57 protein-coding genes and 5 pseudogenes (1 of these 62 only partly in view) are annotated in these 56,751 nt (G+C 66.8%); 38 read left to right on the forward strand and 24 right to left on the reverse strand.

The window, feature by feature from the left end; translation table 11 throughout:
- The first annotated feature begins 704 nt into the window (after positions 1-704).
- Positions 705-1,850 carry a sigma-70 family RNA polymerase sigma factor gene (locus ACFFNX_RS02365; RefSeq protein WP_378194293.1) on the forward strand — a complete coding sequence of 382 codons (1,146 nt, stop codon included), beginning with the start codon at positions 705-707 and terminating at the stop codon, positions 1,848-1,850.
- Between the two features lie 226 nt (positions 1,851-2,076).
- On the opposite strand, the pseudogene ACFFNX_RS02370 reads toward ACFFNX_RS02365, so the two are convergent.
- The 3 genes and pseudogenes from ACFFNX_RS02370 to ACFFNX_RS02380 form a co-directional block, all read right to left on the reverse strand.
- Positions 2,077-2,946: pseudogene (locus tag ACFFNX_RS02370) on the reverse strand (RNA polymerase subunit sigma-70); the annotation flags it as partial.
- An 88-nt stretch (positions 2,947-3,034) separates the two neighbouring features.
- Positions 3,035-3,631, reverse strand: coding sequence for a dihydrofolate reductase family protein (locus tag ACFFNX_RS02375; protein ID WP_378194296.1), 597 nt, complete (start codon positions 3,629-3,631; stop codon positions 3,035-3,037).
- Positions 3,632-3,739: 108 nt separating this feature from the next.
- Complete coding sequence (locus ACFFNX_RS02380) at positions 3,740-4,384, reverse strand: NmrA family NAD(P)-binding protein (RefSeq protein WP_378194298.1); 645 nt, start codon at positions 4,382-4,384, stop codon at positions 3,740-3,742.
- A gap of 102 nt (positions 4,385-4,486) precedes the next feature.
- On the opposite strand from ACFFNX_RS02380, the gene ACFFNX_RS02385 reads away from it, so the two are divergent.
- Both ACFFNX_RS02385 and ACFFNX_RS52485 read left to right on the forward strand, forming a co-directional pair.
- A complete protein-coding gene (locus tag ACFFNX_RS02385; protein ID WP_378194301.1) occupies positions 4,487-5,128 on the forward strand; it encodes a winged helix-turn-helix transcriptional regulator in 642 nt (213 codons plus the stop codon).
- Between the two features lie 191 nt (positions 5,129-5,319).
- Positions 5,320-5,481: pseudogene (locus tag ACFFNX_RS52485) on the forward strand (DUF72 domain-containing protein); the annotation flags it as partial.
- A gap of 369 nt (positions 5,482-5,850) precedes the next feature.
- Here the strand turns inward: ACFFNX_RS52485 and ACFFNX_RS02390 are convergent.
- The 3 genes from ACFFNX_RS02390 to ACFFNX_RS02400 all read right to left on the reverse strand — a co-directional run bounded on the left by ACFFNX_RS02390 (position 5,851) and on the right by ACFFNX_RS02400 (position 8,159).
- Entirely contained in the window at positions 5,851-6,261 is a 411-nt protein-coding gene (locus ACFFNX_RS02390) for a GNAT family N-acetyltransferase (RefSeq protein WP_378194304.1), read from the reverse strand.
- A 203-nt stretch (positions 6,262-6,464) separates the two neighbouring features.
- Complete coding sequence (locus ACFFNX_RS02395; RefSeq protein ID WP_378194307.1) at positions 6,465-7,649, reverse strand: FxsB family cyclophane-forming radical SAM/SPASM peptide maturase; 1,185 nt, start codon at positions 7,647-7,649, stop codon at positions 6,465-6,467.
- Between the two features lie 225 nt (positions 7,650-7,874).
- On the reverse strand, positions 7,875-8,159 hold the full coding sequence (locus ACFFNX_RS02400; protein WP_378194310.1) for a hypothetical protein: 285 nt from the start codon (positions 8,157-8,159) through the stop codon (positions 7,875-7,877).
- 548 nt (positions 8,160-8,707) lie between these two features.
- On the opposite strand from ACFFNX_RS02400, the gene ACFFNX_RS02405 reads away from it, so the two are divergent.
- From ACFFNX_RS02405 to ACFFNX_RS02425, 5 genes are all read left to right on the forward strand, one after another.
- Positions 8,708-8,914 carry a hypothetical protein gene (locus ACFFNX_RS02405; RefSeq protein WP_378194313.1) on the forward strand — a complete coding sequence of 69 codons (207 nt, stop codon included), beginning with the start codon at positions 8,708-8,710 and terminating at the stop codon, positions 8,912-8,914.
- Between the two features lie 212 nt (positions 8,915-9,126).
- On the forward strand, positions 9,127-9,342 hold the full coding sequence (locus ACFFNX_RS02410) for a hypothetical protein (RefSeq protein ID WP_378194316.1): 216 nt from the start codon (positions 9,127-9,129) through the stop codon (positions 9,340-9,342).
- Between the two features lie 782 nt (positions 9,343-10,124).
- Positions 10,125-11,984, forward strand: coding sequence for a helix-turn-helix domain-containing protein (locus ACFFNX_RS02415; RefSeq protein WP_378194319.1), 1,860 nt, complete (start codon positions 10,125-10,127; stop codon positions 11,982-11,984).
- A gap of 312 nt (positions 11,985-12,296) precedes the next feature.
- Positions 12,297-13,028, forward strand: coding sequence for a Tn3 family transposase (locus tag ACFFNX_RS02420; RefSeq protein ID WP_378194459.1), 732 nt, complete (start codon positions 12,297-12,299; stop codon positions 13,026-13,028).
- 154 nt (positions 13,029-13,182) lie between these two features.
- A complete protein-coding gene (locus tag ACFFNX_RS02425; protein WP_378194322.1) occupies positions 13,183-14,205 on the forward strand; it encodes a hypothetical protein in 1,023 nt (340 codons plus the stop codon).
- A 78-nt stretch (positions 14,206-14,283) separates the two neighbouring features.
- On the opposite strand, the gene ACFFNX_RS52490 is transcribed toward ACFFNX_RS02425, so the two are convergent.
- From ACFFNX_RS52490 to ACFFNX_RS02440, 3 genes are all read right to left on the reverse strand, one after another.
- Positions 14,284-14,634, reverse strand: a complete 351-nt coding sequence (locus tag ACFFNX_RS52490) for a hypothetical protein (RefSeq protein ID WP_512699843.1) — start codon at positions 14,632-14,634, stop codon at positions 14,284-14,286.
- A gap of 397 nt (positions 14,635-15,031) precedes the next feature.
- The gene (locus ACFFNX_RS02435; RefSeq protein ID WP_378194328.1) at positions 15,032-15,916 is read right to left on the reverse strand and encodes an alpha/beta fold hydrolase; all 885 of its coding nucleotides are present in this window, start codon (positions 15,914-15,916) and stop codon (positions 15,032-15,034) included.
- A gap of 17 nt (positions 15,917-15,933) precedes the next feature.
- Positions 15,934-16,884 (reverse strand): SDR family oxidoreductase, encoded by a 951-nt coding sequence (locus ACFFNX_RS02440; protein WP_378194331.1) that lies wholly within the window; start codon positions 16,882-16,884, stop codon positions 15,934-15,936.
- 63 nt (positions 16,885-16,947) lie between these two features.
- On the opposite strand from ACFFNX_RS02440, the gene ACFFNX_RS02445 reads away from it, so the two are divergent.
- Positions 16,948-17,619, forward strand: coding sequence for a winged helix-turn-helix transcriptional regulator (locus tag ACFFNX_RS02445; RefSeq protein ID WP_378194334.1), 672 nt, complete (start codon positions 16,948-16,950; stop codon positions 17,617-17,619).
- 378 nt (positions 17,620-17,997) lie between these two features.
- Positions 17,998-18,120, forward strand: coding sequence for a hypothetical protein (locus ACFFNX_RS02450; RefSeq protein ID WP_378194337.1), 123 nt, complete (start codon positions 17,998-18,000; stop codon positions 18,118-18,120).
- Positions 18,121-18,134: 14 nt separating this feature from the next.
- On the opposite strand, the gene ACFFNX_RS02455 is transcribed toward ACFFNX_RS02450, so the two are convergent.
- From ACFFNX_RS02455 to ACFFNX_RS02465, 3 genes are all read right to left on the reverse strand, one after another.
- Positions 18,135-19,397, reverse strand: coding sequence for a chloride channel protein (locus tag ACFFNX_RS02455; protein ID WP_378194340.1), 1,263 nt, complete (start codon positions 19,395-19,397; stop codon positions 18,135-18,137).
- 487 nt (positions 19,398-19,884) lie between these two features.
- On the reverse strand, positions 19,885-20,262 hold the full coding sequence (locus ACFFNX_RS02460; protein WP_378194343.1) for a YciI family protein: 378 nt from the start codon (positions 20,260-20,262) through the stop codon (positions 19,885-19,887).
- A gap of 98 nt (positions 20,263-20,360) precedes the next feature.
- Positions 20,361-21,002: a winged helix-turn-helix transcriptional regulator gene (locus ACFFNX_RS02465; protein ID WP_378194346.1), complete on the reverse strand. Its 642-nt coding sequence runs from the start codon at positions 21,000-21,002 to the stop codon at positions 20,361-20,363.
- On the opposite strand from ACFFNX_RS02465, the gene ACFFNX_RS02470 reads away from it, so the two are divergent.
- Positions 21,001-21,513 carry an NAD(P)H-binding protein gene (locus ACFFNX_RS02470; RefSeq protein WP_378194462.1) on the forward strand — a complete coding sequence of 171 codons (513 nt, stop codon included), beginning with the start codon at positions 21,001-21,003 and terminating at the stop codon, positions 21,511-21,513. The two genes, ACFFNX_RS02465 and ACFFNX_RS02470, sit on opposite strands and share 2 nt — an antisense overlap.
- Positions 21,514-21,805: 292 nt before the next feature.
- Here the strand turns inward: ACFFNX_RS02470 and ACFFNX_RS02475 are convergent, their stop codons facing one another.
- From ACFFNX_RS02475 to ACFFNX_RS02495, 5 genes and pseudogenes are all read right to left on the reverse strand, one after another.
- Positions 21,806-22,543 carry a hemerythrin domain-containing protein gene (locus ACFFNX_RS02475; RefSeq protein WP_378194465.1) on the reverse strand — a complete coding sequence of 246 codons (738 nt, stop codon included), beginning with the start codon at positions 22,541-22,543 and terminating at the stop codon, positions 21,806-21,808.
- An 81-nt stretch (positions 22,544-22,624) separates the two neighbouring features.
- Positions 22,625-22,939, reverse strand: coding sequence for a hypothetical protein (locus ACFFNX_RS02480; RefSeq protein WP_378194349.1), 315 nt, complete (start codon positions 22,937-22,939; stop codon positions 22,625-22,627).
- Positions 22,870-24,074 (reverse strand): annotated as a pseudogene (locus ACFFNX_RS02485) (MFS transporter). Before ACFFNX_RS02485 ends, ACFFNX_RS02480 begins: the two are co-directional and overlap by 70 nt.
- The gene (locus ACFFNX_RS02490; RefSeq protein ID WP_378194480.1) at positions 24,071-24,289 is read right to left on the reverse strand and encodes a hypothetical protein; all 219 of its coding nucleotides are present in this window, start codon (positions 24,287-24,289) and stop codon (positions 24,071-24,073) included. The pseudogene ACFFNX_RS02485 and the gene ACFFNX_RS02490 overlap by 4 nt, the downstream one beginning before the upstream one ends.
- The gene (locus ACFFNX_RS02495) at positions 24,286-24,774 is read right to left on the reverse strand and encodes a cupin domain-containing protein (protein WP_378194352.1); all 489 of its coding nucleotides are present in this window, start codon (positions 24,772-24,774) and stop codon (positions 24,286-24,288) included. Before ACFFNX_RS02495 ends, ACFFNX_RS02490 begins: the two co-directional genes overlap by 4 nt.
- Positions 24,775-24,863: 89 nt before the next feature.
- Here ACFFNX_RS02495 and ACFFNX_RS02500 point away from each other — a divergent pair, with 89 nt between their 5' ends.
- The 5 genes from ACFFNX_RS02500 (at position 24,864) to ACFFNX_RS02520 (ending at position 30,361) form a co-directional block, all read left to right on the forward strand.
- Complete coding sequence (locus ACFFNX_RS02500; protein ID WP_378194354.1) at positions 24,864-25,367, forward strand: MarR family winged helix-turn-helix transcriptional regulator; 504 nt, start codon at positions 24,864-24,866, stop codon at positions 25,365-25,367.
- A gap of 453 nt (positions 25,368-25,820) precedes the next feature.
- Positions 25,821-26,261: a hypothetical protein gene (locus ACFFNX_RS02505; protein ID WP_378194357.1), complete on the forward strand. Its 441-nt coding sequence runs from the start codon at positions 25,821-25,823 to the stop codon at positions 26,259-26,261.
- 330 nt (positions 26,262-26,591) lie between these two features.
- Positions 26,592-27,029 (forward strand): hypothetical protein, encoded by a 438-nt coding sequence (locus ACFFNX_RS02510; protein ID WP_378194360.1) that lies wholly within the window; start codon positions 26,592-26,594, stop codon positions 27,027-27,029.
- Positions 27,030-27,248: 219 nt separating this feature from the next.
- Entirely contained in the window at positions 27,249-27,329 is an 81-nt protein-coding gene (locus tag ACFFNX_RS02515; protein ID WP_378194468.1) for a hypothetical protein, read from the forward strand.
- A gap of 806 nt (positions 27,330-28,135) precedes the next feature.
- A complete protein-coding gene (locus tag ACFFNX_RS02520; protein WP_378194363.1) occupies positions 28,136-30,361 on the forward strand; it encodes an ATP-binding protein in 2,226 nt (741 codons plus the stop codon).
- A gap of 1,039 nt (positions 30,362-31,400) precedes the next feature.
- Here the strand turns inward: ACFFNX_RS02520 and ACFFNX_RS02525 are convergent.
- Positions 31,401-31,841 carry a DUF5999 family protein gene (locus ACFFNX_RS02525; RefSeq protein WP_378194366.1) on the reverse strand — a complete coding sequence of 147 codons (441 nt, stop codon included), beginning with the start codon at positions 31,839-31,841 and terminating at the stop codon, positions 31,401-31,403.
- A 1,072-nt stretch (positions 31,842-32,913) separates the two neighbouring features.
- Here ACFFNX_RS02525 and ACFFNX_RS02530 point away from each other — a divergent pair.
- The 3 genes from ACFFNX_RS02530 to ACFFNX_RS02540 are packed head-to-tail and all read left to right on the forward strand — an operon-like array spanning position 32,914 to position 33,756.
- A complete protein-coding gene (locus tag ACFFNX_RS02530; protein WP_378194369.1) occupies positions 32,914-33,096 on the forward strand; it encodes a hypothetical protein in 183 nt (60 codons plus the stop codon).
- A 32-nt stretch (positions 33,097-33,128) separates the two neighbouring features.
- The gene (locus tag ACFFNX_RS02535; protein WP_378194372.1) at positions 33,129-33,470 is read left to right on the forward strand and encodes a DUF6192 family protein; all 342 of its coding nucleotides are present in this window, start codon (positions 33,129-33,131) and stop codon (positions 33,468-33,470) included.
- Positions 33,373-33,756 (forward strand): DUF6192 family protein, encoded by a 384-nt coding sequence (locus ACFFNX_RS02540; RefSeq protein WP_378194471.1) that lies wholly within the window; start codon positions 33,373-33,375, stop codon positions 33,754-33,756. Before ACFFNX_RS02535 ends, ACFFNX_RS02540 begins: the two co-directional genes overlap by 98 nt.
- A 412-nt stretch (positions 33,757-34,168) precedes the next feature.
- Here ACFFNX_RS02540 and ACFFNX_RS02545 read toward each other — a convergent pair whose 3' ends face one another.
- Together ACFFNX_RS02545 and ACFFNX_RS02550 are read right to left on the reverse strand one after the other, a co-directional pair.
- The gene (locus ACFFNX_RS02545) at positions 34,169-35,617 is read right to left on the reverse strand and encodes a DHA2 family efflux MFS transporter permease subunit (RefSeq protein WP_378194375.1); all 1,449 of its coding nucleotides are present in this window, start codon (positions 35,615-35,617) and stop codon (positions 34,169-34,171) included.
- On the reverse strand, positions 35,614-36,516 hold the full coding sequence (locus ACFFNX_RS02550) for an SDR family oxidoreductase (RefSeq protein WP_378194474.1): 903 nt from the start codon (positions 36,514-36,516) through the stop codon (positions 35,614-35,616). Before ACFFNX_RS02550 ends, ACFFNX_RS02545 begins: the two co-directional genes overlap by 4 nt.
- A gap of 82 nt (positions 36,517-36,598) precedes the next feature.
- Here ACFFNX_RS02550 and ACFFNX_RS02555 point away from each other — a divergent pair, with 82 nt between their 5' ends.
- Positions 36,599-36,970, forward strand: a complete 372-nt coding sequence (locus ACFFNX_RS02555; protein ID WP_378194378.1) for an FAD-binding oxidoreductase — start codon at positions 36,599-36,601, stop codon at positions 36,968-36,970.
- Positions 36,971-37,248: 278 nt separating this feature from the next.
- Here ACFFNX_RS02555 and ACFFNX_RS02560 read toward each other — a convergent pair.
- Positions 37,249-38,474, reverse strand: a pseudogene (locus ACFFNX_RS02560) (IS110 family RNA-guided transposase).
- A gap of 413 nt (positions 38,475-38,887) precedes the next feature.
- Here ACFFNX_RS02560 and ACFFNX_RS02565 point away from each other — a divergent pair.
- Positions 38,888-39,130 carry a hypothetical protein gene (locus ACFFNX_RS02565; RefSeq protein WP_378194381.1) on the forward strand — a complete coding sequence of 81 codons (243 nt, stop codon included), beginning with the start codon at positions 38,888-38,890 and terminating at the stop codon, positions 39,128-39,130.
- A gap of 916 nt (positions 39,131-40,046) precedes the next feature.
- Positions 40,047-40,295, forward strand: coding sequence for a glycosyltransferase family 2 protein (locus tag ACFFNX_RS02570; RefSeq protein ID WP_378194384.1), 249 nt, complete (start codon positions 40,047-40,049; stop codon positions 40,293-40,295).
- A 38-nt stretch (positions 40,296-40,333) separates the two neighbouring features.
- Here the strand turns inward: ACFFNX_RS02570 and ACFFNX_RS02575 are convergent, their stop codons facing one another.
- Positions 40,334-40,627, reverse strand: a complete 294-nt coding sequence (locus tag ACFFNX_RS02575; RefSeq protein WP_378194386.1) for a hypothetical protein — start codon at positions 40,625-40,627, stop codon at positions 40,334-40,336.
- Between the two features lie 159 nt (positions 40,628-40,786).
- Positions 40,787-41,116, reverse strand: a complete 330-nt coding sequence (locus ACFFNX_RS02580; protein WP_378194389.1) for a plasmid stabilization protein — start codon at positions 41,114-41,116, stop codon at positions 40,787-40,789.
- Positions 41,117-41,344: 228 nt separating this feature from the next.
- Between ACFFNX_RS02580 and ACFFNX_RS02585 the strand changes: the two genes are divergently transcribed.
- From ACFFNX_RS02585 to ACFFNX_RS02610, 6 genes are all read left to right on the forward strand, one after another.
- A complete protein-coding gene (locus tag ACFFNX_RS02585; protein WP_378194392.1) occupies positions 41,345-42,526 on the forward strand; it encodes a zinc-dependent alcohol dehydrogenase in 1,182 nt (393 codons plus the stop codon).
- A 51-nt stretch (positions 42,527-42,577) separates the two neighbouring features.
- Positions 42,578-43,426 (forward strand): SDR family oxidoreductase, encoded by an 849-nt coding sequence (locus tag ACFFNX_RS02590; protein WP_378194395.1) that lies wholly within the window; start codon positions 42,578-42,580, stop codon positions 43,424-43,426.
- Between the two features lie 145 nt (positions 43,427-43,571).
- Positions 43,572-43,976, forward strand: coding sequence for a hypothetical protein (locus tag ACFFNX_RS02595; RefSeq protein WP_378194398.1), 405 nt, complete (start codon positions 43,572-43,574; stop codon positions 43,974-43,976).
- A gap of 88 nt (positions 43,977-44,064) precedes the next feature.
- Complete coding sequence (locus ACFFNX_RS02600; protein WP_378194401.1) at positions 44,065-44,739, forward strand: DUF6766 family protein; 675 nt, start codon at positions 44,065-44,067, stop codon at positions 44,737-44,739.
- A gap of 380 nt (positions 44,740-45,119) precedes the next feature.
- Positions 45,120-45,509 (forward strand): VOC family protein, encoded by a 390-nt coding sequence (locus ACFFNX_RS02605; RefSeq protein WP_378194404.1) that lies wholly within the window; start codon positions 45,120-45,122, stop codon positions 45,507-45,509.
- Positions 45,510-46,193: 684 nt separating this feature from the next.
- Positions 46,194-47,672 carry an aminotransferase class I/II-fold pyridoxal phosphate-dependent enzyme gene (locus ACFFNX_RS02610; protein WP_378194407.1) on the forward strand — a complete coding sequence of 493 codons (1,479 nt, stop codon included), beginning with the start codon at positions 46,194-46,196 and terminating at the stop codon, positions 47,670-47,672.
- Positions 47,673-47,792: 120 nt separating this feature from the next.
- On the opposite strand, the gene ACFFNX_RS02615 is transcribed toward ACFFNX_RS02610, so the two are convergent.
- A complete protein-coding gene (locus ACFFNX_RS02615) occupies positions 47,793-48,416 on the reverse strand; it encodes a HemK2/MTQ2 family protein methyltransferase (RefSeq protein ID WP_378194410.1) in 624 nt (207 codons plus the stop codon).
- 566 nt (positions 48,417-48,982) lie between these two features.
- Between ACFFNX_RS02615 and ACFFNX_RS02620 the strand changes: the two genes are divergently transcribed.
- The 10 genes and pseudogenes from ACFFNX_RS02620 to ACFFNX_RS02665 form a co-directional block, all read left to right on the forward strand.
- Entirely contained in the window at positions 48,983-49,333 is a 351-nt protein-coding gene (locus tag ACFFNX_RS02620; RefSeq protein WP_378194413.1) for a helix-turn-helix transcriptional regulator, read from the forward strand.
- Positions 49,334-49,497: 164 nt separating this feature from the next.
- Complete coding sequence (locus ACFFNX_RS02625) at positions 49,498-49,923, forward strand: STAS domain-containing protein (RefSeq protein ID WP_378194416.1); 426 nt, start codon at positions 49,498-49,500, stop codon at positions 49,921-49,923.
- A gap of 31 nt (positions 49,924-49,954) precedes the next feature.
- Positions 49,955-50,659: a GAF and ANTAR domain-containing protein gene (locus tag ACFFNX_RS02630; protein ID WP_378194419.1), complete on the forward strand. Its 705-nt coding sequence runs from the start codon at positions 49,955-49,957 to the stop codon at positions 50,657-50,659.
- 329 nt (positions 50,660-50,988) lie between these two features.
- The gene (locus ACFFNX_RS02635; RefSeq protein ID WP_378194483.1) at positions 50,989-51,162 is read left to right on the forward strand and encodes a hypothetical protein; all 174 of its coding nucleotides are present in this window, start codon (positions 50,989-50,991) and stop codon (positions 51,160-51,162) included.
- Between the two features lie 113 nt (positions 51,163-51,275).
- Positions 51,276-53,365: pseudogene (locus tag ACFFNX_RS02640) on the forward strand (catalase).
- Between the two features lie 87 nt (positions 53,366-53,452).
- Positions 53,453-54,127, forward strand: coding sequence for a diguanylate cyclase (locus tag ACFFNX_RS02645; RefSeq protein ID WP_378194422.1), 675 nt, complete (start codon positions 53,453-53,455; stop codon positions 54,125-54,127).
- A gap of 81 nt (positions 54,128-54,208) precedes the next feature.
- Positions 54,209-55,102 carry an acyl-CoA dehydrogenase family protein gene (locus tag ACFFNX_RS02650; RefSeq protein ID WP_378194425.1) on the forward strand — a complete coding sequence of 298 codons (894 nt, stop codon included), beginning with the start codon at positions 54,209-54,211 and terminating at the stop codon, positions 55,100-55,102.
- Positions 55,099-55,776 carry a PIG-L deacetylase family protein gene (locus ACFFNX_RS02655; RefSeq protein ID WP_378194428.1) on the forward strand — a complete coding sequence of 226 codons (678 nt, stop codon included), beginning with the start codon at positions 55,099-55,101 and terminating at the stop codon, positions 55,774-55,776. Before ACFFNX_RS02650 ends, ACFFNX_RS02655 begins: the two co-directional genes overlap by 4 nt.
- A complete protein-coding gene (locus ACFFNX_RS02660; protein ID WP_378194431.1) occupies positions 55,773-56,366 on the forward strand; it encodes a class I SAM-dependent DNA methyltransferase in 594 nt (197 codons plus the stop codon). Before ACFFNX_RS02655 ends, ACFFNX_RS02660 begins: the two co-directional genes overlap by 4 nt.
- A protein-coding gene (locus tag ACFFNX_RS02665) for a glycosyltransferase family 2 protein (RefSeq protein WP_378194434.1) crosses the window boundary here: on the forward strand, positions 56,363-56,751 show its 5' portion. 232 nt of this gene lie beyond the right edge of the window; only the first 389 of its 621 coding nucleotides appear in the window; the start codon lies at positions 56,363-56,365; its stop codon lies off the right edge, out of view. The genes ACFFNX_RS02660 and ACFFNX_RS02665 overlap by 4 nt, the downstream gene beginning before the upstream one ends.

Here is a 56,751-nt window from a genome sequence, read left to right on the forward strand (position 1 = left end):
TACGTGCCGCCGCCGGCCACGGGCCGCGACGCCCGGCCGCCGCTGCCACCCGGCGCCCGCTGCTGATGCCTCCGACGACGGCCGGGCGACCCCCAGCTCGGGTCCGTCCAGTCCGCGCTTCCACAGGCGTGGAGTCGTCTCCTACCACCGGCAGGTCGTGCCGTCCCTGGGAAGGACAAAGTGGAGCGCGACGCCACCGGGCTCGGCCATCAGGCCCGGCCAGTGCGTCTCGCCCCTTTCGCGGACCTCCTCGGAACTCTGATCCGGATTCGCCCGCCGCAAGCCAACGGCGAAGCGCAGATCGGCGGGCGGCCAATACTCCACCCCCGTCTGCCCAGACCGGCGGCTCGATCCACGTGACTGGCGGTGGCGGTCTCGCGTCGGCCGTCACCGCCCCGAGAACTCCACGTGCGGTCGGAGCATCAAGCCGAATAGGTCTGAAAATTAAAAGAGCCGACGACAGTGGCGGAGCTCGCGACGCGTATTTCTCCTGTCAAACCTGAGCTTTGCCGGAACACTTGCTCCCAACTCTGACCCCACGTCGGATAGCGCCGCATTCGGACTTATCGATCCCGCTCCACCCGATCACGGCGGCGATCCTCACATCACCGGGCGGTAACGTAATGTAAGCGGTTTGGGTGCTGATGACACGTGCAGCACACCGGTCGTGAAATCCATCCAGATGACTCTGACGCGATGAGTTCTTGTTGCTTCCTTGGTATGTACGGGTAAGCCCCCGTAGAGCGGTCACGGCCGCGCGGGGGTGCTACGGCGGCTCATCCGACTCGCGGCCTAGGGCGGTACCGACGCTGGGATTCGAGACCGGTCGGACGTTGCCTGTGTTGGGAGGCGGGGGGACAGTGGTGGATCAGGAAGAGTTCGAACGCGCGATCAACCCGCACAGGCGCGAGTTGATGGCCCACTGTTACCGCATGCTGGGTTCGGTGGACGATGCGGAGGATCTGGTGCAGGAGACCTTTCTGCGTGCCTGGCGTTCCCATCACACCTTCGATGGTCAGCGAGCGACGCTCCGTACCTGGCTGTACCGCATCGCGACCAACGCCTGTCTGAGCGCTCTGGAACGCCGTAGGCGCCGGCCGCTGCCCGCAGGGCTGAGCGGCGCGAGCGACGATCCGCGGGCGTCTTTGGAGTCGGACTCCGACATCCCGTGGCTGCAGCCCATCCCCGACACGGTGTTCGACGAGGCCGACTGGACGGACCCATCGAAGATCGTCTCGACGCGAAGCAGCGTCCGCCTCGCCTTCATCGCCGCGTTGCAGCACCTGCCCGCCCGGCAACGCGCGGTGTTGATCCTGCGTGACGTCGTGGCGTTGCGGGCCGCGGAGGTCGCCACGGTGCTCGGGATCAGCACCGCGGCCGTGACGAGTTCGCTGCAACGAGCCCGCACGCAACTCCGGAAGGTGGCACCGGTCGAAGACGAGGTCGCCGAGCCGGTCGAGGCGGGCCACCGCGAACTCCTCGACCAATACGTCACGGCCTTTGAGAATTCCGATATCGACGGTCTCCTGCGCCTGCTGCGTGACGACATCACCTTCGAGATGCCCCCTCACCTGACCTGGTTCGCCGGTTTCCGGCCCGTTTCTGGTTTCATCTCCTCGCACGTCCTCGCCAACCGGGGCGTCTGGCGGGTGATCGCCACGCGCGCCAACGGTCAGCCTGCGGCGGCGACGTTCCTCCACGGATCAGACGGCGGCTACCACGCACATTCCATTCAGGTACTCACGGTTGCCGACCGGCAGGTGTCGCGGATCGTGGCGTTCCAGAATCCGAGGCTCTTCGAGGTCTTCGGTCTCCCGCGGACCCTTCCTGCGGCCGGTGGCCGCACCTGAGAATTCGTCCGCTTGATCGATGAGTTTCGGTTCGCTCCTCGGTATTCACCTGCAGGGGACCATTCCTCGGGCTCCCCATGTGTACGGATGCGAGGTGAGGATGACATGCGCGAGACCGCACCGGTCTGGTTTCCGTTCTGACGGATAGCCGACGACCGCACGAAAAGGGGGCGGCAGGTCCAAAGGGCCTGCCGCCCGCGGCTTTCTGCTCGTTCTCGATCGGCCGCTATCCGTACAGCGTCGGTGGCAGGCCGAAGCGCTGCAGGACGTTGTTGTCGGCGAAGCGGGTGAGAGCCGAGATCCGATCGCCGGCGAGGGTGAGCACGATGAGGCCGCTCGCGCGGGCGATCGGCGCATGGGCGTCTTTGAGATAGCAGCCGAACGCGGGCTGCGCGTTCGCGCGGGTGGTCACCAGCCGGAACTCACGCGTTCCCCCGCGGAACACAAGGGCGGAGAGAACCCGCGCGGCCGTGGCCCGGCCCTGGTATCCGAACGGTAGGGGAGGTGTCGTGAGCCAGACCCCGTCGGTCAGGAGGGCGGTGATGCCCTCGACGTCGCCGCGTTCGAACGTGGCGGCGAAGCGTGCCACGAGGTCACGCTCGCGGGGGGAGCCGGGCGAGGGGGGCCGCTTGAACTCGCTCGCGCGCAGGTGGACGGTGAGCGTGGTGCGTGCCTGCCGGAGGTCGCTGGTGACCGTGCTCTCACGGCGGTCCAGGATGTCGGCCACCTCCGCGGCGGGAAGACCGATCACGTCGCGGAGGAGGAGCGTCGCGCGTAGCGTCGGCGGAAGGTGCTGCAGGGCCGCGACGAAGGCCAGTGAGATCGACTCTGTCGTCTCGTGCCGTGCCTCGGGCCCCGGCGCCTCGTCCGGAAGCCCGTCGAGGAGCGCGTCGGGACAGGGCTCGGGCCAGAGCGGCTCACCCGGCCGGAGGGGCGCCGACAGCGTGAATGCTCTCGCCGGTCGCTGCCCGACGGAGCCTCGGCCGGCTTCGCGCCACGCGTTCAGCCGGTTCGCCGCCATGCGGTGGAGCCATGCGCGCAGCGCTGCGCGTCCCTCGGACTTCTCAAATCCACGCCATGCGGCCAACAGAGTCTCCTGAAACGCGTCACGTCCTCATAGATACAGACCCTGTCCACGCCGGAAAGTGTTCGGCGCGCCGGCGGCCGCCCCACGGGGCGTGGACTCAGTTCTTCAACGCGTAGCGGTTGACGACAATGCCGCAGGCGTACGCCCGGGAGGCGATATGAGTGAGCCGCAGGCCGTTGTTCCGCGCACTTGCGAAAATGGAATCTCCCGCACCCACGGCCGTAGGGTTGACGAACAGCTGAAGCTCGTCGGGCAGGCCATCTGTGATCAGCGATTCGGCGAATCGGGTCCCGCCGAAGGTGATGATGTTCGAACCATCGCCCTGTTTCATCTTCTGGACGACCTCGCCGAGGTCGCCGTTGACGATGGTTGTCCTGTCCCACCTGGAGTCCAGCCTCTTGCCGGTCACCACGACCTTCTCGACATCAGTGATCTTGCGCGCGAATCTGTACTCGGGGTCGCCGACGTGCTGTTCGGCGGTCCGGCGCCAGTGGTCGAGATAGCCTTCTGCGATCATGGGACGGCTCAGCAGGATCGTGCCGACATTGTCGAAGACCGAGTTGAAGTACTCCCGTAGTGCGGGGTCCCAGGCCCAGTCGGGCCCCCAGTTCCAGACCTGCCAGTCAAGGTCTTCCTGTGCGGCCGACACGTACCCGTCGACCGAGGTCTGCATCTGCAGGATGAGTTTACGCATGCGACAACCCTTTCCGATTTCGTGGCGCTCGACGCGATGGCCGGTAGGCCGAGCGCGTAGGGGAGGTGCTCCCGGCCGGGGCACTCCCCCCTCTACAGTCGCGGGATCTCAGCCGAGGAACGCCTTGGCGTTGCGCCGGGCGAACTCGGCGAAGCCGGTGGGCTCCACACCGAAGGCACGATGGGCCTCGAGGCGTACGTGGGACTCGGGATGGCGGGCGCGCTCGGCGAGTTGCTGCTCGACGATCCGTACGGCGGGTTCGGGCACTCCCCGGTCCCTGAACTCCTGCAGTTTGTCCTCCAGGCTGACCGCCACGTACCGGAAATCGGCGCCCGTGGCGTCGGAGATGTGCTCGACGGCCTCTTTCATCGACAGCGCCTCGGGGCCGGTCATGTCGTACGCCTTGCCCTCGTGGCCCTCGGAGCGCAGCAGCCCGACGGCGACCTTGGCGATGTCCTCGGTCTCGACGGGTGAGAGCCTGATGTCGCCGATCGGCAGGCGAAGCTCCCGTCGCGCGGGGTCCACGCCGGTGAGGGCTCCCGGCAGGTAGCGGTTCATGAACTGGCTCGGGCGCAGGTGGGTCCAGGCCGGCCCGGAGGCTTCGAGGTACCGCTCGATCTCCTCGTGCTCGCGGGTGCCCTGGAACCTGCCGGCGTCGAACCCGATGCCGGACTCCTTGCCGGAGAGCTTCACGATGTGGGGGATGCCCGCGGCCTTGGCCGCGTCGATGAAGACGGTTTGCGTCTCCACCATCCGCTCCTCGGGCGAGGAACTCATCAGGACACATGGCTACGACCATAGGAGCTACTGCTACAGGAAAACAAGTGAATTGTCTAGACCGTACAGCATGTCGGCATGACCACGGTCCGCACCTACGGTGACCCCTGCGCCGCCGCTCGCGCCCTCGACCTGATCGGCGAACGCTGGGCACTGTTGATCGTCCGGGAACTCCTCTTCGGCCCCAAGCGCTACAGCGACCTGCAGAGCGGCCTGCCGGGCGCCAGCCCCACCGTGCTCTCCCAACGGCTACGCGACCTGGAGCAGGGCGCGGTGATTCAACGCCGCAAGCTCGGCCCGCCGACCCGGGCATACGTCTACGAGCTCACCGACTGGGGACGGCAACTGCAGCCGATCCTCGTACGGCTCGGCCGCTGGGGCCGCCGGGCACCGGCCAGGGAGACGACGGCGACACTCGGCACCGACTCGCTCATGCTCGCCCTGCAGAGCCACCTGCGCCCCGCCGGGCTGGACGGACTGACCGCCACTTTCCTCCTCGACCTCGGTGAAGACCTGTTCACTCTCGACATCGCCGACGGCGACCTCACCATCCGGCGAGGCGAACCGGCCCGGCCCGACGCCGCACTCCGGACCGATCCCGCCACCTTCAAAGCCCTGGTGATCAACGGACACCCCGCCGGCGAGCTCAACGGCCGACTGGAGACCACCGGTGATCACAACGCCCTCCACCGGCTGCTGAACGCCCTCGACGCGCCGTGACCTCGCACCGCCCCGGCCGACGCGGCGCGCAGGAAGGGGTTCGGAGATGCGCGCCCGGATTTTCTGCTAGTGACCGATAAGTTTCGGTTCGCACCCGGGTCTGTACTTGTAGAGACGCCCCCGGTCCGGACCCCCCGACCCCCCATTCCCCCAGAGCGTCGGGCCGACCATATCCCCTCAGATGCTCGGCCCGGCGCTCAAACGAACCGTTGCCGATCGCGATGGAGTTCCGCAACCGGACCTGGATGACCGAGCGGAACCGGGAAGAGAGCCTCGGGTTCCTTAGCTTCCACGCGATCCCGTACGTATGCGTAGACATGTCCCAGGCCGGCCCGACTCGATCCCACCCGTGATCGCGGCCACCGCCGACCTGGCGGAGGTCCGCTTTCACGGGCGCGGTGACGAGTGGACCGCCTGCGACGAGCACCGGCGTTTCGGGTGTAGTCCCTGCAGGAGCTGAAGCCGTGGGCGGCGACGATCCGCGAACTCGCCAAGCAGGCCTCCAGCACGCACGTGTCATGAAGAACGCCCACCGGGACCATGTCCTCAGGAGCGCGCGCCACCTCTCCGACCTGCTCAGGACACTGCCCGCCTGCCCGGTACGGCCGCCGTCCGGGCGATGACCGTTCGCCGACATAGTCGTAGAGCGTGTCGAGGCCGACGCGGTTCCGGCGGGGAACCGACGAGGCGGCATGCGGTCATCCTCGCATGGGACGTCCAGATCAAGAAAGTTCGAGCTTCATGCTGATGAACGGAATGTTGATCCCGGAATCGCGGAGCGGTTGAGGGGTCTCGACGACCCCGTCCGGCGTGAAACCGTACCGTCGGTAGAAGGCGGGCGCATCTGTGTCCTTGGCGACATCCAGATAAACGGTCAACGGCCGGTTCAGACCGTTCAACGCCGTGTCAACGAGTCTCCGTCCGAGCCCTGCCCGGTGGTATTCGGGATCGACGTACAGGCCTCCGATCGTCGCGGACTGGTCTGCGTCCTTCCTGGCGATCTGGCAGAACCCCACGACTTTCGAACCCGACCGGGCGACCGGCCAGCTCTCGCCGAGCACCGCCTCCTTCCAGTACGGCTCCTTGCGAGCCGCCAGGCCCGTAATGTACTTGCCGAGGGCGACCTGATCCATTCCTTTCACCCCCGCGAACGAATGCCGCGAGGACGCTATGTGGACGCGTAGTATTCCGGGCGCATCTTCTGGCATTACCCGGCTTATCCGCACGCCGGTCGCGTCGACGACGCTATGGCTTCGCAGCGACCGAAAGAACATCTCAACGGCGCTGAACAGATCTTTACGCTCACTCGATCCGTGAAGCATCAGAGATTTTCTTCTCAGAGGGTGGCGTCGCCGCTCAGTCGCGCGACGTCCGCACTGATCCGTGCGCGAACATGGCCGACGAAACGCAGCATGTCGGCGCAGTAAATTGTCGGGTTCCGAAACCCGCTGCCCTCGCGGTATCGGTGTGTGTAGTAGCCGCCACCGCATATGTCCCGCTCCGCGCACCCGCGGCAGGCGTCACTCAAGCCCGCGACGCCCAATTGGCGGGCCGCCATCGCAGGAAGGCGCAGCGCCGCGTCGAAGGGGGCGTCGCGGACCGAAAGCCCGGTGGCCGAAGCACCGTCGTACGCGGATTTGAGCGTGTCGACCTGCTCGACAAAGCCGTCCGTGTCGACCACGACCACGTCGGCGGGACCCAGCCCGATCTGCTCGGAGACGGCGTGACCTCCGAACAACAGGCTCAGGGTGTCCTGGAAGAGGCGAACCGCTGTCTGCTGCGTGGAGGCGCCGTACCACTGGTCGAAAGCCGCGATCAGCCAATCTCCGTACGGTGTGGAGTCCGGGTCGTCTTTCCACCCTGGAGGTGGCGCGCTCCAGTTGCCGTGAGGGAGCAGGAAATCCATTCCTGGCGGCTCGTGGTCGAGCAACGAACGGTAGGTCCTCACCGGGTCGTTGTCGAGGTCGATCGTGCACAACAGCCCCGAATACAGATGTCGGTAGCCGGGCGCACGGAGCGCGTTCAGGCCCTTTACCACGGCTTCGTGACTGCCACGGCCGTCGGCATATCGGCGATGGCGGTCGTTCGCTTCGGCATCGCCGTCGATGCTTACGGCGACGTTGATCTCGTGCTCGGCGAGGACCTCCAGCATGGCATCGCTCAAGAGCGTCCCGTTGGTCTGAACGGTGAAGCGTATCTGCGTGGCTGCAGCCGCCTCACGGCGTACCGATGTCGCCACCCGGGCGAGCGTTTCGGCTCCGGCGAGCAAGGGTTCGCCGCCGTGCAGGACGACGTCGACCAGTGGCACGTCGTGGGTGCGGGCGTGTTCGCCGATCCGGCGGGCGGTGAGGTCGATCACCTCGTCGCTCATTACCTTCGAGCTACGCCGCCAGGATTGGTCGCCCATCTCATAGAGGTAGCAGTAGTCGCAGGATAGGTTGCACCTGCTCTGCACTTTGAGCACAAAGCATTGGAATGGAACCGGTCGCCAACCTGAGTTCTCGAGCTCATCGACACGCACGACTCCATCTGGCCATTCCGACCGCCTCAGGAGATCTGCTGGATTGACTGGCAATGAACACTCCAGGTGTATTGGGAGTGCCCGGACGACGTGTTGGCGCCGTCGTCCGGGGTTTGTTTCGCTAGGAGCTCGTCAGGCTGACGATGCAGTGCGCGGTCGTGGGGAACCGGCGTCGGTCGATCAATTGATCGCCGTCAGTGTGCTGTTGTGCGCACCTAACCGTCGTCACTGGACCGTTTTGTGCTCAGTGGGCGCCATGGCGCTGTTGAAGCTGCCCATAGGTCTTACCGTGGTGTCTCGGTGCCGACCGATGGCCTGGGCGAGGGCGGACTGACCGATCGAAGCAAGGGCGTCCTGCGATACGTCGGAGATGCTGATTGACGGATTAGCCTCATTAGCCGACGCGTTCGACGCATCGGCCGGTTGCGTAAGACCGGCCGCCGCGGCAGCCACGATGATAGCGGTGACGGCAACGCCGGACGCCGTTACGGACTTGCGCTTTTTTTCCATGAATCTCCTTCACCGAGGAATGGTCGTGCGGTGCCCTCCAATTGAATACGGCGACGAAATCTGCCGCCGGTGGACGCCCCTCCCATCGGCGGCGCGCAGCCGCCCTGAGGATCGCCTGACACTGGACACCGCCACGCGCCCGACCGTAGGCGTGGCCTTCGATACGTGACCAGATTGGTTTTGCACAGTGATGCAATCACCGGGTAAGAGAATGCTGAGCCGGCGATGCCGCCGGCCACACGCCGCCTCACCCCTTGCTCGGCCTGTGCCCGGCGCGGCGTCGAGAAAGGTGCGCCAAACGAGGTGCAATCCATAGACCAGCCAACCCGGACGTGTCGTTGGCATGATGACGGCCCTCGTTTTGGCGCTCAGTACCGCGGGGTACTGGGCGGACACGGCCGAGGTGTCGGAGCCGACTCCCTGTCACTGGAATTCACAAATCCCGACAGCCAGGCCCTCTTCGGGACGGCGTATGAGGCCGCGCTGAGGAACCTGCTGCAGACGAACACCTCGGCTACGATCCCGCGGTTTACAACAAGAGCGGCCTGGTGGATCCGGACGTGGGCATCGTGCGCGCGGGCGGCGGCTACCCGCAGGCATGGACACGCGACGCCTCGGTGAACAGTCCGAACGCGACGAGCCTGCCGAGTCCGGCGCCAGCACGCAACACGCTCTGGGCGGCGGTGGACAAGGACTCCGCCGGCAGGCTCCAGGTCCAGCAGGACGATCAGCAGGGGACCAGGTCATCTGGGTGACGGCCGCGTGGAACCACTAACTTGTCGCCGGCGGCATGACTCTCCTGCGTGAGGCCTACCAGACCGTCGGCGGCACCTTGACGATCCGCGATCGAGGACTCCGTCTGAGGTGGTGGCCACGGTGCGGTACGCGCCGTGGCCCGTGTTACTGAGGCCGGTCAGGCCCGTGAGAGCCCTGACCGGGGCGGGCTCCCCGCCGCCGGCCTTCGGTCGTGCTTCGTGCCGTCCGTGTCGGTGAGCGAGAAGTAGAGGGGTTCACCTCAAGCTTCTTCCTGGTCTGGTTGACGACCATTACCTTCACACATGACAACGAGTGGCCGCTGGACAGCACGCTTTTGGACGCCTTCGCCCTTTTCGCCACCAGCCTGATCGGAACCGGCTTCGAGGCGGCGCCTTTTCCGGCTGCTTTCCCCGGCTCGGAGGACTGAACCGCAGTGGGCTAGTCCGCCGATGCCGTGCGTCCGGCGAGTGCGACAACGCCGACTGCGGACAGGAAAACAACGACGCTCTTCACAAGAGTTCCTTTCTCTACACACGAAGCCTTGACTCGGCTTCGCCCCAACGGGGTCCGCTCTGCTCGCCGCTCTCACTGGACTCGATCGGGCGGACCTCCAGTAACACCGCTGCGGGCGCGGGTTTCCCGCAGGCGGTACGCGCCATCGCGGGGCTGAGGTCCTGCTCCGTATCCAGCCGGCCTGCCGATGCGGACCACATGGCAAGCCAGCTACGCTGGATTTTCCTTCCCCCGCGAATTCAGATCAATTTAAAAATCAGCGCCTCGGCGGCACCATCCACGAATACGCCAAGATCGTCGCACGATCTGAATGAGATTGTCGCTTCGCATGAGGCTCGATCGCCTCTGCTCTCCGGTTCCAGAAATTTCGTGTCCACGTCATCCGGCCTGATGAATATCCCCGAAGGCGTGCTCCATGCTCAAATGAAAATCGGCTCGCTTGCAGGCTAGGGAGTGCGGCGGACGCCGACCAGAATAACTCTGCACAGTGACGCGGCCGTCCGGTTTCGAAGTGCTGAGTCAGGCCGAGCGGTCGATGGAGGCCGCGCGATGGTGCACGAACACATATTCGATCCTGGGGAAGAGTGGAATATTCGCTGTCCGGCCGATTAATTGCGGCTCGGGCCCGGGTCTATAAGAGGGGCGTTCGATGCCGCGGTGCCGTGGAACCTCCGGGAACGAGAAAGTGGTGGTTATGTGCTCACGCTCAGTGTGCTCGTGAAGCAGGCCGCGCTCGGGCCGTGGCCGCTCGTGGGAGAAGCCACGGACGCGGTCGTGGTGGAGTCGGCATTCATCGTCTCCGCCGTTGACCTGGCCGGCTGGTCCCAGATCGACGCAGACGCCTTCCGCCGGGTCCTGCTGATCGTGTCGCTGTCCGGCGAGCCGCCGCAGGACCGGATCGAGGCCGCCGTACGGCAGGCCGCCCGGGCAGATGCCGCGGGCGTGGTCCTGGCGACGGGATTCTCCGGAGTCGGCTCGCTCGATCGTGATGCTCTGCGGGCGCTGGCGCGTCGCCACGGGATCGCGTTGCTGATCGCACCGAAGGACCCGGCCCAGGTATGGACGCGGACGATGAGAGTCATTCGGAAGGAGCGGGAACACGCTACGGGACACACCGGCGTCGAACTGCGCGAGATGCAGCGTGAGTCGACCCGGCCGGATGGCTTGAAGCGTCTCGTGCGGCGGCTGGCACGTCAGGTCGGGGGAAGCGCCGTTCTGCTCGGCCAGGAGGGCGCGCCGCTGCACGCCTTTCCGGAGCTTCCCGCCGACGTTCTCCAGGAGGCGGCGACCGAGATCAAGCGGGTCGTGACCCGCGAGATACGGGCCGCCGCCGCCGACCTTCGCGACTGCGTCGTGCATGTCCAGTCGATCGGTGCGGATGAGACGGGTGCGACGCTCGTCGTGGTGCGGAAGGAGCGGTTCTCTCCGGCCGTGCGGGAGCTCGTCACGGATGTCTCGCGGCTACTCGCACTGTGCTGGCGCGTGGACGATCTCAGCCGTCGGCGGCGACGCGCCGACCTGGCGGACACACGTATCAGAGAAGTGGTGCTCCAACTGCTGATGACCGGCAACGTCCAGGCCGCCCGGCGCGTCGCCGGAGCGCTCGGCCCGAGTCTGTCCGAGTGGATCCGGATCTATGTGATGGCCGGCCCGCCGGACGATCGGGACCGGTTGGTGGCCCACTGCGAGCGGGTGTCGGGTGGCCGGGCCTGGATCATACGGTGTCCGGTCTACGTCGGGCACATCATCATCCTCACCCCGGTCGCGGACGAGGTGGACGAGGTGGACGAGGTGGACGAGGTCGGAGACGTGCTCCAGGTCTATGCCGGCCAGGTGAACGGCGTCGACGTCGGCGGCAGCACCACCGTGGCGCTCCGGGAGATGGCGTCGGGATACGCCCAGGCGTTCCACGCGCTCGCGGTGGCGCAGGGGAACGCCGGCCACTTCGCCCGGTTCAGCCCGCGCGGAGACCTCGCGACCCTGGTGCGCTCCCGAGGGCAGGCGTGGGCGAGGTCGGCGCTCGAGCCGCTCACGGCCTACCGGCCACCCCGGGCGCAGGACCCCGACTCCGCGGAGCTGACCATCACCCTCCGCTCCTGGCTGGACTTCTATGGCGGCGCGGCGCGGCAGCTGAAGATCCACCGCAACACACTGGCCGCGCGGCTACGGCACATCGAGCACCTGCTCGGTCACCCGCTGGATGACATCGAGACGCAGTCGAAGTTCTACCTCGCCCTGCACATCCTTGATGGACCAGGAGAAGGCGACGGTCCACCGACCCTGGAGGCGGTGCTCGATGATCCCGATGTGCGCCGGTGGGCCGGCATTCAGGTGACGCCGCTGCTCAGACGGGACCCGGAGCTCTTTATGAACACGTTGCGTGTGTGGCTGGACAACGATGCCCGCCTCGATGCGACGGCGTCGGCGCTCGGCATCTCGGTTCCAGGCGCGCGCAAACGACTGACGCGCATCGAGGAGACCATCGGGCACTCGCTGCTGAGCGGCCCGTCGGCGCGCTACGAAATGTGGTTCGCCCTGAGAGTGCACGACGTGTGAGGCGACTCGCCGAAGCCGGAGGACCGGCACGCCATCGTGGTGGGCCGGGGCGCTCGCAGTCCCGTTGATGCCGCCCGAGCCTCAGCATTCCGTTACCCGGTGACCACGTCACTGTGCACGATGAACCTGTCCGCGAATCAAGGCCACGCCTACCCTCGAACGGGTACGAGCGACGTCGGATGACCTTCGTCCGCATCTGATGCCGACGAAGAGCGCAGCGCACTCCCCTCCTCCACCGTGCACCGGCCGAGCCGCACGCGGTTCGGTCGGCAGACGATCGCATCAAGAAAAGCAGGCCGTTGTGACGGGTGAATCAAAGGACGACAGCCGACATCCGGAAACGAGTCGAAGCTCACCGACCCGTTCGGCCGGTATGTGATCACCACGTTCGTCAAGGGCACCAACATGGGACCGTACGAAGCCGCCCGCCACATCCCTGGCGTGAGCGGGCACGAACTGTCGCGGGCTGCGAACCGGCATTTTTCGATCCCGCTGCTGAACGAGGCGATCGCGGACCTGGTCAACGCGCACGCCCGCCTGGACATCTCCCAGGCCTGGGGTGATGGCACCGCCGTGGCGGCAGATGGCACCCACATGGACACCTACCTCAACAACCTGCTCGCCGAGACCTCCGTACGGCTGGGCAAGACCGGCGGGATCGTCTACCACCACATCTCCGACACCTACATCGCGCTGTTCACGCACTTCATCCCGTGCGGGGCGTGGGAGGCCGTCTACATCATCGAAGGCCTGCTCAAAAACGCCTCGGAGGTGAAGCCGACCACGATCCACGCCGATACCCAAGGCCAAGGCTTCCCCGTCTTCGCCCTGGGTCATCTGCTCGGCTTCGACCTGATGCCCCGCATCCGCAACTGGAAAGACCTGACCTTCTACCGGCCCGCCAAGAGCACCGAATACGTGCACATCGACGCCCTGTCCGGCGAGCCGTCATCCGCACCGTCCAACTCCTGCGCTACCTCAGGCACGGGTCCGCGACGGTCCAGGCCAATTTTCGCGTTTGTTCGCCTCAAGACACCGGCGTAACGCCGTGAAGGAGATTTAAATGGGTAACACCGTTCACACAGGCGCCCCAGCGGGACGGCGGACTTTGCCACTGCATGTGGGCATCCCGGATGCACCGAAGTCGCACCACCCTCTGAAGGAGGTGCCATCGCCTCCGGCCGCGGACTCTGGCTTCGTGTTGGACATCGATACGCTGACCGACGTGGCCAACAAGTTTACGATGGTGTCCAAATCCCTTCATAGTAGCTTGTATATCTTGTTCGTGGAGCTTTCCGCGGTCGGCCAAACAATGATCACCAATGATGTCGCAGTGCTGGGCGGTTATCGGGCAGCACAGGATCTTGCCGCCACTGTCAGGCAAGCCAATCTGGCGGTTCGGGAAGCCGCAGGCAACTTCGGCCTCGCCAATCTAGCTGACGCGATCAACGCATCCGCTACCTGCTATAAGAAAGCCGAGGAAAACGCTGTCGGGGCCGTTAACAAGCTCGCGGCGGCGCGGCATGTCGACACGACAGTCGGTGTACAAAGAGACGTCCCCGATCACCCGGATGAGATGCGGATCCAATTTCCGCTCCAGACCGGCCGGTCCGCAATCGGTAATTCTGCCGTGACCAATCCATTCAACAATGGCATGCCCATCTACGACCCCCCATTCGAGCTTCCTAACGGGACGGGCGAGGTGGAAATTCGGCAAACGGCCGGCGGGGCGTGTGAAGAGTCTGTCCCCGATGGCTTCGACGCCCTGTACTATATGGTTGAGGCCATGAAACCGCGATATTTGTGGGAAGTGGCGGCCATTTATCGCACGATGGCGAAGGTCGTCAATGACAGTGCTGCGGCCTGCAGGGCACCTGCATGCCAACTCGCTGAGGCTTGGGGCGGCAAGGTCGCCCAGGTCGCGACCGGGGCGATGCAGGCGATACATCGCTCGCAGGCCGGGTTCGTCAGTTCGGTGATGGATATAGCCGATGCCCTCGAATGGCACGGGAGCAAGCAAAGGGCGTGGCAGCTTGCCCTTGCAGAGATAAATCTGGCGGGAGATACCGTGAATGTTCCCCAAACAATGGAACATATACAACAGCAGACGAACGAGACGATCAGGGCATTCCCTGACTCAATGCCGATCTCCTTCGGGAAAGCATCACAGAAGGGCTATCAAGCCGCAGAGCCCGACGCGCGTTCTCTATGGCTGGGATGAGTGGTGGATCTGTGCTCCGCCGCCGCATAGGGGCACAGGCCGATAACTGGTGCGCATGGTCACTGAAATCCGTCCGAACTACCCGACTGAATGGGCCACGATGAAGGCGGTCGCTGCGAAGTTGGGGATCGGCGCGGGCAGGCCGGGGTTGTCCCAAGCCACGCACCGGCCAACCAGGTCAAGCTCGGTCCAGCGCAGGCCCAGCGGCACCGGATGCGCCCCATCGAGGTAAGCGATGCAGGCCGGCCCCGCCGCCTCAGGGCACCGCGGCATCAGGGCGCGGAACTCGATCTCACGCATCTCCAAGACCAGCTCGTACTCGCCATCGACCGGGAAGGACAGGGAGATATCCGCCAGCTCCGGATATCTCCCTGCCCCCCGAAGGTCGCCCCGAAGCGATCGGTCCAAAACCGCCGGTCGCCCATGCATCGGCGCAATTCTTAACCTGACAGGCTGCCATCCTGGGCCGCCGCTCGGATTCGTGCGACCAGATGAAAAGCGGCTCTGCGTAACTCTGGTGACTGGTGGACATGCTGTCGATCGGCGTCAGCTGTGGCGGAACGCGAGCCCGGCTCCTGTGTTGCAGACGCTTCGCGATGCCGGCCCTTGGTCCAAGCGGGAAGGATTTTGCTCTGAGGGCGGCAGACCCGGCGGTCACGTCCAGCGGATCGGCCTCCGCGTGATCCGTTGTTGCAGGTCAAGCAGTGATCGCTTGACTGGTGGTGTTCTCGGCCGGTGAGCGCCTCACGGCGCACGCCGTCAAGACATGGGCCACGGGAGCGTCGGCTTTGTTTCGTCTTTTAGCGGGGCCGGCGTGATGGTCCGTTCAGAGCTCGAGCAGGATTTCCGCCAGTTTCTCCGGCTGGGAGACGAAGGGGGAGTGGCTGGTCGGGAGCGTTCGTACGTCGGTGGGATTGTCGGGGGTGTACTTGTCGGCTTCATCGATGAACCGCTGTTGTGCTGCGGGTGGGACGGCTCGATCGTCGGTGCAGGTGATGTACGTGCGGGGGATTCGACCCCATCGAGCCGGTGTGACGGTCACCTTTTCGGCGAGCGGGCCGATGGGGGTGTCGGGGGTGAGGAGGTTGGTAACGGCCTCCCAGTCGTGGTCGTCCGCATCGGCGGCGAAGGTCGCCTTGACGCGGGCGCGGTACTCCGGGTCGCCGGATCGGAAGTCCATGCGTAGCGTGCCGGTGACGGCCGGGTCGGCGAGGAGGATGGAGGGGATCAATCCGGTGGAGAATTCCGGTGCGTCCATGTAGTCGCTGAACGACGTACCGTTGGCCGTCATCCAGGCGGACAGGTAGACCAGGCGGCCGATGAGTTCGGGAACGGCCTCACCCACCTGGTTGAGAACGAGTCCGGCCATGCTGTGGCCGAGCACGATGATGTGGCGGTGGGGCATGCGTTCGGCGAGCCGCCGGATGGTGTCGGTCACCTGGTCGCGGTAGTCCCGCAGGGTCAGGTGCGCGACGGGAGAGGGCTCGGTGGCGAACTCTTGCGGGTTCAGCGGTCTTGTGGTGTACGAGTGGGGGAATCGCGCCCCCAGCCCATGTCCTGGCAGGTCCCGCGCGACGACGTGATGACCCTCCTGGACGAGGAGCGATGCCAGCCGTTCGAACGCCCAGGCGCCGTGTGCGCCACCGTGGACGAGCACAAATGTCTTCGTGTCCGATCCTGCGGGAATCGCCTGCTCTGTCTCTCGATTCATCGCTGTCTCCTGCCTGTTCACGCGGGGGTGACGGTGTAGTCGGTGGCGCCGCGGAAGATATCGGCGTTGCGACGGGCGAACTCCGCGAAAGTGGTCGGTTCGACTCCGAAGTGCTGGTGGGTGGTCAGGTCGACGGTCGATCGGCCCAGCCGTTTCCGCTCTTGGAAGAGCTGCACGAACGCGCTTGCGCGCGGTGGCGGGTACCCGGCCTGGATCCAGGCCCGCTGCTTCTCCTCTGAGGTCACGTCGCGATAGCGGACCGGTTTGCCGATGGCGTCGGAGATATGGCGGGCTGCGTCGGCCATGGTGAGAGCATCGGGGCCGGTCATCGTGTAGGTCCTGCCTCCGTGACCGGAGGTGGTGAGCACGGCATAGGCGACTTTGGCGATGTCCTCGACGTCGATCGGCGCGAGCGTCGTGTCACCGAGCGGCAGGCGAAGCTCGCCGGAGCGGACGATGTCCGGCACCTCCTCGAAGTACACCTGCATGAACTGGCTCGGCTGGAGAACGGTCCACGGCATACCAGAGGCGAACAGATACCGCTGGATCTGCTCATGGCTCCGGCTGGAACGGAACTTCTCATTGTCGAATCCGTCGATCGAGTCCTTGCCGGAGAACTTCACAATGTGGCCGACGCCAGCCCTGATCGCGGCGTCGATGAACGTGCACTGCGTTTCCAGCATCTGTGGGCCGGCGCTACTGATCATCAGTACGCGATCAACTCCGTCCAGCACGGACTCCAGTGTCTCGGGCCAGAGCATGTCGCCGTGCCTGACGTCGACGCCCGGCAGTGCCCGCAGATCGTCCGCCTTCTTCGGGTCCCGCACGAGTGCGCGGACCGGTGTGCCGTGTCGTGCGAACTCCCGGACGGCGGCCGATCCGGGGCGTCCGTTCGCTCCTGTGATGAGGATCATTACTCCTTCTTTCTGCTCGGGGAACGCGAGATGATGATTACATATATGAACCATCTAGTACAACTTCGATATCAACAGTCTCCGTATCGGAACAAGTCGTCGGTTAGACTCGACGATGTGGGAAGCCCGCGAACCTATGGCGACGCCTGTGCCGCCGCACACGCTCTCGACCTGGTCGGCGAGCGCTGGGCCCTCCTCGTGGTACGGGAGCTGCTACTGGGCCCCAAGCGCTTCAGCGATCTGCGAAGTGGCCTGCCGAACGCCGGCCCGAATCGTGTGTCGCAGCGGCTACGCGAGCTCGAAGAGGCCGGCATCGTGCGTCGCCGTAAGCTCGGCCCGCCCGCGCGGTCCTGGGTGTACGAGCTGACAGAATGGGGGCAGCAGCTTCGACCGGTCCTCGTTCAACTCGGCCGTTGGGGCAGGCTCTCACCGTTCCGCGATCTCGATGCGGGCATCAGTGTGGACGCTCTCATGCTGGCCCTTCAGGGGGATTTCGCCTCGGAGGCGAGCGACGGCCTGTCCGCGACCTACGCACTGGTCTTCGGCGACGACCGCGTCGCCGCGCGGGTCGCCGACGGCGACATCGATATCACCCGCGGCGAGCCCACCGCTCCTGACGCGACCATCACCACCGACACCAGGACGTTCGCCGCCGTGCTGACCCGAAGGCGTCGCCTGGAGGAGGCCGTACGCGCTGGAGACGTCACCGTGTCCGGCGACCTGAACGCGGTCGAGCGGTTGCTCGACTCCTTCCCCCGTCCCGAAGCGGTCGAGACACCGCCGGCATGACCGGACGGCCCGGGATCGGGCCAGTGGACGTCAGCGTCAGGTGAGCCGTGCTGGTGGCCACACGAATCACTCGCTCGCTGCCCTGTGCGTGCCGGAGATTCGGCCACCCTATGCGACCTGGGCGTATTCCGGGTTCAGCCCAAACTGGGATGATCCTGGAATGTGGGGTTCGCAGCGGGAACAGCCGATCACTCGTTCGCCGACACCGCGCGGTGCGGAAACCGAAAGGTCCCGTCCGGTGATCCGGACGGGACCGTTCAGGGGGTGTGCTCCCAGCGATGGGGCGGTACGGCTCAGGCGATGCCGTACGCGTCGATCACAGTCTGGTCGACGAGACCTGGGATCCGCGTGCGTAACGACATGTTGCCGGGTGCTGGGTTGGGGACGGAGGCGGTCAACTGGCCGCCGCTCGTCTGGACGGCGATCGGCTTCCAGGTCGCGCCGTCGTCGTATGACGCCCAGAGCTGCGGCGTGCCGTTGGTGGACGTCTCCAGCCCGTGAGACCATGATCGCTTCTAGCCTGAGCTTCGCGTTCTCCTGCGGGGTTGGCTCGGAAAGAGGGTCCGGTCTCCCATGATCACACTGGCCACGGTTACGGTGATCATGGTCGGGATCAGGTAGTCGAGGGTGCCCGTCAACTCGGCGGCCATGATCACGGCGGTCAGTTGTGCGTGGATCGCGGAGCCAAGGCAGGCCGCCATTCCGGCGATGACGAAAGCCGCCGGGCCCGCGACGGGGGCCCCTGACATCTCCGCGAGCCGCCAGCACGCGGCTCCCGTCGCCGCGCCGATCACTATTGCGGGTCCGAAGGTACCGGCGGTGCCGCCGGACCCGACGGTCAGTGAGGTGCCCACGATCTTCGCCAGCGGCAGCGTCAGCAGGACCCACAAGGGGACGCCGAGCAACCATCGGGCGTCCATACTCGACTGAATCAGGCCGTAACCGGTCCCGAGGATGTCGGGCAGCAGCAGTCCGAGTGCGCCTACCGTGAGGCCGCCGATGGCGGGCTTGACCGGCCACGGGATCCTCCGCTGCGCGTTGAAGAACGCCTTGGTGTGGGGGAGGGCCCAGCAGTAGCAGCGGGCGACCAGGCCGGCGAGCACGCCGAGTCCGAGGAAGAACGGCAACGGGGCGGGGGCGGCCAGACCGGCCGGCTGGCACCCGAGGATCGGGGTGAAACCGTGGACGGCGGTGAACTCGGCGTATGCCACGACCGTCGCGATCAGACCGGGGATCAGCATTTGAGGGGCCATGCCCCGGCGATAGAGCAGCTCGACGCCGAGGCACACGCCCCCGAGAGGGGTTTTGAAGATCGCGCCGACCCCGGCGGCCAGGCCGGCCGTGGCCGCGACACGTGCGTCGGCGTCGCTGAGGTGGAAGACCCGCGCCGTCGCCGACCCGCCCGTCGCGGAGATCTGGGCGGCTGGGCCTTCGGTCCCGCCAGAGCCGCCGGTTCCCAGGGTCAGGGCCGAGGCGACCAGCTTCACGACGGTGGCCCGACGTCGCATGCCGCGCGGCTCATGGTGGATCGCTCTGATCGTCGTGTCGGTACCGGGCCCGCCCGCGCTCGGTGCCAGCCAGCGGACCAGCAAGGAGCCGAGCACCGCGCCACCGGCGACCAGCAGCGGAACGATCCACGGTCTACCGATCTCGCTCGCGGGCGCCGCGTGCCCGTCCCCTGCGACCGTCGCGGGGGAGAACCCGGCCAGCAGGCCGAGCGTGCCATCGGTGACCAGTGCGAGCAGCTCGTGGAGCGCGAGCGCGCCCAGCCCGGACACAACCCCGATCGTGGCCCCGATCGGCAGCCATTTGAGCAGGTATGGCCAGCTGTGAATTGGTTCGCGCCACCATGTCCGCGCGACACGGGTATTCCGGCCGGTCCTCAGCAGGCTTTCCGCGCCGTCCATTCCGACGCCGTCCAGTGGCGTGCATGGCACAGGCCGGAGAGCGGGCGCGGCGTCTGCCGTTTCCCTGGAGGACACGTGCAGTGACCGTCCGGGCGCTGCCCGCTGAGGCAAGGCCCGATGTCTACCGCCGATGGCCTTCACCTGAATGCTGCAGGGCTTGGCACGAATAGGACCGCCGACAACTTCTGTCCTTCCAGTTCAGAGAGCACCCTGATGCTGACGATCGCCATCCGCTACCGGCCCGCCAGGAAAAGCGCGAGGCTAGTGCGGCAGTCCGAGATTTTGATCTGGCCATTGGCGAGCCAGTCGGACTCGTTGGTGGGACCAATGGGCGTCGGCGGGGTCCAGCCGAGGCCGCTCACATTCGTGCAGCCGGCGTCCGGCCGGTATCGGGGATCTCGTTGGCGTCAACGATGGGCCGTACCTCGACGGAACCGTGGCGGGCGGTCGGCATCCGTGCCGCATGATGGAGCGCCTCGTCGAGGTCCGCGCATCTCAGGACGTAGTATCCGGCCAGGAACTCCTTGGTGACCGCGAACGGCCCATCGGTGAGTTCGGTCTCGCCATCGCGGACCCGTACGGTCGTCGCGCTGGTCGCCGGATGCAGCGGACTGTTCGCCACGAGCAGTCCTGCCCTGCGAAGACTCTCCGTGAGAGCCAGCCACAGCGACATGTCCGCCCATCGGTCCTGTTTCTCGCCCTCGGGTGCGTACAGCAACAACATGTAGTCCGGCATCAGACCTCCGCTTGAAACTGGTCTTTGTATGTACAGACCAGGGCGTGAGCCGTGACTGATCGGCCGGACGGCTCCAATATCGTCGCTGCGTCGCCTCGTTACGCGGTGGTGAGGGCGTCCAGCAGCCGGTGGAGGGTTTCGCGATCCCCGGTTGTTTCGAGCCGGCCGTCGAGCTCGTTGATGGGCCGTCCCTCGATCACGAGGGCTTTGAAGGTGGCCACGTCGGTGCGAAGCGCAGCGTTCCAGTGCGTCGGCTCGCCGCGTTGGATGGCCAGATCGCCGTCGACGGCGCGGATGGTGAACAGATCCTCGCCGAGGTCGAGTAGCAAGGTGGCGTCCAGCCCTTGAAGCATGGCGGGGTCAAGGTGGCACTCCAGGGCAAGGATGAGGGAGTCGATGCCCAGCGTCATGGTGGTCTGCCTGGCGGGGGTGCGGCGGCCCCATCGGCCAAGGTTGACCAAGATGGGCTCGAGCTGGTGGCCCCAGTCGGTGAGTTCGTAAACCCAGGCTCGGGTCGGCGGGCCGAGTTTGCGCCGCTGGATCACCTGCCCCTCCTCCAGGTCGCGTAGGCGTTGGGACAGCACGGTGGGGCTGGCGCCCGGCAGGCCGCTTTGCAGGTCGCTGTAGCGCTTGGGGCCGAAGAGCAGTTCTCGGACGATCATCAGCGCCCAGCGTTCGCCGATCAGGTCGAGGGCGCGGGCGGCGGCGCACGGGTCGCCGTAGGTGCGGGCCGTGGTCATGTCCATTATCCTACACAAAACAAGGGATTTTTATGTAGTGGCTGCTACTTATTTGATAGTAATGATTCTTGTCGCCGGCACCACCGGCCTCACCGGCCTCATCGGTACGGTGATCATCCGTGAGTTCGCCCGGCAGAACGTCCCCCTACGAGCACCGTTCCGAAACCCCGAAAAGGCCCGACATTTCGACGGGCTGGACGGTGCGGAACTCGCCCAGGGTGACATGCTGCGTCCCAAGACGCTCACCGCCGCCTCCGACGGCGTCGACCGCGTCCTGTTGATCTCCTCCCGAAGAACGCATGGCGGAGACGCACCTCACATTAATCGACGCCTCCAAGGCGGCAGGCGAGACCCACGTCGTGAAGCTGTCCGGAAAGGAATCCGCGTCGGCTTCGACCCGAAAAGGTTTCGCGGCACGCCTGAGCACGTGGACGCTGCCTTGACAAGTAAAATTCGGGGAAATCCATTGAGGCCACCCCGGCAGCCGTCGATGCGGTCGACCCACTCCTGAGCTCGCTCAGTGGCGCACTCCCGGATCAGCGCGACACTCCTGAATGCCGCCCAGCGCACGAGCGCCCGCGTCGGCCGCCGCGATCGGATGAACTCGGCCCAGGCGTGTTCGACGCCGGCGAACTCGAACTCGCCCTCGCGAACGCCGCCACCGTCGACGACGCCATCCACATCACGAGAAGACTATGCCGCCCCGCTCCACCGAGACGGCCAAGGTCCTCGAAGGCGGCGCCGAGCACCTGCTGTCCGCCGACGTGCCCGACTTCGGCGGGTGAGGCCAGCCCCTTCGGCGGTCACGGGCCGACGTACGGGAGCCTGACCCACGACCACTTAAGCACGTCGCTGCGTTCGCCCATGCTGCATTCCCCTGGCCGAGCACGGGCTGGACTTCGACGGTCTTCAGTCGCTCCGGGCCGCCGTTCCGTCTGGAGCCTTGGTGATCCAGCGGGGCGGCGGGCGTGGCGTGGGCGCCAAAGGACGTGGTAGATCAAGCGCAACGGGGGTGGGAGGATGCGCAGCAGCTCCCATGCCCGCTCCTCCGATGTCCCGTCGAGCAACCAGGGGAAGTACACCGCGGCGCCAGAGAGCCCGAGCCGCCGGCGCTGCTCGTTGCCGAACGCGGCCCATTCCTCTTCCGTGAGCCGTTCGGTGATCAGCGGCAGTGCGTCGGCCTCCTCATGGTGCAGGTGCGCGACGAGCCCGGCGGCCAGCGCGCCGGCATGCTCGCCCAGCGCGACCGGGTCGTCATCGGCGAGCGCGTCGTTGATCTTTGCCAGCAGGGGGTCGAGCGCGGTGTGCTCGGCCTCCATCGCGTCGAGTAGTCGCTGTTCGGCCGGTCTGCCGGCGAGTTTCGGCCAGAGTACGGAGTCCTCGGCCTCGTGGTGGACGGTGAGGAACCGGCGGAAGTCGTCCCACCCCGCCCGGACCTGCGCTAGGGCGGAGATCCCACCGCCCCCACTGTCCGAGGTGACCGACGCCAGCCGGTCCAGGTCGCCCCGGAAGGCGTCGTGGGTCGCGTACATCAGCGTCATATCGATCACGGTCGGTCCCCTTTCGATGGGTATGGTGCGCGCGGCGGACCCGGCATCGGCCCGGTGACGCCGTGCGTCGTGTCACGGTTCGCGGGGTATCGCGAAGCGGGGCAGGCTGAGCATCAGAACCGTGACCAGCACCATCAATCCCGCGACGCCGAACATGCCGACCCGGTAGGCGCGGCCGAAGGTGACGGCCTGCGCCCTCGGCGCATTCGCCGCGAGGGTCGCGGCGATGGCGGTGCCGCCATCTGTCGCGCAGCTCGCCGGGACGGTGGCAGGGTCCTTCTCACCCGCGCGGTCACGCGCGCATGTACGGAAGCGGGTCAGCGCGTCGTCCTGTGTTGCCCGCGGCACGCCGGCGGCCGAGAGTTCCCGGTGGACCTGCGGCGCCACCGCGTCGACCCCCGGCCGGCCTGACCGGGCAGTCCGGTCAGGAAGACCACGCTCATCAGCGCGATGCCGATCGAGGTGCCGAGCTGCTGCGTGGTGTTGAAGGCGCCGGAGGCCGCCCCCGCGTCCTCATGCGGCACCTCGGTCAGCGCGAAGTCGATGACCGGCGCGACCACGTACCCCATGCCCAGTCCCATGACGAACAGCGGTGCGCCCATCTGCCACGAGTGGATGTCGGCGCCGTACCGGCCGGCGACGAGGGCGATGCCGAGCATTCCCGTGATCAGCAGGAGCCCACCGGTGAACAGAGTACGTTCCGCCCGAACCGCGGCGTCAGGTACTGCACGGCCGTGCCGGCCGAGGCAGCGAGACCGATGAAGAACGGAATGCCGGTGAGCCCGGCGTGCAGTGCCGACCAGCCCAGGCCGACCTGCATGTACAGCGTCCACATCAGGAAGAAGGTGCCGTACGCGGTGTTGAACAGCAGGTTGACGGCGAAGCCCCCGGCGAATCCACGTGACCGGAACAGGCTCAGCACCACCAGGGGCGCGCCGCCGCGCGTGATCACCCGCCGCTCGTAGAGGATGAACGCCGCGAACGTGGCGATCGAGCCGACCATCAGCGCGAACGCCCATCCGGGCCAGCCCAGTTCCCGCCCTTGCACCAGCGGGTACACCAGCAGCGACACGCTCCCAGTCGCCAGGATCACACCGCCGACGTCGACGCGGAGCGGGTCGGGCGAGCGCGACTCTCGTACGAAGATCGACGCGGCGACGATCCCGAGAAGACCGACCGGGATGTTGACCAGGAAGATCGGCCGCCAGTCCCAGCCGAACAGGTTCATCCGGACGAACAGTCCCCCGAGGAGCGGGCCCGCTACCACGGCCAGCCCGCCGACCGCGCCGTACATGCCGAAGACCTTGCCGCGTTCTTCCGCCGGGAAGCTCACGTGGATGATCGAAAGAACCTGCGGGATCATGAGCGCCGCCGTGCCGCCCTGGAGGAAGCGGGCGCAGATGAGCATCCCGGGTCCGGTGGCCGTGCCGCACAGCAGGGAGGCGATGGTGAAACCCGCGATGCCGATCTGGAGTAGGCGCCGCCGCCCGTAGATGTCTCCGAGCCGGCCGCCGCTGATCAGAACGGCGGCGAAGGCGAGTGTGTACCCGGCGGTGACCCAGCCGACGGTGGAGTACCCGCGCCCACGTCGCGCTGGATGCTCGGGACGGCGACATTGACGACGGTCACGTCCAGCAGATCCATGAACGCGGCGACCAGGATGACAGTCAGGGAGAGCCACCGCCGGGCGTCCGAGCGGCCGCCGACCTTCGCCGCCTGCGCGACGGATACACTCACCGGTTCCCCCGGCCCTCGTGCCAGGCCTTGCTCTCGACGAAGTGATTGTCGAAGCGGTCCTGGTTGTCGAGGATCTCCGCCGGGCTCGCCTGGCCCTTCACCACGCGGTCCACCAGACGGAAGTACTCGAACCGCTCGGCCGTGGGCTTGATTATCAGTAGGTCCGCACCGGTGTCGTCCGGCGTGCGGAACGCATGCGGCGTGAGCGGCGGGACCACGAGGAAGTCACCCGCCACGGCCGTGAAGATCCGCTCGCCCGCGAGCACCTGGAGGCCGCCGCCGATGATGAAGAAGATCTCGGCCGAGCCGGAGTGGTAGTGCGGCGGGGGCCCGTCGACGCCGCTGCCCATCGTGGTGTGGATGGCGCTCATCGTCTCGCCGGTGGCCCCGCCGTCGGTCAGCAGCCGGGTCACGCTTGGCGCCCTCCCGACCACTTCCGCCTGCGCGCCGCGTACGAACAGCACGCTCTCGCTGATCGATGACATGTCTGGCCGCCTCCTAATAGTCAGCTGGCTGATAATAAACATCAATATAGTACGTCATCAAACTATCATGTGGCGAATAGACTGAGGGCATGAGTGAGGGCGACCGCCGAGACGCGATGGACGTGATCATCGATCAGTGGCGCCGGGAACGGCCCGACCTCGACCTGTCGGCGATGGGGGTCTTCGGGCGGCTGGTGCAGGTGGCGGCGATGCTCGGCCCCGCGAGCGAGGCCGTGTTCGCGCGACACGGCCTGCGCCGCGGCGAGTTCGACGTACTCGCCGCACTGCGCCGCTCCGGCCCACCGTACACACTGACCCCATCGGAGATGGCGGCCGAGCTGATGATGTCGCGGGCCGGCATGACCAGCCGGATCGACCGGCTGGAGGTCGCCGGGTTGGTCGAGCGCAGCCTCGATCCCGACGACCGGCGCAGCTTTCGCATCACTCTGACGGGCAAGGGGCTGCGGGCCGTCGACGCCGCCCTCGGCGAGCACGCCGCCCGGCTGTCCGTGTTGTCGTCCCGCCTCGGCGATGGGGAGAGCCGCGCCCTGGAAGACGCCCTCCGCACGCTGGTGCGGACGCTTGTGGATTGATCGTCGAGCGCCGAACCGGCTCAGCATTCCGATACTGGGTGCCCGCCTCACTGTGCAAGGCGAACCTGGTGGCGCGGGAAAGGCTGTGTCTACCGTCGATAGGTGGCAGTCTTCGGGCGTTCCAAGTCCCTCGGGACGGTACGCGGTCGTGATCGTTTACTGCGTGACGGTGAACTGAACTCGTCCCTGCTAGAGGGCCTGGGAAAACCGGAGAAGACGCACGTAATCGCTGCCCGGGCTACTGGTCGTCCCGTTGGGCGAGCCCGCCGGCCGATCATGTGTAGTGGCGCGGAAAAGGTCCGGAGCGACACGTCCAGTGCCGTTCACGTAACCACAAATGAGTGAGTCGACTCGACCGAAAAATGGCCATTGATCGGATCGTAATCCGTTCGGTATGTGGCAGCCCTTAGGTCGGTCATAGGGCGCACTAGAATTTACAAGAGGAGTCGGATCGTGAAGTTTCGTACGAAAGTAGCCGGGGTTTTGGCTGCCGTCGGCGTCGCTGCGGGCGCCCTGGTGTCCGTGTCCTCGGGCGCCAGCGCGGCCAGTGCCCCCTGCGCGGGTTACACGTACCAAGGGAAGGTGGCCGTCAACGTTCCCCCGGCGGGCAGCCCGAAGAAGACCGTCGGTTATGTGTACTGGTACCAGAAGTCCTATGCGCACGCGGCCTCGCGAGTGTGCGCCGTTACTCGGCCGACGTCCACGTACCTCGGCAAGACGAGTTGGCTCGAAGTTCGAGTGGAGACCAACGGTAACGGCCTCCCTGACAAGGATGCCGGTAATTACCACTACTATGCCGGTCCTGTTTACATAGCCCGGGTCGGAGGGATTGGTGTGTCCGGGAGAATCGACATCAAGGGCGGGAACCACTACACCACCCTGTTCTACATCTGACGCTGGATGCGAATTGCGTCTTCGTGTTCGTCGCATCCACCGAGAGCGAGGAACACGAAGACCTCCGAAGCGAGGCTTCCGACGGCCCTCCTGGACGCCCGAAAGTCGTGATCGGCTGAATCTCCGAACCAAGTAGCGCTGGCGTGTCGTCACCAATCGTTGCGGACGTGCGGGTACGGCAGCCTGGGCTCAGGGGCGGGTTCCATGCCCGAAAGCGTAGAGAAACGGGTGCCCGCATACTTGTTGAACACCCCGATTTCTCAAACGCAGCCGTGCCTTATCCATTACTCTCCCGATGTCCCAAAGTTACATATGGAACGTAATGTACCAGTGCGAAAGTTCAAGCAGGGATCGGTATTCGCCGTTGCCGCCGCGGTGGTGCTTGCCGGATCGGTGGCCGTGAGTGATCCAGCAGAGGCGGCATCGTCACCGATCGCGGCGTGCGGCGGCGGCAGCTACCACGAGATCGACCATCACAACCTCGGCGCGGTCACGACCATTCACCTGTTGTACAACGGCACCACGGACTGCGTGGTTACGTGGAAGAACTCCCCATACGCGGGAACCACGACCGAAACGCTAGCCTACATTGCGAAAGAAACATTGCCGGGAGTTATTTCTGGTTACAAAGCTGACGATGGAAATTACGCCTTCTACTCTGGTCCGGTGAAGATAAACGCTCCGGGCACATGCATTGATTGGGGTGGCGGCGTACCGATCAACGGGGTCTTCATCCAGTGGAACGATGCCTTCTCGCACTGCGGCTGACATCGCCAAGCATGGATGCTGTTCGGCCCGTAATCCCGGGCAAGGGTTCCAGGCATCTCGGCGCCTATCGAGGCTTCTACGCGACTGTTCCTTTCGCGATACCCATCCCGTTGCTTCGGGATGAGGTCGATCGGTAGCGCGCTGGTCGAAGACAGAGCGGCCCCGTGATCAACTATGTGATCACGGGGCCCGCTGACGCCGACTGCCCGATTCACGCTCATGCAGTACGCCGAGGGCCACGGCACCGGCATCCGGCTGAGCGACCCCATCGAGGCCGAGGCGCTGAGCGCCGTCCTGTGAGCCGGGCGGCCGGAGGAGCGAGCGAGCGCTCCGGCAGGTCCCGGCGTGTTCCGGGCGCCGGTTCCCCGGCCGTGACGAGGCGCATTCGTGACCAGTCCTGCTCTCCAGCTGCCTCGGGCCATGCGCCGAAGACAACATCGTCGTGGTCCACCCGCCGGCCGAAGAACGCCGACACGGCACCCACCCGATATGGATCGGATTCCTCAACGATGACACCGCGATCGGCGACCTCGCCGACTGGATCAGAGCAGCCGGCGGGGGTATCTCTCCAGCGTTCGGCTCTGTCGCACTTTCGGTGGTAACAGACGGTCGTGGCGCATCACGTTGGGTCGTGCTTGATGTTGATGATCTTGTGTGGCTGGTCTTCGTGGGTTGTCGCCGCTGGTCATCGAGGATGTGATGGATGAGGGCGACCTGATCCGGGTGCGAGCCCGCAGCCGAGAGGTGTCCGTGCCGTGTGCTGTCGAGACCGCCCATGTTCATGTCGATGCTGACGGTGGTCTTGTAACTGGTTCGGTCGATGGTGCCCCTGGCGTTGTTTGGAGATAACGAGTTTGCGACGCGTGGCTGGATGCGGATGCGCCGGTCGGGCATGAGGGCGGTCAGGATCGGGCAGCCGACGAGGTCGACGGCGGTGGTTGATGAAGACGACCTTTTCTCCCCTTTGGCATCGGGCGTATGCTGTACACGTTATGCCTGCTCAGCGGTCCTGGCAGGGGGTAGGGAACCTGCCGGTCGACCAGACCAGCTTCGTTGGCCGACGCCACGAGTCATTCGACACGCGACGGTTGTTGGGGCGTACCCGATTGCTGACACTGACCGGTGTGGGCGGTGTCGGCAAGACGCGACTGGCGCGAAGGGTCGCAGCCGAGGCGCGGCGCACGTTCCCCGATGGCGTCTGGAGCGTAGAGCTTGCCCCATTGCAGAACGGGGACTTGTTGGCGCAGACGGTCGGTGCCGTACTGGGACTGGAGGACCGGCCGCTGGGACCGCCCCTGGACTCGTTGGTGGCCTTTGTCTCCGACAAGCGACTGCTGCTGTTGCTGGATGGTTGCGAGCACGTGACGGAGGCGTGCGCGGAGTTGGCTGACAGGTTGTTGAAGACCGCCCCTGGCGTACGGGTACTGGCCACAAGTCGCCAGGCGCTGGGTATCAGTGGCGAACATGTTCTGGCCGTGCCACCGCTGTCCACGCCTGATCTCGACGCGCCGGTCTCGGCCGAGGCCCTCAACGAGAGTGAAGCGGTGCGTCTGTTCATGGAGCGCGCCAAGGCATCTGCTGCAGACTTTGCCATAACAGACCGCAACCGCCAGACGGTGGCACGGTTGTGCCAGTGGCTGGACGGGATTCCACTGGCGATCGAGCTGGCAGCGGTCCGCTTGCGGTCGTTGTCGGTGGAGCAGATCTTGGAACGTCTCGATGACCGTTTCCGGTTGTTGACCGGCGCATGCCACATTGCACCACCGCATCAACAGACGCTGCGAGCGGCGGTCGATTGGAGCTATCAGCTGTGCTCATCCGAGGAACGGCTGCTGTGGCAAAGGCTGTCCGTGTTCCCCGGCCAGTTTGATCTGGATGCTGTGGAGAATATCTGTTGTCATGATGGTGCGATCACGCGGGAAAGCGCGCTCGAACTGGTCACAGGCCTGATCGACAAGTCACTCCTGATCAGAGAACACTGTCAACGCACCAGCGCCCGATACCGTCTTCTGGAAACAATCCGCGAGTACGGCCTGATGCTATTGACCGACTCGGGTGAAGAAAGGGTTTTGCGACGTCAGCATCGTGATTACTGCGAGCGAATGATCCTGGAATCCGAAAAGGCACGGTTTGGGCCGCATCAGCTAGACTGGTTTAGTCGCCTACACTTGGACCATGACAACTTGCGGGCGGCGCTCCTGTTCTCATTGACCGAGCCTGGCGAAACACAGCATGTCTTCCAGATCGTTGCTACCAACGATGACTACTGGGGCTTCCACGGGCTATTGGGCGAGTGTCGTCACTGGCTGGGGCAGGCGCTGGAACAAGATCACATGCAGACAAGGGCCCGGGTTAAGGCGCTGCGCGTCGCCGGCCGGTATGCCCTCCTTCAAGGCGATACGGATACGGCGCGATCACTCCTGCATGAATCCCATTCCGTGGCAGTTCGGCTAGGTGATTCTGAGGCTGTCGCGCGCGTCACGACATGCTTTGGGCAAGCGGCACTCCACCGAGGCTGCCCATCCGAAGCGATCCCTTTGCTATACGAGGCCCTCAATCGATGTCTCGAGATGGATGGTCTGGCCTGTACCCGTTGGTGGACGTTGCACTTCTTGGCTCATGCGTTCGGCGCCCTTGGTGAGACAGATAAGGCTATCGCTGCCTGTGAGGAGTCACTCACGCTGATCGACATGTTTAAGGCGGAGACATATCGCCCTCTATCTCTGTGGACCATCGGTCTTCAATATTACCGGCGAGGCGACACGGGTAGAGCCGCAGATTTTGTCAAGGAATGTCTTCGGACTCAACAATCCATTGACGACGTATGCCTGTTGAGCGTGACGCAGTCCCTTGAGGTCATGGCCTGGATGGCGGCAAGCGAGGATCGGCATCAACATGCGGCGCAGCTACTAGGCGCTGCCTATTCGCGATGGCGATCGCTCGGTACGCTGCCATCGCAAGTTCCCCCGCTGTCGGCTTCTCACGCTGCCTGCGAACGCAGGGTACGTGATGCGCTCGGACATGAAGCGTTCACGGCAACTTTTCAGCATGGCGCCACTCTCACCAGTGACCAGGCTCTAAACTGTGCCCTCGGCGAAAAGATTCCCGATGCCGACGAGTGTCAGCAAGGACGCAAGCTTTCACCAACCCTGACCCGCCGCGAACGAGAAGTTGCCGATCTCATAGCCCAAGGGATGTCCAACAAAGAGATCGCCGCCACGCTTGTAATAGCCCAGCGTACGGCGGAAAACCATGTCGAAAATATCTTGACCAAACTCGGCTTCACCTCCCGATTGCAGATCGCGTCGTGGTCCATGAACGGCAGGTGCTGACTAACCCCCGCGGCCCGACGATGGCCATGCATAGGCGAAATATATACCGCGCTGCCCGGTATCGATAAAATGTCTCGCCGACCCATTCGGTCCCGGGCCACCGGCCACATGCGTAATATCGGGCCCCACCCAGACAAGCCTGCGTTGTTCCGCGTCGCGCTGGACCAAGTCAGTGCCCACTCATGGCCCTTGGTCGGGGACAGTGCTGCGGATGCACTTGCCGCAGCGCACCTGCAGCGTGGCCTGACGCCGGGGCCGGCAACGAGGTGCCGGCCCCGGCGTCCGGAGGGAGGTGCGAAGCTCCGGAAAGGCCTCACGCCGCGCGGGGAGCACTTCGCCGCCGTCAGGTCGGCGACGAAGGCCCGGGATATGAACGCTCGATTGGACGTGCTGAGTGCCGCCCAATCCCGCCGACTGCCAAGCTGGGTCTGGTCCGCCGAGGGCTCGGACGTATCAGGCGGACGAACACGCTGCTTCCGCAGGGAAGCACCTCGCCCGTGCTATCTAGGACGGTCGCCCATCCCCCCAACAAGCCCGCCCCTACTCAGGGGTGGTTCTGCGACCGGGCCCCCGTCGTCGCGGTCGAGCCTCCACTCACAACATGTCCCGGCCTGCGGCCGGCAGCGATTGAGACGACGCGAGCTTTAAAGTGCCCGCTCCTAACCCGTTGATCTTGTTGGCGGTACGGGGATCCCTGCGGGGAACGTTGTCGGGGGCAGGCTAAATAGGCCGGGGCAACGACCCGTCCGGCGGTGGCGTGGGGGTTTCGTCGCCGGGCCTGATTAGGGGCATGGCCGCGACCTCGTTCGGGCCTGTACCCGTCGGCCATGCCCCGTCGGTGGGTTCGTTGTGACCCGGCGCCGGGCCGGCATCGGGGCTCCGGTGTGTGATGGCCGGCCCGGCGTCGGGCGGGGGACGGATGGGCCTGTGCGGGGTGCCTTACCGGGGTTTGGGGGATCGGTGAGGCCTGGTCCATCCGTTGTGACGCTCGGTGCGGGGGGAGTTGGGCCCGCGTTGCCGAGCGTCGAGTCGGCGCGGCCTATGCGGCCGCCGGTTCGAACATGTCGTTGTGGATGGGGATGCTGTGCCCGCCGGGGAGTGGTTCGCCGATGTCGTCGAAGACGATCACGCCGTCGTACAGCAGCCCCCGTCCCTGTTCGGGGTGGTAGTCGACCAGACGGGCCGCGTCGTGGTCGGGAGCATCGGCGGGTGGGCAGGGCGGCCGATGCCCGCATACGCCACCGCCGTCGGCGGCCTGGCCCGGCGGGCGGCCCGGCTTGGCAGCGCCGGCCGGGGCGGGCGCACAGATCGTGTTCATGCCCGCACCCTCTGACCCGGCGAGTGCGTTACGGCGCGCACACAAGGCGGCCAGCCGGCGGTCCTGGTCGGCGAGGTCGCCGAGGTCGCGCAGGTGTGGTCTCACGCGCTCGATCCGCTCGATCTCCTCACAGATCGCACCAAAGCCCGCACAGGTGTTCATCATCGGGCTTCGCCCCCTCTCCTTTCACTGGCTGCGAACGGCATCCTTGGTCCTTCGCTCACCACCCTGTCGAAGGCCTGACCAGCGCAAATCAGGGAAACTACCTAGAGGGGTACTTAAGTGGTTCTGAGCGGGGCGGGCCTGGTTCGACACGCGCGCGTGATCACGTGGTCGCGGCCGGCTACCGTGAGCCTGTCAGCGTGCGAGGCCCGGCGGGAGACAAGGCCTCCCCGCCCTCGCACACGACGCCGATGGGCCACATTCCGGGCCGGGGGTGGGCCCGACGTCGTTTCCCCGCACCGCGTGGGTGGTTGATGAGGCGCATTCTTACCCCCGCAAGAGAGCCACGGGCGCTCCGGCGCACCTCCACCGGCCCGGTGAGCGTCACGTCCAAGCGCCACGCCGTGACGCCTGCAGAACGCGAATGCGTGCCGCCCTCACCTGGACGGGATGCCGCCCGGGGCGGCCGTGTGATGCGCGACCGTTGCCCCCGGGAGGCTGCCCTCACACGGACAACCCGCGTCGGAAGGGTGCGAAACGACGCGGGCGGTTCCATGATTGCATCCGGAACGGGTGCCCGGCGCGCCGGGTCATTCGATGGCGATCCAGCCCCAGCCCGCAGCCGAAACCGGGTCCACGGGCAAGATTCGTTGCCCTTCCCGGAGTGCTCGGTCTGCCCCTTGTCGGCCCTGTCGCATGCGGTCACGCTTGCGGGTGGCCGAGGGTGCGCAGCTGTGGTTCCTGGGATGTGGGGAGTCGCTTCCGGGCTGGTTGCGGCCGGATGCGGTGTTCTGCACTGCGCGGTGCCGGGCTCGGCATTTGCGGTGTGTCCGGAGTGCGAAACCGAATGGGTGGCCGGTGCCGAGCGGCAGGTGGGGCGATCTTTTGTAGTCCCAAGTGCCGGAGCCGGGCATGGCGGCGGCGGAAAGCCACTGGCACACCCATGGTTCACGCCCCCCGGGCGCCAGGAGCCCACCGCGAGAGGACCCCGGAGATTAACACCCCCACCCGTACGCATGGTGCCGACGCCGGCAAGGTCGGTCAGGTCAGCATCGAGTGCTATCAGCAGCTGGTGACGCGGATCCTTCAGATCGACGAACGACATACCCGCGACCAGTTCGAGGCCGGCGACGCTGCGCTGGAGATCGAGCCGATCCAGCAGGCCGGCGGCGCGTACCCGGCCGATGAGCTGTTCAGCGTCGAGGCGGACATGCAGCGGCTGTTCGATGACACCCGCATCCCGGTCGGACACTGAAGTCGCGCCGGCAGGCGTCTTCGCGCTGGCCGGTGCAGCACCAGCATACGGCGTCCACAGAATCCTGGCTGACCTGCCCGGACGACGCCGAACGATGGAAACGCATCACCGATCCGCGGCTGAACGAGCGCACTGGCCGCCATGAGTGGCCCGAGAACGCAGCCAAACGCGTCGTCGGGCAGAAGGACAACCATCCCCGGACGGTGTCGGAGAGGGTGACGGCGATCCATGACCTGGCGGCTATGAGCAGGTCGCCGTGGTCGCGTCACCGACCTGCTGCGCCGCCCGGACGCTGGGTTCAAGGCGATGGGCGACGGGATCGCCCGCCACATGGTCAACCGTGCCCAGCTCGATCGGTCCCGCCAAGCGGTTGAGCGAAACAGCTGCGCCGGCACGGCCCGCGCTGGAGCAGCTGCAGCGCAGCCGGGAGCTCCTGGATTTGCTGGCAGCGAGCTTGCCAAAGTTGATCGAAAGCTCTCGGTGTATAGAGGCGCCGGGGCCGACAGGGGTCGGCTCCGGCGCCACTGGGGGATGGGGGATGCTTCAGCAGCTCCTCACGGACCCGATCGGGTGCCGTTCGGCCTGCGCGACATCGGCGGCCGACCAGGCCGTCAGCTTCTCCGCGTCGGCCACCCCGCACCCCCGAAAGCCCAGTGCTGACGGTCTGGGCATGGTGATACTCGATCCTCCGTCCAGACCACTCGTAAAACCCGGGCCGGCAGCGTGAACTTTCATCTGCCGCGCGACGTAGCCGACGACCTCGTCGGGGGAACCCCGCCCGTCCACGCGGAAACCGGCCATGCCGCGTGTAGTACTTCAGCAACAGGGCGGACCCCAACTGCGTCGGGCCTCGCTTGCCCTACAGTGAGCTCGGCTTTGTCATCGAGCACCGTCCAGTGCTCGACCAGCTCATTTAGCCTGACCGGCTGCCGACCCATGGCCTAATCCTCCCGGGAGCCGTCGGTCTGGGCTGCTAGACCACATCAAATCCGCCTGGTTTGCGGCTGATAATACGTCCGTTCACTGCACCGACGTTCCCGTCATCCTCCTCGTGGCCGGTAGCGTGAGGACATCAGCCCGGGTCGGCACCCCGTCCCGCGCTGAGCAGTTCCGACGTGCTCGATGCGTCGCGCTCAGCCGGGGGCACCAGCCGACGAACGGTCGTGGGCAGACCGACGGACACGGTGGCGCCGATCAGCGCAGCGGCGGCGGCGGCGAGCATGGCGGCGGTGTAGCCGTCGCTGAACACGGCGGCGGAGTCGTAGCCTCCAAAGCCCGCGAACAGCGCGCCGAGCACCGCGACGCCGAATGCGCCGCCGAGTTGCCGAAAGGTGCTGTACACCCCGGACGCGGTACCGACATCGGACAAGTCGACATCGCTGACCGCCGAGCGGGTCAGGATCGGGATGGCTGCTGCGAAACCGATTCCCGACAGGCTGATCGGGACGACCAGCGTGGCGTAGCCGACGCCGGGGTGTGAGGCCAACCCGGTCCATCCCATCCCCGCTCCCTGGAGCAGCAGGCCCGTCACCGCGAGCCGCCGTGCACCAACCCGAGCGGCCAGGGAACCAGCCAGCGGCGCGATCAGGAACGGCGCCACGCCCCACGGCAGCAGCCGGAGCGCCGCGTTCAGCGGTCCGTGGCCCAGCGCGATTTGCTGGAACTGGGCGGTCAGGAACACCGCGCCGCTCATTGAGGCGTTGAGGAAGAAGATGGCCACGTTGCCGGCGGAGAACGCCCTTGACCTGAACAGCCGCAACGGGATCATCGGTGCCGTGGTGCGCCGTTGCCAGCCGACGAACACCGCCACCAGTAGTAGGCCGGCCACCAGTGTCCCGACCACCTCCCCGCTGCCCCAGCCGGCGTCGCCGCCGCGGACCAGCCCCCAGACCAGGGCCAGTACTCCGGCACTGAACACCAGCAATCCGGGAAGGTCGGCCCGTCGGGCGGCCCCGCGGCTCTCCGGAAGCCGGGTCAGCACCAGCGGTATTGCCACTGCCGCGATCGGCACGTTCAGCCAGAAGATCCACTGCCAGCTCAGCCCTTCGGTGACCGCGCCCCCGATGATCGGCCCCAGCAGCGCCCCGAGCCCGGTGACCCCGCCATACACCCCGATCGCCCAGCCGCGTCGCTGCGGCGGGAACGCCGCGTTCAGCAGGGCCAGCGCCATCGGCATGATCACCGCGGCGCCGGTGCCCTGGATGATCCGCTCCACGATCAGCCAGCCGATGCTCGGCGCCCGGGCGCAGGCCGCCGAGGCGAAGCCGAACAGGGCCAGCCCGATCGCGAAGATACGGCGGCGCCCGAACCGGTCGCCCAGCACTGAGGCGGTCATCAGCAGGGCGGCAAAGCTGAGTGAATACGCGGTGACCGTCCACTCCAGATCCGCCAGTGACGCGTGGAAGTCGCGCTGGATGGCGCTGAGCGCGGTGGCTACCACCAGCATGTCCAGGATCACCATGAACGAACCGACCGAAGTCAGCGCCAGCGCCCAGGCGCGATCCCGGGCGGTGCCGGTCACCGGGTCGGTCCGGTGAACTCGGCGGCGTGGTCGCGGGCGAACGCGGCGAAACTGGTCGGGGTCACCCCGAAGGCGTGGTGGGCGGCGAGCTCGACCCGGGCCACCGGAGTGCGTCGGCGCTCGCTGAACTGCTCGTCGAACAGGTCCACCACGTGCGGGGGCAGACCAGCGGCGGTATAGCGGCGCCGCTGTTCCTCGAGGGTGACCTCGATGTAGCGGAAGGGCGTGCCGGTCGCCGCAGAGATGCGCTCGACGATCTCGGTCATGCTCAAGGCCTCGGGGCCGGTGATGTCGTAGGCCAGGTTTTCGTGGCCGTCGCTGGTCAGGACCCCGACCGCGATCTCAGCGATGTCGGCGATATCGACGGGTGAGAGCTGGGCGTCCCCGATCGGCATGACCAGTTCCCGTGCCATTACGTCGACGCCGGTGATGGAGCTGGGAAGGTAGTTCTGCATGAATTGGCTGGGCCGCAGGTGCGTCCAGATCAGCCCGGACCGCTCCAGGTAGCGCTCGATCTGGCCATGCCAGCGAGTGCCGCGGAACACCTCCTGGTCGAAGCCGACGCCGGCCTCGCGGCCCGAGAACTTTACGACGTGCGGCACTCCGGCCGCCTGCGCGGCGTCAATGAAGCTGATCTGCGCATCGACCATTTCCTCGCGCGGCGAGGAGATCAGCAGGGCCCGCTTGACCCCCTCCAACGCCGGCCCCAGTGTGGCGCGGTTGCGGAGATCACCCGCGAACACGGAGACGCCGGGCAGCTGGGTCAGCCACGACGCTCGCGCCGGTTCGTGCACCAGCGCTCGCACCGGCACGCCACGGCGGGCGAACGCCCTGACCACCCCGGATCCGGCCTTCCCGGCCGCGCCCGTTACCAAGATCATTTTTTCCCCTTGACTCATCGAACCAACTGTCTTTAGCACAATAAAAGCATCCACTACAGAAAAGCAAGTAGATAGTAGTTATAACGTACTTGCGGGTACGGTGAGGCGGTGCGACGAGAAGGCGACAAGTCGGGCACGAGCTACGAGGACGACCGTTCCGGTCCTGTCCCGTGGGGGCGGTACGAGCCTGGCCGGGCAGTGCTGCAACGCCGGCGTGGTGATCGACTGGTCGAAGTACTGCCATCGGCTCCTCTCAGTGGATCCCGATCGGCGGATCGCGCTGGTCGAGCCCGGTGCCTGCCTGGACGGACTCAACGGAGAACTCGCGAAGTACACGCCGATGGTCGGCCTCAAACCGTCCACCCACGACACGTGTACGATTGGCGAGATGATCGGCAACAACTCCTGCGGCGCGTCCGCCCAGGCATACCGGAAGATCGCCGACTCTCAGTCCTCCGCCTGGAGATGCTGACCTACGTCGGCACCCGCATGTGGGTCGGCCCCACGAGCAAGGGGGCGTACGACCGGATCCTCGCCGAGGTGGTCCCCGCGTCGACATCCACCGCGCGCTGAGGGAGCTGATCGAGGAGAACCTCGAGCTGATCCGTACGCGCTACCCCGACATCCCGCGCCGCATCTCGGGCTACAACCTCGACGCGCTGCTGCCCGAGAGGGGTCCGACCTCGCCCGGCTCACACGCCCCGATCGGCTCGGCGAACCGGCTTGCAGACATCCGATCTTCATAGGGTGTCAAGTGGCGGCCGCCAGGCGTGGTCCGAAGGCCGTTGTCTCGTCGTAGGGCTGACCGGTTTGCAGGCAGTGGTGGAGGCGGCCGAGCATCCGGTTGAAGAGGTCGCGTAGCGCGCTGGTGTGCCGGTCGCCGATGGCTCGGCGGTGGTCGTAGTGGGCTCGTGGCCCGGCTCTGTGGAGGGAGGCGAAGGCCCAGACGTAGCCGGCGGCGGCCAGCCGCTGGTTCTTGACCTTGCGGTGGTCGACCATCAGGCTTCGACCCGAAGCGCGAGTGACCGGTGCCGAACCTGCGTAGGCCTTGAGCGCGCGGGCGTCGGTGAAACGGGTGCGGTCGTCGCCAATCTCGGCCAGGACGCGGGCGCCGGTCAGGTCGGCCAGACCGGGGAAACTGGTGATGATCTCGGCGTCGGGGTGCTGGTGGAGCGCTTGGCCGGTCGCCTCGGCGAGCTCATCGGCGGCGCGGCAGGCGGCATCGAGCTGTAGCGTCAGTGCCTGGGTCTGCTTGCCCAGGGCCGCCTCGACCATGGGCAACTGTCGGAGGCCCTCGACCCGGAAGAGGCTTTGGAGGCGTTCCACCCAGGTCTCGATGTTGCGCTGACGGCCTGCTCGGCGTAGCACGGCCCGCAACTGAGCCTTGGTGAGCTTGGCGGCCGCTGTAGGAGTGGGTGCGGCGGTGAGAACCGCACGGGCCTCGCAAGATGTGAGACCGACGTTCTTGACCTGGAAGGCCTTGAGCGCGGCGGGGAAGTACTCGCGCAGCAGCGATCGCAGCTGGTTGGCCGGCTGCTGCCGGTTCCAGACAGCGTCCTGCTGAGCCCGGGCCAGCACCGCGATCGCCTGCACGAGCTCGGAGTCGTCCGGCAGCGGCCGATGGTGGGCGGCATCGACCCGCAGGATGTTCGCCAAGGTCATCGCGTCGGCATGGTCGGACTTGGAACGGGCGACCGTGTGGCGTTCCCGGTAGCGGGCAACGGCCAGCTGGTTGATCGCGTAGATCTTGCGGCCTGTGGCGCGTAGGCAGGCGACCAGCAGGCCGCGGCTGGTCTCGATCGCCACGGGATCGGATCGTCGGAACGGTCGCCGTACTGTGCGAGCAACTCGATCAGGATCCGCCAGCCAGTGATGTCGTCGCTGATCCGCTTGTGCGCGAGGAGGTTGCCGTCGGAGCCGGCGAGAGCGACGTCATGGTGCCTCTCCGCCCAGTCGATCCCGCATGTCACCCTCAACGATCCGTCCTCCAGGGTGTTGGTGCAGGTGAGCCGTGCAGGGGGCACGCCACGCCCTAATGAGAGAGCTCGACGGCTCGACATCCGATCAGCAGTTCGTGACCCCAGCCCACCGCAGGACCCGCGCTCTGCGCAGAGGACTTCGAGTCCCGGTAGATGCGAGCGATGTTCCCCGCAGCTGGCTCAACCCACGATCTTGCTGGCCCGGCCCAGTACATGAATCACCAGGGGACGGCCGGGGACGCCGAACCGCACAGCCTTAGCAAGGACTCAGGCCCTCGCGTCACCACAGACGCTACCCGGCACCCGCCGACCGCCACCCCAACCAACCACTCACACGCGGGACACATGTTCCCCGGCCCTGAACCGGGTAGGGGAGTAGATCTCTGCGATATTCGGGTAGGGCCGGATCCATGGCGAAGAACGAGAACCTGGGACACGAGCCGGCCGAGACCGATGATCGCCGATTCGCACCGGTCACCCGTGACTCGGATGCGCGCGGACGCACCGTCCCCGCGGAAGAGGAGGGAATCGCTCGTCAGGAGGACGAGGCCAGCGGAACAGGTGTGCCCGGCGTCGACGTGGGGCAAGCCGATGCACTCCCACCCGACGACGAAGGCGTACGGCGCGCCGAGGAGCAGGACGACTCCCGCTGAACCCGCCGTACGGGTCCAGGCCATCGCGGCGGTCCGGTCGAGAAGGCCGGTGTTCATGAGCCTGGTGAGCAGGTTGGAGACCGAGACCGCGCTGGACCGGGTGATCGAGCCGGTGCAGAAGTTCGCACGCCGGCTACGTCCGGGGCGGGGTCATGGACCGGACCGGCCGGGCACTGGGTGCCGGGGGGCTGAGCCACGGCGAACAGCACGGACGCCGAGTAGCCGACTTGGCCGTTTACGTGCGCCAGCACCACGCCGAGCATGACGTGACCCAGCTCGTCGAAGTGGTCACCGGAGAGACCTGGTGAACCCGATCGACGCTCCCGGCACCGCCGAGACCCGGTGGCGGGCCGGGCCTTCGGGAGTTGTCGGCGCTGGACGTCTCGGGCTGGTGCAGTGCCGTCGTCATCGCCGCCCATCCCGACGACGAGGCGCTCGGCGTCGGCGGCCTGATGACGATGCTCGCCGAACGCGGTCTGGCTCCGGCTGATCGCGGTCACCGAGGGCGAAGCCTCCCACCCGGGGGGAGGACATCGTGGCACGGCGGATCGTCGAGACGACAGCCGCCCTGCGACACATCGGGGACTGCGAGGTCGTACGGCTGGGCCTGCCGGACAGTGGCGTGCGCGACGACGAGGTCACGCTCCGGCTCCCCGGGCCGCTGGCGGGGTTCGACGTGTGCCCGGCACCGTGGGAGAACGACGTGCACCGCAATGCTCGCCGAACGCTGCAACCGTCCTCGCGTGGGACACCTCCGCCACAGCCGTCAGTCAGGCGCGCCGCCGTGCGCCGCTCGCCAGCGTCGAACAGCGGATGATCCCAGCCCAGCGGCCGGTCGGGACGTTCGACCTGATCATGTTCTCCGAGATCCTCTACTACCTCTCGGAGCCGCGACCGTCGTGGTGGTCGCCGACGCGTGCACGGACCGCACCGCCGAGATCGCGTCGCGATCGTCAACGAGGTCGCACGACGCGACGTCGGCGCCGCAAGGGCCGCCGGCGTACGCGAGCTGATCAGGCGCGGTACCACGTGGGTGGCGACCACCGACCCAGACATGCTCGTGCCCGCCGGCTGGCTGACCGCTCAGCTGAGATTCGCGGCCCAACGCCGGGATGTGATGGTCGGCAGCGTCTCGGTCACCGACTGGATCGGCCACCCGCCGTGACGGTCGGCCGTGTTCGTGGCCCGCGTCCAGATCCTCGATCATGTCGGCAATGGCGTGGGCGGCCGGCGCGCCGGGCGGCAGTCGTCAGTTTCGTCGCCCCTGCGTCCAGCAGACCGTGGGAAGGCTCCGGGAAACACCAGCACATTGTTGATCGGGTCGGGCTGGTCGTTACGGCCGGTCGCGACGACGGCCGCGTGCCGCCTCGCCGTATCCGGGTCGACCTCGGGCCCGGGATTGGCCAGGACCAATACGACCGCGCCGATGGCCATGGCGGCGATGTCCTCGAGCTTGACACCACCGAATCCGAGGACGATCGCCTTGACGGCGGCCACCCATGGCATCGACGTCAGCCGACTCCGTTGCGCCCGGGCGGTCATCGCGCGTCTCGATCGGGCTGGAGTTCGGCGGTCTGCCCGACCGGGCCGACTGCCGGCCACCGGTTCGCTGATCACGGAATCTGCGCTACCCGCAGGAACCCGGACGGTATCGGGCTACTTGTTCAACGCGTCCTGCAGTTCCTTCTTGCTCATGTTCGAGCGGCCCTTGACGCCGCGGCGTTTGGCCTCGGCGTAGAGCTGGTCTCTGGTCTGGCCGCGCGGGCCGGGGCGGCCGGAGCGTTTGCCGCCCCGCTGCTGCGGCGACATGTCGTGCGTCGAGGTCTTGCTCGCCTGCTTGGACTCCCCGGAGCGGGCGCGGTTCTTATTGACCGTACGCGCCGCGATCTCCTCCGCACGGTCCTCGCTTTCCCCGCGGTCCTTGGCCGAGGACTTGACGTGTTCGTACTGACGCTCTCGCTTGGCGCTCCACTGCTGCCGTGGCATCGCTACCTCCTCGATGAGACGTCGACCCGGCGACCGCCCGGGACCGGGCCAGCCGTCATTGACGGCCCTACCCCCGGCCCGGGCCCGTATTCGGCCCGATCGCCGTCGCCGCCGCCGATCCGACCGTGCAAGACCCGGCGGCTCGGAATCGGGATGGCACGAGGAGTCGACTGTTGGATCACGCGATCCGGGGGTAGAGCGGCCGAGGCGGAAGGGAGACGAGCGACGATGAAGGCGCTGACCTGGCACGGCCGACGCGACGTCCGCGTGGACGAGGTGCCCGACCCGACGATCCAGCAACCTACGGACGCGATCATCAAGGTGACGACGACCGCGATATGTGGCTCTGACCTACATCTTTACGAGATCCTCGGCCCCTTCATCGAGGATGGCGACATCCTCGGGCACGAACCGATGGGCGTGGTCGAGGAGGTGGGGAACGAGGTCACCCAGATCAGTCCGGGCGACCGGGTGGTGATCCCGTTCAACATCTCGTGCGGGCACTGCTTCATGTGCGACCAGAAGCTCTACGCGCAGTGCGAGACGACCCAGGTCCGCGACCAGGGGATGGGCGCCAGCCTGTTCGGCTACACCAGGTTGTACGGGCAGGTGCCCGGTGGACAGGCGGAGTTCCTCCGGGTTCCGCAGGCCCAGTTCGGGCCGATCAAGGTCCCGGAAGGGGCGCCGGACGAGCGGTTCGTCTACCTGTCGGACGTGCTGCCCACGGCATGGCAGGCGGTCGAGTACGCGGCGATTCCCGACGGTGGCAGCGTCACCGTGTTCGGGCTGGGGCCGATCGGCCAGATGTCCGCGCGCATCGCCCGCCATCGGGGCCACCGTGTCATCGCGGTGGACGGCGTACCAGAACGGCTGGCGATGGCCCGGCGGCACGACATCCACGTGCTCGACGCGCAGGCGTGTGAAGACGTGCCCGCCGCCGTACGAGACCTGACCGACGGGCGCGGCACGGACTCGGTGATCGACGCGGTCGGGATGGAGGCGCACGGCTCGCCAGGTGCCCAGATCGCCCAGGGCCTCACCAGCCTGCTTCCCGACGCCGCCGCAGGTGCCCTCATGAAGAAGGTGGGAGTGGATCGGCTCGCCGCGCTCTACCAGGCGATCGAGACCGTGCGCCGGGGTGGGACGCTGTCGATCAGCGGCGTGTACGGCGGTGTCGCCGACCCGCTGCCGATGCTGCAGATGTTCGACAAGGGCGTTCAGCTGCGCATGGGCCAGGCACACGTCAAACGCTGGATCGATGATCTGATGCCGCTCGTGACCGACGACGCCGATCCGCTCGGTGTCGGAGATCTGGCCACGCATCGCCTGCCGCTCGATGCGGCGCCGTACGGCTATGAGATCTTCCAGAAGAAGAAGGACGGCGCCATCAAGGTCCTGCTCAGTCCCTGACCCGCAGAGCCGAGCTTGTGAACCGAAGCGATCATTGATGGGGAGTCGACCATGAGCGACAAACAGGCGCAGAGCCAGCCGTATCCCGGTGAAACCGGAAAGATGAGCCCGCGGCCGCGTGACGAGATGCGCGACTACTCCGGCCGGGGGCTGCTGACGGGTAAACGAACGTTGGTGACCGGGGGAGACTCGGGCATCGGCCGCGCGGTCGCGGTCGGTTTCGCCAAGGAGGGCGCCGACGTGGCGATCTCCTACCTCGAAGAGGAGACCGACGCGCGACACACCAAGGAACTGGTCGAGCGGGAAGGGCGGCGCTGCCTGACACTGGGCGGCGACATGTACGAGGAGGCTCACTCACGCGAGGTGGTCCGCCGCGCGGCCGAGGAGTTCGGCCGTATCGACGTGCTCGTTCTACACCATGGCACGCAGCAGCCCGTCAAGGACGTACGAGAGATCACCACCGAACAGCTGGAACGAACCTTCCATGTCAACGTCCACAGCTTGTTCTGGACGGTGCAGGAGACCCTCGACCACATGCCGGACGGCGGCTCGATCGTCGTCACCGGTTCGATCAACGGATTGCGAGGAAACAAGACGCTCATCGACTATGCGGCGAGCAAGGCCGCGGCGATGAATTTCGCCCAGTCGATGGCGCAGATCCTGGTCGATCGGGGGATCCGGGTCAACTGCGTGGCACCCGGCCCGGTGTGGACGCCTCTCATCCCGGCCACATTCGACGCCGAACGGGTCGAGGGCTTCGGCGAGCAGTCGCCCATGGGCCGAGCCGCAGAGCCCGACGAGATTGCCCCCTCTTACATCTTCTTCGCCAGTAACCGGCTCTCCTCGTACTACACCGGTCAAAACCTCGTTCCGGCCGGCGGCGAGATCCACCCCGGGTAGCGGCACCGCTCGATCGTCCGCATGCTCGACCATCGGACTACGGAGAGGGATTTGGGAGCCGGCGACCGAGGCCTGATCGACCGTATGGGATTGACCCGATGGCCGCTCATCGTTAGTTCTGTGCCTTGGGGGTAGCAACAGCGGCATGTCCGTATGGAGTTCACCGGGCGCGGTCGTGCTCGGCGTCGCTGTTGCTTTCGGAGCCACCGCCGGGTGCGCCGGTTCCCCAGAAGCGGGAGACGTACGGCGTGCGGTGACGGCGTTCTTCACCGCCGTAACGGCGCATCGCGACACCAAGGCGTGCGCCGATCTGGCACCGCAGGCGGCACGGTCCCTGGCGACGAGTGACTCGAGTTGTGCAGACGAGATCGGCAAGCTCAAGCTGTCCGGCGGGACCATCCGGACGGTACGGGTCTGGGGCGAGCGGGCGCAGGTCCTATTGAGCCGGGACACCGTCTTCCTGACACGCCTTCGCGAAGGCTGGAAGGTCGCTGCGGCTGGCTGCCGGCGGCAGGCCGAGGGTCCCTACGACTGTGACGTGGAGGCCTGATGCGCCTGATGTTCGGGCTCACCATGGCGATCATCGTCGGCGGGCTGGCCTATGTGATCGTCATCGGGCTACTGGGCCGGTGAGGGGCATGCGACGCTTTCTGCGGTCCAACGGGCTGACACTCTTCTTCCTGCTGATCCTGGTGTTGGCCCTGGCCGGTCAGGCGGTCTCGGGCGTCTACGTCTTCAACGACAGGCAACTGACCTCCGGCGGCGCGCAGGTATCGCTCGCGCACTATCTGACCTCATCGCAGTTCGCCGTGGACGTTGCGGAGAACTGGCAGTCGGAATTCCTGCAGTTCTTCCTCTACATATTCGTTACGGTGTGGCTGGTGCAGCGTGGCTCGCCGGAATCGAAGAACCCTCGCGAGGCCGGGGTGGAGTCCGACGAGCGGCAGAAGGTCGACGCGCACGCGGCGGAGGACTCACCGGCCTGGGCCGCCGCCCGCGGCTGGCGCACCGCACTCTTTTCTCGCTCGCTCGGCCTGATCATGGGCGCACTGTTCCTTCTGTCGTGGCTGGCCCAGTCGATCGCTGGGCTGTCCGCCTACAACGCCGATCAGCTCGCCGACTTGTCGGATCCGGTCTCGTGGACCGGCTACGTCACCTCTGCGGATTTTTGGAATCGCAGCCTGCAGAATTGGCAGTCGGAGTTCCTCGCCGTCGCCGCCATGGCCGTTTTCTCGATCTACCTGCGCCAACGCGGATCACCGGAGTCAAAACCGGTCGGCGAGTCTCACTCCGCGACCGGAATCGAGGGTTGAGCTATACCAAGTGAGCGAGGCGTACGGATCATTCTTCTCTTCGGCCCATTCAGTAGGAGTCGGTGACATGGAAGCGGTCAGCTATGCGATGTTTTCTGATAGTCGGCGCATCACCTCGGCAAGCTCACGCTGTTCCTTCCGTGTTTCTGGCATGACCAACTCGTACGAGCGATTATTCAAAGCGGTGCCGAGACCGAGAAACTCTAGTGCGTCATTCAACATGCTCGTTCATCCACCAGGAGGTCACCGGTGCAGCAATTCGACGGGTTTCTCGTTCGATGGCCGTACGCTCGTCGAGGTGCGCGTCGACCGTCGGCTGCCGTCCTGGCGGAGCGAGGGCGCACGCATGGGTGCGGTGCGGAGGGGTAGCTGCTGTGGGTATGCACAAGAGTCGAATCGGCGGCATTTTCATCGACCATCCAGGGTCCTCCTTCGAGGCGAGTCTGCGGTTCTGGCTGGCGGCGACCGGCCGGTCGCTGGCTCCGGAAGCGGAGCGGGAAGATCCCTACCGCTCGTTGGGGCTGTTCGGGGGCGACGTAGTCGTGGAGGTACAGCGCGTCGGTGAGGGAACAGATCCGCGTGTGCATCTCGACATCGATACCGATGACGTCGAGGCCGAGGTCCAGCGGCTGGAAGCGCTGGGTGCCAGGCGGCTGGAGAGCCAGGAGAACGGTCGCTTCTGGCAGATGGTCGATCCCGGTGGCCTGGTGTTCTGCGTGATACCGCCGCACACTTCCGACTTCGACGAGCAGGCCACTGTCTGGCCCTGACCTTCGGGGAAGCGGGCGTCGTACCCGGGATGGGCGACCGTGCCCGGGCAGGCATTCGAGACTGCCACTTACGGGGGCTGCTACGGGTGCACCTTCCCGGCACGGCCGATGCTTCCGGGTTGTTCCTCGTCGCCCTGCTCTGGTGATCTGGTTGTTCGTCTCATGCAGGGCATATAGATATACATGTTGCATAAAGAAAAAAGGAATTCGCGGAAACGCTGATCGAGCCGCAAGGCGTCAACGCCGGAGACGAAGCCGTCGAAGTCTTGATCGAACGCCAACGGATCTCGGGGAGACCACGGCCTTAGCGATCTTGAGGAGAGCGTCGCAGGACCACAACATCAAACTCCGCGAGCTTGCCTACCGGATCATCCAGACCGGCGAGGCGCCCGACATCCTATGCTCCACTACCGCCGCGGTGCTGTCGGATGGCGGGCGCCGAAGGTTGCTTGTCAGCCTCGGCGGCAGCATGGAGGGTCTGGCTCGCGATCTGGGCGAAACGATGAGGCCGCCATGATCACCTGCCGAGCAGAAGCCCGGAGAGGGACGGTCGCAAGTTGAATCGGCGACAGGGGCGGTGAGACTTCCGCTGGTATGCCGGTCAGGTGTTCTCAGTGTTTCCGGGCCGCGCGTGCCTGGCGCTGGACAGGTTTTTCTTGCTGGTGGCCGGGAAGCGGCTGAGCTATGGACCATTCGGAGGCTCCCGTACTCGACGCGCTCGCCGCCTACCATCGGCGGCGGTATCTGCCGTTCACCCCGCCCGGTCACAAGCAGGGCCGGGGGGCCGATCCTCGGGTGCGCGCGGTGCTCGGTGACGATGTCTTCCGGGCCGACGTCCTGGCGACCGCCGGGCTGGACGACCGGATGTCCTCGGCCCGGGTTCTGGAGCGAGCCCAGGAGCTGATGGCGGACGCGGTGGGAGCCGAGCACACGTTCTTCTCGACCTGTGGCAGCTCGCTGTCGGTCAAGAGCGCGATGCTGTCGGTGGCCGGACCGCACGAGAAGCTGCTGGTGGGCCGGGATGCCCACAAATCTGTGGTGGCGGGCTTGATCTTGGCCGGTATCCGGCCGATCTGGGTGGAGCCGCGGTGGGACCCGGAGCTGCGGCTGGCACATCCCCCGAGCGCGACGGCGTACGAGCGGCACTTCGCCGAACACCCCGACGCCCGCGGTGCGCTGGTGACCAGCCCGACCCCGTACGGCACCAGCGGTGACCTGTCCGCGATCACCAAGGTCTGCCATGACCGTGACCTGCCGCTGATCGTGGACGAGGCATGGGGCGCGCACCTGCCGTTCCATCCGGAACTGCCGACGTGGGCGATGGACGCCGGCGCCGATGTGTGCGTGACCAGCGTGCACAAGATGGGCAGCGGCCTGGAGCAGAGCTCGGTCTTCCACCTCCAGGGCGGCCGAGTCGACCCGGCGGTGCTCAGCGCGCGCGAGGACCTGCTCGGCACGACGAGTCCGTCCGTGCTCGTGTACGCGGCCCTGGACGGCTGGCGGCGTCAGATGGTTGAGGAGGGCCGTGACCTGCTGCAGGCCGCACTGGACGTGGCCCGGTCCGTACGCGCGGAGATCGCCGGCATCGAGGGGATGCGCGTCCACGGGGAGGCCGACTTCCTCGGTCCGAATCGTGCCGCCGAGATGGACCCGCTGCAGCTCATCATCGACATCAGCGCGCTCGGCGTGACCGGTTACAGCGCGGCCGACTGGCTTCGCGAACATCATCGCGTCAACCTGCACGTCTCCGATCACCGCCGGATCAGCGCACAACTCACCTACGCCGACGACGAGGAGTCGGTCCGGCCATTCCTCGCGGCGCTGCACCACCTCGCCCAGGAGGCGGGGCGGGAGGACGGTGAACTGGATCGTGCGGGCGAGATCCGGGTGCCCACACCGGAGGAGGTTCGACTCGACCTCGTACATCTGCCGCGCGACGCCTTCTTCGGCCGTACGGAGCAGGTGCCGATCGAGCGGGCGGCCGGCCGCGTGGTGGCCGAGATGCTGACGCCGTACCCGCCGGGCATCCCGGTCGCCCTGCCGGGCGAGCGCCTGAACGACGCCGTCGTGGACTATCTGCGTACCGGCGTCGAGACCGGCATGGTGATCCCCGACGCCACCGACCCGGAAGTGAAGAGCATCCGGGTCTACCGCGAGCCGTGACCGGCTCCTCGGCGACACGGCCATGAGTTGTCCAACCACGGCGTACCGGCCTACCTGGCCGGCGAGTCCGATCGTTTCCCGGTGAAAGCGGGTGGAACACGATTGAGATCGGCGCTGAACCTAGTTGGTGGATTCGGCGCGGATCACCACGAGTTCCTCGTAACGCTGCCCCGGCCCGATCGCTCCGGTCGCCTCCAGCCGCTCTGCCCTACCGCGCATCAGGCGTCCAAATTTCTCACGGGCCCGTCCGACCTCGGTGGTCTTCAGGCCCGCCGATCGAAGCTGTTCGATCGTTTCCAACACACCGGCCAATGCCGACTGGACGACCAGAAGCCTGCCTCCGCACGCGAGTATTCGAGGCGCCGCCGTACACAGCCGGTCCAGGAAGGCGCGGCCGTCGGGCCCGCCGTCCCAGGTGCGGTTCCGACGTCGGTAGCCACAGTCCGAGCTGACGTAGGGAAGATTTGCGACGACGACGTCGAAGACCTGACCGCGGACCAACTCGAACAAGTCGCCCCGCTGGACCCGGATCGGCAACCGGCGCAACCGTGCATTGACCCGCGCGGCGAGGACGGCTCGTCGGCTGATGTCCACCGCCAGTACTTCGGCGCTGGCTCGCGCGGCCGGAAGAGCCAGCACGCCGGTTCCCGTACCCGCGTCCAAAACCCTGGCACCAACGCGCACACTCGACGCCGTGCGCAAGGCATCGGCGAGGAGCCAGGTGTCTGCCTGGGGCCGGTACACACCGGGAGGCCTGAACAACCACACACTGTGCTCGTGCCACCGGATGGGCTAGGCGAGACGCTTGATTCGGTCAGGGTCAGACAGGGGAGTATCCCATTGCGATGGTGTCGGCCGGGGGGACACACGACTTGCGGTGGGCTCTCTTCATCGAACAATGATCTTCCGGGCAATTGTCGGCAAAGCGTGGTCGCGAGAAGGGTCTTTCGGGGATGGGGTGGAGATATCGTCTCCACTGATCGCCAGGACGGTGCCGAGCGCCTCCAGCGCTCAGTCCATGGCCGTCGCCTCCTCCGCACTCCGAGCGCGCACAAGCGTCGCGGACTCTCGGCGGACATGGTGGTGAGCATCGCCAGGACAGCCGGGCGGCGGCGCCAGGCTCTGACCTGTGTGGGCGGCGATCAGTTGCCAGAGTCCTGGGCGGACCCTCATGTCATCCGTCGACTCGACATGGTGCGGTGACCTGCCTCGCTGCCGACCGTGAGTGAAGCACGCCGCAATAGTGCGGCACACTATTCATGAAATAAACTTCATTGATCGTGTGGCCGTCGTGTTTCTCAGGAGGATTGTTGAGTCAGCAGGACACGTCCGGGGCGAGGTCCTGGACGTTCTTGACGAGTCATGCCCGTGCTCTGATCGCGATCGCCCATAACCCGCACAGCCGACTACGGGACATCGCGGACCGGATCGACGTCACCGAACGCTCCGCCCAGACCATCGTCAACGACCTGCAGGAGGCGGGCTATATCACCAGGACGCGTGTCGGACGCCGCAACCACTACAGCATCGACCCCAGCCGGCCCTTCCGTCATTCGGCGGACGCCGACTACCGCATCGAAGGTCTGCTCACCGTCTTCACCAGTCATGACAGCCTCTACCGTGGCGGTGATCAGGACACGTCGACCGACCTTGGTACGTGATCCCTGGGAGAGCCGGGAGGTCACGGTCCGCAGACCGGGCGTTATCTCTCCGTGCCCGCTTACGGCGACCTGACGGTGAGGGTTTCATGAATTAAACTTCACTTAAGGCTGGTCGGCCTGCTCAGTCGCGAGCCTTCCGTCAGGCGATCAGGAGGGGCGGCCCCGTGGATCTAACGCTGAGGCACCGGCGGCTTCCCGGCGTGTCCGTGATCGCAGTGCGTGGCGAGCTAGATCTGCTGACCGCCGGTCTGCTTGAGGAGCGTCTCCAGCAACTGCGCCGGCGGGGAGATGAGTTCGTCCTGGATCTGGCCGGGACGTCCTTCATCGACTGCAGCGGCGTTGGCGCGTTGATGCGAACCCATCACCGTATGCGTCAAGGCGGCGGGCGTCTGCATCTGGCCGCACCGCAGCCGGGCCCGGCCAGAGTCATCCGGTTTGCGGACCTCGATGCCGTGCTGGCCGTGCGTCCCAGCGTTGAACACGCCATCGGCGCCGCCTTCAACGACCACCAGCAGACATCCAGACGTTTAATCGAAGCGGCAGCAGCCTCCGTAGTTGTTCGGACCATCGATGAGCCGCGGATGATCTGACCTGCCCGATGACAACTTCACGAGGTGGGGCGTGGCGAAGACGCTGGAACCGCAGGACTGGGCGGTAGCGCTGGCACGCGCGGCGCATGACCTCCAACAACAAGAGTCACTGAGACAGACTCTGGAGCGTGCGACCTCGTACGCGGTGGACCTGGTTGGCGGCTGCGACGCGGCGGGAATCATCGCCGTCGACAAGCGCGGTGTCCGTGCGCTTTCCGCGAGTGATCCCATCGCCTGCGCCGGCGACCGGCTCCAGCAGGAGTGCGGTGGGGGTCCCAGCTTTGAGGCAATCGACGGCACCGTGCAGGCGTGTCGTGTGGCCGACCTCGATGTCGCGCCACGGCGATGGAGGCGCTTCACCGAGGGTGTCGTCCGGCTGGGCATCGCCGGTGTCATGGCGCTTCCGCTGCTGGTTCCGGGCGAGATGCTGGGAGTACTGAACGTCTACTCCCTGCGTCGAGGAGAGTTGACTGTCGAGTCCGAACGGCTGGGGGCTTTGCTGGCCTCGCACATAGCGGTCGCATTCGCGACGGCCCAAGCGGAGGAGAACCTGCGAACGGCGGTGACCAGCCATCAGCAGGTCGGCGAAGCGGTCGGGATCTTGATGGAACGCTACAGGATCGGCAAAGGCGAAGCCTTGGCGATGTTGACCAAGGCATCGCAGAACCAGAACACCAAACTCCGTGAGCTGGCCCGCCAACTGGTCGAAACCGGAGAGGTTCCCGGAGTCAGTTGACTCGAAGCTCTGACCTGGGCTCGCCGCACCGGGGCCTTGAGCGTGTAGCGGTCTCCGTTCCACCGCGGCGAACCGTCAGGCAAAGGTGTGCACTGGGTCGAGCCGCGGCTGGTCGGGGAGGTGGCTTTCACGCCCGCCCACCCTGACGGGATCGACGGCGAGCGGGTTTCCCAGAAGAACGTCTCCGACTACCCACCCGACTGGGTGAAGCGTGTCCGGGAGCAGCGCAAGGACAAGCGCGGGGACCGCCTGTTCCTGGACGTCATGCGCAACGCGTACGAGCAGACGGTCGTGGTGCCGTTCAGCGTGCGGGCACGTCCTGGGCTCACGTGGCGACGCCGCTGCACCGGGGGGAGATCGAGGACCCGAAGCTTGCCCCGGGCCGGTTCACGATGTCCTCGATCATCAAGCGCCTGGCCGAGATCGACCAGTGGGCGGGACTGGGACGGCATCGCCACGGCCTCGGCCCATTGCCCGAACGTCTCCAGGGGACCACAGGCTGATCTGGGCGCTCCCGCGCGGTACCGGGCTGTTTACGCCTCGGCGCTCGGGTAGGGCCGCAGGGCCGCAAGGGCGTGGTGTACGCGGCGACGTCTCCGTGACCGAGGAGGATGCCATGGCGGCCCAGGACGACCGTTCGGACAAGGACCGGCAGCTCGATATCGCCCGGTCCGACTCTCAGGAGAGCGTGTTGACCACCGATCAGGGGGTCGCCGTCGGCGACTCCGACAACTCGCTGCGTGCCGGCGAGCGTGGCCCGACGCTGATGGAGGATTTCCACTTCCGCGAGAAGCTCACGCACTTCGACCACGAGCGGATCCCCGAACGCGTCGTGCACGCCCGTGGCGCCGGTGCGTACGGCTACTTCGAGCCGTACGGAGATGCCCTGGCCGGGGTGACGGCGGCGGAGTTCCTGACCACACCGGGAATGCGAACCCCGGTCTTCGTCCGGTTCTCGACGGTCGCGGGCTCGCGCGGGTCGGCCGACACCGTACGGGACGTACGGGGCTTCGCGACCAAGTTCTACACGCGGCAGGGCAACTTCGACCTGGTCGGGAACAACATGCCGATCTTCTTCATCCAGGACGGGATCAAGTTCCCCGACTTCGTGCACGCGGTGAAGCCCGAGCCGCACAACGAGATCCCGCAGGCGTCCTCGGCCCACGACACCCTGTGGGACTTCGTGCGGCTCCAGCCCGAGACGACGCACATGATGATGTGGCTGATGTCGGACCGGGCGCTGCCGCGCAGCTACCGCATGATGCAGGGATTCGGCGTGCACACGTTCCGCCTCGTGAACGAGGACGGCGTGGGCACGTTCGTGAAGTTCCACTGGAAGCCCAAGCTCGGCACGCACTCGCTGGTCTGGGACGAGACGCAGAAGCTCGCCGGAGCGGACCCGGACTTCAACCGCCGCGACCTGTGGGAGGCCATCGCGGGCGGTGACCTTCCCGAATGGGAACTCGGCGTGCAACTCGTCCCCGAGGCGGACGAGCACTCCTTCGATTTCGACCTGCTCGACCCGACCAAGATCATCCCGGAGGAGCAGGTGCCGGTACGGCCGGTCGGCCGGCTGGTGCTGGACCGCAACCCGGACAACTTCTTCGCCGAGACCGAGCAGGTCGCCTTCCACACCGCGAACGTCGTGCCCGGCATCGACTTCACCAACGACCCGCTGCTGCAGGCCCGGCTGTTCTCCTATCTCGACACCCAACTGATCCGCCTCGGCGGGCCCAACTTCACCCAGCTACCGGTCAACCGGCCGCTGAACCAGGTGAGCAACCACCACCGCGACGGCTATCACCAGACGACGGTGTACCGCGGACAGGCCGCCTACCACCCCAACTCCCTCGGCGGCGGATGCCCGGCCATCGCGGGCGACGGCTACACGCACTACCAGGAACGCGTCGACGGAAACAAGATCCGCAAGCGCAGCGAGAGCTTCGCCGATCACTACTCCCAGGCCACGCTGTTCTGGAACAGCATGGCGGACTGGGAGAAGGAGCACATCGTCGCGGCGTTCCGGTCGAACTCGGCAAGGTCGAGTCGACGCACGTCCGAGAGGGCGTCGTACGGAACCTGTCCCACGTCCACCATGAACTGGCCACGAGAGTCGCCGAGGGCATCGGCGCCGCGCCGCCCAAGCCCACGGGCCCGGTCAGCGACCGGCGTTCTCCGGCGCTCAGCCAGGACAACAGCCCCACCGACACGGTCGCGACCCGCAAGATCGCGATACTGGCCGCCGACGGTGTGGACGGCGACCACGTACGCGCGATCACGGATGCCCTGACCGAGGCCGGAGCGACCTGTGAGGTCCTGGCCGCCGCCGACGGAACACTCACGGCGACCTCTGGAGACGACCTCCCGGTCACCCGGTCCCTGACCACTGTCGCCTCCGTCCTGTACGACGCGGTGCTGATCTCCGGTGGCGACCGATCCGTCCAGACTCTGGCGGGCGACGGCGACGCGGTCCACTTCGTCAGCGAGGCCTTCAAACACGGCAAGGCGATCGGCGCACTGGGCGACGGCGCCTCGCTGCTGGAGATCGCCAGGGTCACCTCCGTACGGAAAAGCGGCCATGAGACCGTGACCGACCAGGGCGTGGTGACCGGCGGGACGGCCGGCGGCGACTTCGCCGAGGCGTTCATCACCGCCGTGGCCGCCCACCGCCACCCCGGACGGCGTCTCGGCCCGGTTCCCGCGTGACCGGCGCCGAACCTCCCGGAGGCGAGGGGCCCCACAGAGCAGGTATCCATCGGTTGCCCTGGCGCCGGCCGGGTAGAGGGGAACCCTGTGAAGAACGTGCGTGAGATGCTGCCCATGGACGTCCGTCGTTCGCTCGGTGTCGAGGCCGCCACGCGCCGGGCACTGATCGGCGGTGTGCTGCCGCTGTGGCTGGGCGCCGGCCTGGCCGACTGGTACCGGCACCGGCAGACCCGCATCGAGGACACCGCGGGAGCGCGGGAGTCGGCGATCCACCTGCTGATGATGGGTGAGGCCGGTGTTCCGATCATGCTCGGGCTGTTCTGTGAGGTGAACGCCGGGGTCCTGCTGACGTCCTTCGCCGCTCTCGGTGTGCACGAGGCGACGGCGTACTGGGACCAGGCCTACGCCGAGCCGCGGCGCCGGGTGACCCCGGTCGAGCAGCACATTCACAGCCTGCTCGAGATCGTCCCGCTGATGGCGACGGGGTTCTTGACGGTGCTGCACTGGGATCAGGCCTGTGCCCTGGTCACCAAGGGGCGGAAGGGCTCGCGGTTCGCGCTCCGGCGCAAGCGCCGCGACCCGTTGTCCGGCCGGACCAAGGCCGGGCTCATCGGCGCCATGCTGATGTTCGGTGCCATCCCCTATGGCGAGGAGCTGTGGCGCTGCCTGCGAGCTCGGCCGACGCTGGGCACGGCCCCCGAGCCGGCCGAACCCGCCACCGAGACCCTGCGACGGCCCGAGACCCACTCGAGCCGCCGGTGAACCCGGATTCGAGGCCGCGGGCGCATCCGGTTTTGTCGGTTTGGCCCGCTAGAAGCCTGTAACCGGGGGTAGTGGGGCGGCATGAGCAGCTGGCGGAGGCATGTCGAGCAGCGCTTCATCGAGGTGGCCGGTACGACGGTTCCGGAACCGGGCAGCGGCGCGACCTGGAACCGATGGGCCTTCTTCGCACGGCTCGCGGAGGAGGACCTGTCGCTGGCGCGATTGAGCGAAGGCCATTTCGACGCGCTGGCGATTCTGGCGGAGCTGGCCGGTCCCCGGCCGGAACCCGGGAGCCGGTGGGCGGTATGGGCCGCCAAGCCCGCGAGCCTTGAATTCTCCGGAGGCCGTGTCCGAGGCGTTAAACCGTACTGTTCCGGTGCGCGGATCTGCACCCATGCGCTGGTCACGGCCGGTGACCGGCTGCTGGCGGTCGCTCCTGGCACCCCGGTGACGGGGAGCTGGCCGGCGACCGGGATGGCGGCGAGCGACAGCCTGGACGTCCGGTTCGCCGACGCCCCCGCGACGCCGGTCGGGCCGCCCGGCGGGTACACCGGCCGGCCGGGCTTCCACCACGGTGGGATCGGGGTCGCCGCCGTCTGGTACGGCGGGGCGCGTGCCGTCGCCCGCCCGCTGGTCGGTGCGCGTGACCCGCACGCGCTCGCTCATCTGGGCGCGGTCGAGGTCGCACTGACGGGCGCGCGTACCGCGCTGGAACGGGCGGCCGAAGAGATCGACGCCGATCCGCTCGACCGTGAACGGCAGGCCGCCGGCCGGGCCCTGCGGGTGCGGGCCCTCGTAGCCGAGACCGCCGCCGAGGTGCTGGACCGGGCCGGCCGGGCGCTGGGCGCCGGGCCGCTCAGTCACGACGAACAGCATGGACGCCGGGTGGCCGACCTGACCGTATATCTGCGTCAGCATCACGCCGAGCGTGACCTGGCCCGGCTCGGCGAGATGGTCACCGGAGCGACCTGGTGAACCCGATCGAGGCGCCTGGCACCGCGGAGCCCCAGTGGCGGGCCTGGCCGGGACTACGGGACCTGCCCACTCTGGATGTCTCGGGCTGGCGCAGCGCGGCGATCGTCGCCGCGCACCCCGATGACGAGGTACTCGGCGCCGGGGGCCTGATGGCGATGCTCGCCGACCGGGGAGTCCGCCTACGGCTGATCGCGGTCACCGACGGTGAGGCCTCCCACCCGGGCCGGGACATCGCGGCACGACGGATCGCCGAGACGACCTGCGCGCTGAAGCACATCGGGGACTGTGAGGTCCTACGGCTGCGCCTGCCGGACAGCGGTGTCCGCGATGACGAGCTCGCGGCGCGGCTCCCGGACCTGCTGGCGGGGTTCGAGGTGTGCCTGGCACCGTGGGAGAACGACGTGCACCCCGACCACGAGGCGGCCGGACGCGCGGCCCTCACCTGCGACATCCCGGTCCTGCGATTTCCGATCTGGACCTGGCACTGGGCGCGGCCCGCCGACCCCGGGGTCCCGTGGGAGCGGGCGGCGCGGGTGCCCCTGCCGCCGCCGATTCTCCACCGCAAGCGTTCCGCCATCGACTGTTTCACCAGCCAGACGGAGGGACCAGACCCGATCCTGCCCCCTGGCGTCCTGGAGCATTTCACCCGCCCCGCGGAGGTGCTGGTCCGTTGAACACGCTCGGGCCCGGATACTTCGATGACCTGTACGCGGACTCGCCGGACCCCTGGGGGTTCGCGTCGCGCTGGTACGAGCGCAGGAAGTACGCGCTGAGCCTGGCGATGCTCCCGCGAGAGCACTACCGGGACGCGTTCGAACCCGGCTGTTCGATCGGGATCTTCACCGCCCTGCTCGCCGCCCGCTGTGACCGGCTCCTCGCCTGCGACACCTCCGCCGAGGCCGTACGCCGCGCGCGCCTGCGGGCGCCGGAAGCGACCATCGAACAGCGAATGATCCCGGCACAGTGGCCGGCCGGAACCTTCGACCTCATCGTGTTCTCCGAGATCCTGTACTACCTGGGCGACGCGGACCTGGCTCAGGCGCTCGAACTCGGCACCGGCTCGCTCCGGCCGGGTGGCACTCTGCTCGCCGTGCACTGGCGTCATCCGGTGGCCGACTACCCGCGTACCGGCGACGACGTGCACGCCGCTCTCGCCCGCACCCGCCTGTCCCGGCTCGCGCGTCATATCGAGGCCGACTTCACCGCCGAGGTCTATGTCAACGGCGTGGCCGTCTCCGTGGCGACCGCGGAAGGCCTCACGTGATCGCGGGTGTCGTCGTACCGGCGCACAACGAGCAGGAACGGCTTTCGGCCTGCCTGGCCGCGCTCGGCGACGCGACCGTGGTCGTGGTGGCCGACGCGTGCGCGGACCGGACCGCCGAGGTCGCCCGGCGAGGCGGCGCGATCGTGGTCGAGGTCGCGGAGCGCAACGTCGGCGCCGCACGCGCCGCGGGCGTCCGCGAGCTGATCGGGCGGGGCGTGTCGTGGGTGGCGACCACGGACGCCGACACGCTCGTGCCCACCGGCTGGCTCACCGCACAGCTACGACTCGCCGCCCGGCGCTGGGACGCGGTGGCCGGCACCGTCTCGGTCGCCGACTGGACCGGCCATCCGCCGTGGCGACCGGCCGCCTTCGCCCGCCGCTACGC

The sequence above is a fragment of the Actinoallomurus acaciae genome (assembly GCF_042429965.1).
Classification (GTDB): domain Bacteria; phylum Actinomycetota; class Actinomycetes; order Streptosporangiales; family Streptosporangiaceae; genus Actinoallomurus; species Actinoallomurus acaciae.

Excerpts from the sequence above, each read along its gene's own strand:
- ACFFNX_RS02375 (WP_378194296.1), bottom strand. The coding sequence starts at position 3,631 with ATGCGTAAACTCATCCTGCAGATGCAGACCTCGGTCGACGGGTACGTG.
- ACFFNX_RS02440 (WP_378194331.1), bottom strand. The coding sequence starts at position 16,884 with ATGGTTCATATATGTAATCATCATCTCGCGTTCCCCGAGCAGAAAGAA.
- ACFFNX_RS02385 (WP_378194301.1), top strand. The coding sequence starts at position 4,487 with ATGACCACGGTCCGCACCTACGGTGACCCCTGCGCCGCCGCTCGCGCC.
- ACFFNX_RS02380 (WP_378194298.1), bottom strand. The coding sequence starts at position 4,384 with ATGGTGGAGACGCAAACCGTCTTCATCGACGCGGCCAAGGCCGCGGGC.
- ACFFNX_RS02495 (WP_378194352.1), bottom strand. The coding sequence starts at position 24,774 with ATGTCATCGATCAGCGAGAGCGTGCTGTTCGTACGCGGCGCGCAGGCG.
- ACFFNX_RS02500 (WP_378194354.1), top strand. The coding sequence starts at position 24,864 with ATGAGTGAGGGCGACCGCCGAGACGCGATGGACGTGATCATCGATCAG.
- ACFFNX_RS02550 (WP_378194474.1), bottom strand. The coding sequence starts at position 36,516 with ATGAGTCAAGGGGAAAAAATGATCTTGGTAACGGGCGCGGCCGGGAAG.
- ACFFNX_RS02515 (WP_378194468.1), top strand. The coding sequence starts at position 27,249 with ATGCAGTACGCCGAGGGCCACGGCACCGGCATCCGGCTGAGCGACCCC.
- ACFFNX_RS02565 (WP_378194381.1), top strand. The coding sequence starts at position 38,888 with ATGGCGAAGAACGAGAACCTGGGACACGAGCCGGCCGAGACCGATGAT.
- ACFFNX_RS02470 (WP_378194462.1), top strand. The coding sequence starts at position 21,001 with ATGTCCATTATCCTACACAAAACAAGGGATTTTTATGTAGTGGCTGCT.
- ACFFNX_RS02590 (WP_378194395.1), top strand. The coding sequence starts at position 42,578 with ATGAGCGACAAACAGGCGCAGAGCCAGCCGTATCCCGGTGAAACCGGA.
- ACFFNX_RS02600 (WP_378194401.1), top strand. The coding sequence starts at position 44,065 with ATGCGACGCTTTCTGCGGTCCAACGGGCTGACACTCTTCTTCCTGCTG.
- ACFFNX_RS02585 (WP_378194392.1), top strand. The coding sequence starts at position 41,345 with ATGAAGGCGCTGACCTGGCACGGCCGACGCGACGTCCGCGTGGACGAG.
- ACFFNX_RS02650 (WP_378194425.1), top strand. The coding sequence starts at position 54,209 with ATGAGCAGCTGGCGGAGGCATGTCGAGCAGCGCTTCATCGAGGTGGCC.
- ACFFNX_RS02390 (WP_378194304.1), bottom strand. The coding sequence starts at position 6,261 with ATGGATCAGGTCGCCCTCGGCAAGTACATTACGGGCCTGGCGGCTCGC.
- ACFFNX_RS02610 (WP_378194407.1), top strand. The coding sequence starts at position 46,194 with ATGGACCATTCGGAGGCTCCCGTACTCGACGCGCTCGCCGCCTACCAT.
- ACFFNX_RS02595 (WP_378194398.1), top strand. The coding sequence starts at position 43,572 with ATGTCCGTATGGAGTTCACCGGGCGCGGTCGTGCTCGGCGTCGCTGTT.
- ACFFNX_RS02605 (WP_378194404.1), top strand. The coding sequence starts at position 45,120 with ATGCACAAGAGTCGAATCGGCGGCATTTTCATCGACCATCCAGGGTCC.
- ACFFNX_RS02400 (WP_378194310.1), bottom strand. The coding sequence starts at position 8,159 with ATGGAAAAAAAGCGCAAGTCCGTAACGGCGTCCGGCGTTGCCGTCACC.
- ACFFNX_RS02525 (WP_378194366.1), bottom strand. The coding sequence starts at position 31,841 with ATGAACACCTGTGCGGGCTTTGGTGCGATCTGTGAGGAGATCGAGCGG.
- ACFFNX_RS52490 (WP_512699843.1), bottom strand. The coding sequence starts at position 14,634 with ATGCATGGGCGACCGGCGGTTTTGGACCGATCGCTTCGGGGCGACCTT.
- ACFFNX_RS02435 (WP_378194328.1), bottom strand. The coding sequence starts at position 15,916 with ATGAATCGAGAGACAGAGCAGGCGATTCCCGCAGGATCGGACACGAAG.
- ACFFNX_RS02465 (WP_378194346.1), bottom strand. The coding sequence starts at position 21,002 with ATGACCACGGCCCGCACCTACGGCGACCCGTGCGCCGCCGCCCGCGCC.
- ACFFNX_RS02475 (WP_378194465.1), bottom strand. The coding sequence starts at position 22,543 with ATGACGCTGATGTACGCGACCCACGACGCCTTCCGGGGCGACCTGGAC.
- ACFFNX_RS02460 (WP_378194343.1), bottom strand. The coding sequence starts at position 20,262 with ATGCCGGACTACATGTTGTTGCTGTACGCACCCGAGGGCGAGAAACAG.
- ACFFNX_RS02580 (WP_378194389.1), bottom strand. The coding sequence starts at position 41,116 with ATGCCACGGCAGCAGTGGAGCGCCAAGCGAGAGCGTCAGTACGAACAC.